Raw genomic sequence first — 57,671 nt, forward strand, 5'->3', positions numbered from 1 at the left:
GTGGCCCAGGTCATGGACGTGCAGCTGGCCATCGACTTCCTCCGCTACATGGCCGGCTGGGCCACCAAGATCGAAGGCACCACCGTCGACGCCTCCCTGCCGTTGATGCCCGATGACCAGTTCCACGGCTACATCCGCCGCGAAGCCGTCGGCGTGGTCGGCGCCATCGTCGCCTGGAACTTCCCGCTGATGCTGGCCTGCTGGAAACTCGGTCCGGCGCTCGCCACCGGCTGCACCGTGGTGCTCAAACCCGCCGACGAAACCCCGCTGACCGCCCTCAAGCTCGCCGAGCTGGTGCTGGAAGCCGGCTACCCGGCCGGGGTGTTCAACGTCGTCACCGGCACCGGCCTGAATGCCGGCGCCGCCCTCGCCCGCCACCCGGGCGTCGACAAGCTGACCTTCACCGGCTCCACCGAAGTCGGCAAGCAGATCGGCAAGGCGGCCATGGACAACATGACCCGCGTGACCCTGGAACTCGGCGGCAAGTCGCCGACCATCGTCATGGCCGACGCCAACCTCCAGGAAGCCGCCGCCGGCGCTGCCAGCGCGATCTTCTTCAACCAGGGCCAGGTCTGCTGCGCCGGCTCGCGCCTGTATGTGCACCGCAAGCACTTCGACAACGTGATCGCCGACATCGCCGGCATCGCCAACGGCATGAAGCTCGGCAACGGCCTCGACCCGAGCGTGCAGATGGGCCCGCTGATCTCCGCCAAGCAGCAGGACCGCGTCACCGGTTACATCAACCTCGGCCGCGAACTCGGCGCCACCATCGCCTGCGGCGGCGAAGGCTTCGGTCCCGGCTACTTCGTCAAGCCGACGGTAATCGTCGACGTCGACCAGCAGCACCGCCTGGTGCAGGAAGAAATCTTCGGCCCGGTGCTGGTGGCCATGCCCTTCGACGACATCGACGAGGTGGTCCGCATGGCCAACGACAACCCCTATGGCCTCGGCGCCAGCATCTGGTCCAACGACCTCGCGGCGGTGCACCGCATAGTGCCGCGCATCAAGTCCGGCTCGGTGTGGGTCAACTGCCACAGCGCCCTCGACCCGGCCCTGCCCTTCGGCGGCTACAAGCTCTCCGGCGTCGGCCGCGAAATGGGCGCGGCGGCCATCGAGCACTACACCGAGCTGAAGTCGGTGCTGATCAAGCTTTGAGGCAAGGAGACTGTGGGAGCGATTTCAATCGCGAATGAATTCGCTCCCACAAACGGCACCCGCAGGAAAGCGCCGCTTCGCTGGTGGATGAGAAAAGCGCCATCCACCCTACAAATGCTGAGGCCCTGCAAGCGGCACCCGTAGGGTGGATCACGCTTCACCGATCCACCTTTCGGAGCCCAACGCGGCACCGTTGGTGGATGGAAAAAGCGTCATCCACCCTACAAAACGAGGCCCTTCGGCGGGGGCGGACTAGACTGATAGAGGTCGGAATGACAGCAAGCGCTGTCATTCGAACCGCAGTCGAAATGACATCACACGCCGCATGTTGTTGATCTGAAAGGATTTCACTTCTGGCACGGAATGTGACGAGGACCCTTGGCCATATAACAGTCGAAGGGAACCATCATGAAAGTCCCCAGCTTCACCCTGTGCCTTGTCCTGCTCGCTTCAACTCCCGCCTTCGCTGCGGAAGTCCTCTCCGAAGTTCCTGACACCACCGCCGGCAAAGCGGGCGGCGGCATGACCGGATTGATGCTTGGTGCCATCGGCGGCCCGGCGGGTGCCATCGCCGGTGCCGCGGTGGGCTACTTCGGTGGCGGTGCCGCCCAGCAAGCCACCGGCCTCGCCGAACCCGCCTACATGGTCAAGATGGATGACGGCTCGGTGCAGCGCTTCCGCTCCCCCGGCCAGCACTTCAAGCCAGGTGATCAGGTCGTGGTGCACGGTATCCGCATCCAAGCCGTGAACTGAAGGCGCGGCGCCCCTATCCCGACGGGACAGGGGCGCCGGCGCGGGTCACTTGTTCAACGCCTCTTCCGCCGCGGCGATCTCCGCCTGGCGCTTGGCGATCATGTCGCCAATGGGCGGCCCCTGGAAGCGCCGTGCCTCGAAGGCGAACCAGACGATCCCGGTGAGGATCAGGAAGCCGATGGTGATGTACAGCGCCCAGTCGTTCGGTGGCTGGATGCCGATGATGAAGATCAGCGCCATCGAGATGATCGACAGGATCGCCACCAGCGAGAACAGGCCGCGCCCCAGATTCCACGGCCCCATGCGCGGCCACTTGGCCGTGCCGAAGGTGAACAGCCCGAGCACGATCGGGATGGCGAAGGAGAAGAACAGGAAGATCACGGTGCACGACACGACGATGGTGTAGACCGGCGTTTCGCCGATGGACACCAGCGACGAGCCCCAGACAAACAGCACCGCCAGCGTGGCGCCGGTCCAGATCGCCGCCACCGGGGTGCGGTGGGCCGGTGAAACGCTGGCCAGTGCCTTGGACGCCGGCAGGCCGCCGTCACGGGCGAAGGCGTAGATCATCCGCGATACCGAGGTCACCGTGGCAAGGCCGCAGAGGATCTGCGAAATGAAGATGGCCAGGTAGAGCAGCTCCTTCACCGTCGAATTAACCTGGGTGTCCATGGCCCAGAAGAACACGTTCCAGCCCTGGGCCGCCGCCTCTTCCATGCTCGGCAGCATCAGCACGAAGGCGCTCAGCATCAGCCAGCCGAACAGCAGCGACCAGACCACCGACATCACCATCCCGCGCGGCACTGAATGGGCCGCCTGCACGGTTTCCTCCGAGGTGTGGGCCGAGGCGTCGTAGCCGGTGATGGTGTAGATCGGCAGCAGCAGACCGAGAAGGAAGATCCAGCTGTTGGACACTTCCGGCCAGACGTTGCCACCAGCCGCGCCGGAGAAGTTGCCGAAGGTCCAGAGCCGGGAGAACTCGTAGCTCGGTGCGGCCGCCAGGCAGACGATGGTCAGGGCGATGGCCGTGGCGAAGATCAGGTAGCCGGAAAAGTCCGTGAGTTTGGCTGTCAGTCCAATGCCGAAGTGGTTACAGAGCGCCTGCCCGCCGGTGAGGATGGCGAGGAAGATGATGCGCGTGGTGATGGTGTCTTCCATCCCCAGCATCGGCCCGAAGGAACCGAAGAAGAAGTAATAGGTGCCGACGTTGATCGCCCCCAGCACGGTCACCAGGCCCAGCAGGTTGAACCAGGCGGTGAGCCAGCCGGTGAAGCGGTTACCGAGGATCGAGCCCCAGTGGTACAGCCCGCCGGCCGTGGGATAGGCCGAGGCGATCTGCGCCATGGCCACGGCGAAGACCCCGGAGATCATGCAGCCCAGGGGCCAGCCGATGCCGATGGAGGCACCACCGGCGCCGGAGGTGCCCTGGGCCAGCGAGTTGATGCCGCCGGACAGGATGCAAATGATGGAGAAGGAAATGGCGAAGTTGGAGAAGCCGCCCATGCGTCGCGACAGCTCCTGGGCGTAGCCCATGCTGTGCAACAGCTTGACGTCATCGTCCTGATGCGTGGAGCCGTGTTGGCCTGCAGGATTCATCTTGGGTGCCCTTTGTTGGGAATGGATTGCTCCATGCGGCGGTTCGGGCACCTTCCCCGCCGACTCTCAGACAGCCTGTCGTACTGCTCCCATCCCCATTACAAACCGGTCAGCGGACGTGCCCGAACCCGCCGCTGGCCAGACAACGAAAACCTTCAGTAACGCTCGAAGCCGCGCTGCAGCTCCCAGTCGGTGATACGCCGGTCGTACTCCTTCTGCTCCCACTCGGCGGTGTGCACGTAGTGGTCGACCACCTCGTCGCCGAAGGCCTTGCGCAGCATCGCCGAGCCCTTGAGGGCGGCTGTGGCCTCGCGCAGGGTCTTGTCGACTTCCGGAAGCTGGTCGTTCATGTAGGCATCACCCTCGAAGGGGGCTGCCAGTTCGAGCTTTTCATCGATGCCCGCCAGGCCGGCAGCAATCAGCGCGGCGAAGGCGAGATAGGGGTTGAGGTCGGCGCCGCCGATGCGGCACTCGATGCGCACCGACTTGCTGCCCTCGGCGCAGAGGCGGAAGCCGGCGGTGCGGTTGTCGCGGCTCCAGACAGCGCGGGTCGGGGCAAAAGTGCCGGCCTGGAAGCGCTTGTAGGAGTTGATGTAGGGCGCGAGGAAGTAGGTGACTTCGCTGGCGTACTTGAGCTGCCCGGCCACCCAGCCGCGCATCAGCTTCGACATGCCGAACTCGTCCTTGGGATCGTGAAACAGCGCCTTCTTGCCCTTCTTGTCCCAGAGCGAGCTGTGGATGTGGCAACTGGAACCGGCCAGGTCATAGCGCCACTTGGACATGAAAGTGATGGACTTGCCCTGCTGGTGGGCGATCTCCTTGCAGGCATGTTTGATGATGGCGTGGCGGTCGGCCATGGTCAGGGCGTCGGCGTAGCGGACGTTGATCTCTTCCTGTCCCGGCCCCCACTCCCCTTTCGAGTTCTCCACCGGTACCCCGCAGGCCTGCAGGTGCTTGCGGATCGCCCGCAACACCGGTTCCTCGCGGGTGGTCTGGAGGATGCTGTAGTCCTCGATGTAATGCGACGCGGTTTTCGGATGGCTGTAGTTGCGCCTGTGGATGGCGTCGTAGCTCTCGTCGAAGAGGTAGAACTCCAGTTCCGAGGCGAACATGCCCGTGTAGCCACGCTCGGCCAGGCGCGCCACCTGCTTGCGGAGAATGGCGCGCGGGCTGTGGGGCAGGTCCTCGCGGTGGTGATGATCCAGCACGTCGCAGAGCACCAGGGCCGTACAGTCCAGCCAGGGCACCCGGCGCAGGGTGCTCATGTCCGGCTTCAGGACGAAGTCGCCGTAGCCCTTGCTCCAACTCGCCGCGGCGTAGCCCGGCACCGGCTCCATGTCGATGTCGTCGGCCAGCAGGTAGTTGCAGCAGTGGGTTTCCTCGTAGGCGCTGTCGACAAAGAATTCTGCCTGGAAGCGCTTGCCAACCAATCGTCCCTGCATGTCCACCATGCAGGCCAGCACCGTGTCGATCTCGCCGCTGGCAACGGCTTGCTTGAGTTCGTCGAAGCTGAGGAGAGGTTCGCTCATGAGGCGGTCCTTTGGTCGGGGGACTGCCGAAAGCTTAGTTCAGGAATGGAAAGTGCAAGGTTTACCCGCACCAGGACAGTGCGAACGGCGTAGATCGGGGAATTTGCGGGCTTTTTTGGCCGGCACGGCCTCGTACCTGTGGGAGCGAATTCATTCGCGAATGCAGGCCGGAGGTCTGCCGATTGATTCTGCCGAGGGCGACTGCGTCGCCCTTTCGCGAATGAATTCGCTCCTACAAAAAACCATCTCCACACTCAAAAAAAACCGGCAGGCGTGAAGGCGCCTGCCGGAAATCGAGGGTTCGAATCAGTGGGAGATGCAGACCGACTTCAGCTCGGTGTACGCCTCGATCACTGCGCGGCCGAACTCGCGGCCCATGCCGGACTGCTTGACGCCGCCGAAGGGCATGTTCGGGTCCAGCAGCACGTGGGCGTTGACCCACACGGTGCCGGCCTCGATGCGCGGCACCAGGTTCATCGCCTTGGACAGGTCGTTGGTCCACAGGCTGGCGGCCAGGCCGTACACGCTGTCGTTGGCCAGTTCGATCATGGCGTCTTCATCGGTGAAGGGGATCACCGACAGCACCGGCCCGAAGACTTCTTCGCGGGACACGGTCATCTCATGGTTCACGTCGGCCAGCACGGTGGGCTGGACGAAGAAGCCGTCGCCTTCCAGACGCTCGCCACCGGCCACCACGCGGGCGCCTTCCTGACGGGCCAGGTCGATGTGCTTGAGCACGTTCAGCTGCTGCTTGCGCGAGACCAGCGGGTTGATCGCCGCGTCCTGGTCCATGCCCGGACCGATGGACAGGCCCTTCACCGCAGCGGCCAGGCCCTGGACGAAGGGCTCGTAGATGGACTGGTGCACGTAGAAGCGCGAGGCCGCGGCGCAGACCTGGCCGTTGTTCAGCAGGCCACCGAGCAGCGCACCCTGCACCGCCTTCTCCACGTCGGCGTCGGCCAGCAGGATCATCGGGTTCTTGCCGCCCAGCTCCAGGGCGAAGCGGGTCAGGTTCTCCATGCAGGCCACGCCGACGCTCTTGCCCACGGCGGTGGAACCGGTGAAGGACACCTTGCTGACCAGCGGGTGCGACGCCAGGGCATTGCCCACGGTGCTACCGCCGCCGGTGACGACGTTGAACACGCCGGCCGGGATGCCCGCCTCGAAGGCCAGCTCGGCCAGGCGCAGGGCGGTCAGCGGGGTTTCGCTGGCGGGCTTGATGACCACGGTGCAGCCGGTGGCCAGCGCCGGCATGGCCTTCCAGGTGGTAATCATCAGCGGGAAGTTCCACGGCACGATGCCGGCGACCACACCCACCGGCTCACGCCGGGCGAAGGCGGTGAAGCGCGAGCCCGGCGGAATCGGGATGGACACGTCCATGGTCTGGCCTTCGATCTTGGTCGCCCAGCCGGCCATGTAGCGCATGAACTCGACGGTGGCGCCGACATCCAGCATTCGCGACATGTTGATCGACTTGCCCTGGCTCAGGGTTTCCAGCTGGGCCAGTTCCTCGGCGTTTTCTTCCACCAGGGCGGCGAAACGCAGCAGGATGCGCTCACGGTCGGCCGGACGCAGGCCGGACCAGACGCGGGACTTGAACGCCTGGTGGGCAGACTTCACGGCGCGATCCAGGTACTCCAGCGGCACGTCAGGCACCTGGGCGATGGCTTCGCCGGTGGCCGGGTTCAGCACCGGGGTGGTCGGGCCTTCCGGCAGCACCCACTGGCCGTCGATGAAGCAACCGTGGCGGCGCTCCAGGAATGCCGCCACCTGCGGCAGGATTTCAACCTTGCTCATGCTCGATCCTCATTATCCGTGGGCCGGGCGCCTGCCCGGCGCCATCATTATTTCTGTGCGCCCAGGAAGCAGCCGACCGCGTGACGGCCGTCGGCATCAGCCATCCCGGCATAGGGCATGTAGGTACCGGCGACGAAGGACTGGGGCTGGGCGATGAACTGCTCCAGGCTGTCCAGCTTCCATTCCACCGCTTTGGACTTCATCGCCTGGGAGTAACTGAAACCAGCCAAGCTGCCGGACTTGCGGCCATACAGGCCGTGCAGGTTGGGGCCCATCATGGCCGGGCCGCCTTGTTTGGCCGAATGGCACACCGAGCAGTCGCTGCCGAACAGCGCCTCGCCCTTCTGCACCAGCTCCGGCGCGCAATCTGCAGCCAGTGCCGATTGCGCCGCCAGCAGTACCAGGAGGCCAGACAGCAGGCCCATCTTGCGTTTGTGCATCAACTCACCACCTCGATCGTCCACAGGCCCGCCCCGCGCGGCTGCAATGGCACGCGCGGAATCAGGGCCGATGTCCGGATTCTCTGTGTTGGGAGGAATCGAGGTTTTTTTGTCTGTGCCAGTCGTGTTGGCAGGGCTGCCAGACAAGCCGGGAGCGGGCGATAAACACCTGTAGGGGCGAATTCATTCGCCAAGCAGGACACAGTCCTGCCCTAAGGCCTCCCAGGGGGCAGCTGCGCTGCCCATCGCGATTGAAATCGCCCCCACAGAGAAGCGAAGCGATGCCTGGGTTAGCTGCGCGCCGACTGGCACACACCTGTAGGAGCGAATTCATTCGCGAAAGCGGATTGCAGTCTCACTCACCAACCTTGCAGGGGGCGACTGCGTCGCCCTTCGCGAATGAATTCGCTCCTACAAGGGAAAGGAGTTGCCCTTCAGGATCAACCCTGGCTGTACTGCTTGCGGTACTCGCTGGGGGACACGCCGAAACGCGCCTTGAAGGCGGTGGAGAAGTAGCTGGAATCGGTGAAACCCCAGGCGTAGCCAAGGGCCGAGAGTTTCTGCTCGCCGGTGGAGTGGCGCAGGCTTTCGGCACAGAAATCCAGGCGGCGGTTCTTGATGTACTGCGCCACCACCAGGCCCTTCTTGGCGAACATGCGGTACAGGCCACGTACCGAAACCCCCACCTCGCGGGCGATGGTTTCCGGGCAGAGTTCCTCGGCGCAGATGTTCTCGTCGATGAAGCGCAGGGTCTTGCGGAACAGGCGCTCGTGGGCGTCCTGCTCCACTTCGGCGGCGCACAGGGCCGGACGCAGCAGGCTCACCATCGCTTCCAGGGTCGCTTCGCTCTCGGGCAGGCTGAGGTTGTTCTGTTGCGTGGATTCGATGATCAACCGGTTGGCCATCACCGCCACCGGTGAACTGGCCGGGATGCGCTGGGCGCAGCGCACACCCGAGAAGCGCAGCCCCTGCTCCACGATGTGGCGAGGCACGATCAGCGAGAGCTGGCGGGAGTTCTCGTGGTAGACGAAGTCGCTGGGCAGGGTGGAGTCGATCAGGGTGATGTCGCCGGGCGCCAGCTCGATGCTGTTGCCGGCCTGCTCCATGCCCGCGCGGCCGGCCAGCTGGAACGCGAGGTAGAAATGCTTGCCTTCGCTCTGCGCCACTTCCTTCGGGGTGCGGTACAGGCGCGCCTGGGCCACGTCGACGAAGCTCAGCTTGATCGCGCCGGCCTTGTGCTCGCGGATGGCCCCGGAAAACTCCGAGCCCAGCAGCTTGGCGCCGAAACGCCCGCAGACCTGGTTGATACCTTGCAGCCACTCGTCGAAGCGGTCTGCCCTCACTGATTGTGCTGTCATCATGGCTTTCTCAGCCTCACGCTAGGCGTTGTTCTTGTTATCCGGCGCTGCCGGGTTCACCTCGTCCGTGACTGCCGCCCAATGGGCGACTGCTTTACCTCAATCCACCGAATCGCTGATAGAAGCTCTCTCCGGCATCGGGCAACGGACCATCCGCGGTTTCCAGTGCCGTGTTCAGCCATTCCTCCGCCTTGGCGAAGATGAGTCGGTAGATATTGCGGCACAGCTGGCGCGCCGCGCGGCCTTCCCAATCGCCCGGAAGGAGTTCGTCGGGCAGTTGCGGGTCACGCAGCAGCAACTTGCGGTATTCGTGGATCAGCAAGGTTCGAGCCAGGAAACAGTCGGCCGGCTGCAGGTTCTCCTGCTCGCGCAGGGCCTGCCAGAGCGGGCGGAACAGCTGGATGAACTCGCTGTAATGCGTGCCCAGCTCGTCGATGTTCCAGCTCTCGCGAACCTGCATGCGCAGGGCCTTGGAGGCCAGCACGTCCTGGGAACGGGTCTCGAACACGATGCTGTCTTCTAGCGCATCCAGTTCCTGCAGGGTGGCGGTCAGGTCCACCCGGTCGCAGCGCGGATTGGCCAGCACAGTGGGCGAAATCGCACCAAAACCTTGCCACTCCAGCTCTTCACGCACCTGTTTGCGCTTGTCCTGGGGCAACTGAGACAGCATCACCAGGGACCAGGCGCCATCCCAGGCCGGGACGCTGGAGCTGTAGACCCGCTTGAAAGCCTTCTCGAACCGCCGCCGGCCGGTGCCGGTCAGGCTGTAGTAACTGCGTCGGCCGACCTTCTCGGCACTCAGCCAGCCTTCCTTGGTCAGGCGGAAGATGGAGGTGCGGATCAGCCGCTCATTGATGCCCATGGGCTCCAGCAGCTGGATCAGGCTACCCAGCCAGACGGTGCCCCCATGGGGTTCGATGGCATCACCGTAGAGGGTGATGATCAGCGAACTGGCACGAATGGGCGTCTGCTGCTGGAAGCGGGTGACGAGTTGATCCAAGGGCACGAGCGAAGTCATGGGCATACGGGAAACGGAAAAGATGCCGAATATACCCGCTGGCTCATCGGCATGACCATCGGGGAGCGCCCCCGTTGTGCGAAGACCGCACTCATTGCGACGAACTGCCTTTCGGACGCAGCCCACGGTCGGCGATGCGCGGACGGTCGGCTTCCACCTCGGCCAGGGGCTCGCAGGCCACCATGGCCTGCAGGCAACGCTGGGCCAGAAGCTGGTATTCGCGGGTGCCGGCCTGTTTCCAGGCCACTTCCTCGTCGCTGAGGCTGCGCTTGACCTGCGCCGGTGCGCCCATCACCAGGGATTGCGCCTCGCAGCTGAAGCCGGCCTTGACGAAGGCGGTGGCCGACACGAAGGAGCGTGCGCCGATCTGCGCGCCGTCCATCACCACCGCGTTCATCCCCACCAACGCGTCTTCACCGATGCGGCAACCGTGCAGCACGGCGCCGTGGCCGATATGGCCATTGCGCTCGACCACGGTGTCGCTTTCGGGGAAGCCGTGCATCACGCAGGTGTCCTGGATGTTGGCGCCCTCCTCCAGCACGATCCGGCCGAAGTCGCCCCGCAGGCTGGCCAGGGGGCCGACGTAACAGCCCGGCCCGATGATCACGTCACCGATCAGTACGGCGCTGGGGTGCACATAGGCGGTGGGATGCACCACCGGGGTCAATCCGTCGAGGCTGTAGCAGGTCATCGCAGGGCTCCTTCTTCTTATAGGCTCATGCCGCGCCGTGGCGGCGGCTCTGCACGGTGACGAAGCGACGGGCGACGAAGGCACCATCGGTGATCGAGGCGTTCGCCGCCGGGTTGCCGCCGCTGGCATGGAAGTCGCTGAAGGCCGCGGACTGGTTGACGAACACACCGCCGTCGAAGTTGACCGACAGCGCCACGGCGACGTCCTGGGACAGTTGTTCGGCCTGGTCCAGAACCGCCTCGTCAGTGGAGTACACGCCCAGGGTCAGGGCGCCCTTCTCGGCGATCACCTCACCGGCCAGGCGCAGGCTGTGCGCGGTGTCGTCGGTGGCGACGACGAAGGCGATGGGACCGAAGCGCTCTTCGGAATAGGCATCGCGGTCGGCGGCATCCACCTTCAGCAGCAGCGGCGTGTGGACGCGCGCGCCAGGGAACTGCGGATGCTCGCGGGCCTCGCTGTCCAGCAGTACCTCACCCAGTTGGCGGCAGTCCTGGATGCGCTGGGCGGTGGCCTCGGACTGGATGGCGCCGATTACCGCACAGGCACGCTCGTTGTCGGCGAGGAAGCTCTTCACGCCGCCGGCCAGGGTCTGGGCGACCTCGTCGAAGCTCAGTTGCTCGTCACCGTTGCGAATGCCGCCGCGCGGTACATAGATGGCCTGGGTGGTGGTGCACATCTGGCCGGAATAGAGGCTCAGGGAGAAGGCCAGGTTGCGGGCAACGGCCTTGATGTCACGCACACTGTCGATGATCACGCTGTTGATGCCGGCCTTTTCGGTGAAGACCTGGGCCTGGCGGGCGTTGTCTTCCAGCCAGTTGCCAAAGGCGCTTGAGCCGGTGAAGTCCACCAGTTTCACGCGCGGGTCCAGGGCCAGACGCTGGCTTACGGGCGCTTCCGGGGTGTCCACCACCAGGCTCACCAGGGCCGGATCGAAGCCCAGTTCCGCCAGCACGTCCTGAGCAACCTTGACGCTCATGGCCACCGGCAGGATGGAGCCGGGGTGCGCCTTGACCAGCACCGGGTTGCCGGTAGCGAGGCTGGCGAACAGGCCGGGATAGGTGTTCCAGGTGGGGAAGGTAGAGCAGGCGATCACCAGGGACAGGCCGCGTGGAACGATGTGCCAGCGCTTATCCAGTACCAGCGGGTCCTGCTTGCCCTGGGGCTTGGTCCAGCGCGCCGATTCCGGCACATCAGCCATGGCGCGCCAGGCGTAGGCCAGCACTTCCAGGCCACGGTCCTGCGCATGGGGGCCGCCGGCCTGGAAGGCCATCATGTAGGCCTGGCCGCTGGTGTGCATCACGGCATGGGCCAGTGTCGGGCTGAAGGCGTTCAGACGCTGGAGGATTTCCAGGCACGCACCGACCCGCGCCTTCGGGCCGGCATCTCGCCAGGCCGGCAGGGCAGCCTGCTGGCGCGCTAGCAGCGCGTCGGCGTCGTACTGGTCGTAGCTCACATTCAGATCGAAGCCATAGGGCGAACGCTCGGCACCCACACGACCAACCGACTCCGGACCCACCAGCGCAAAGTGCTGGCCGAGCAACGCTTCGAAGGCCGCCTGGGCACCCTTCACTGCTTCTTCCGGGTACTGCTTGAGGCTTTCCGGGAAGGGCGACCAGTAGCCGCGCTCGCTGATGGCCTGGACGGCGCGCTCGAGGGTGCCGCGATGGTGCTCGAACAGTTCGAGGGCGGCGGCGCGGGCGGTGGTCGACATGGAACAACTCCTCAATAAAGCAGATGAAGCCACAAGGTGGCGCAAAGCGATTCGCTTGATGGTGAATTTTGTATCACATCATTCAGCAACATAAAAGCTCATCAACCTGTATCAGATGACGACCGGTCATCGGCGCGCATTACGCGCCCTGAATAACCGGAAAAACCCTTTAAATACGGCCTTAACATGGGCGAGGCAGCACCTGGCAATCTGTCCTTTGGTAGCAAAGACGCCACATATGAGACACATAAATACTATCTGTCGTTCTTGTTTTGTATCGCTTTGTGGTTATACTCCGGCCAAAGTCGCCCCGCCCTCAGCGCGGCAGACACAGGAACGGACTCCACCCCGAACCCACTTATAAGAGCGGCTCGCAAAGGCCGCGCGTGCACCTGAGGAAGAGTCGACATGCCTCGTACCCTTGCTGTCCTGCCGCCCGAGCAGGGTGTCCGTCTGATCACCCTGCAGCGCCCGGAAGCGCTCAACGCGCTCAATACCGAGCTGTTGGGTGAGCTGGCTGCCGAACTGGATGCCGCCGAGCAGGACGCCGAGACCCGCGTCGTGGTCATCACCGGCAGCCGCAAGGCCTTTGCCGCAGGCGCCGATATCAAGGAAATGGCCGAGCGCGACCTGGTGGGCATCCTCAATGATCCGCGCCTGGCCCACTGGCAGCGCATCACCCGCTTCAGCAAACCACTGATCGCCGCCATCAATGGCTTCTGCCTGGGCGGCGGCTGCGAACTGGCCATGCACGCCGACATCCTCATCGCCGGCGAAGACGCCCGCTTCGGCCAGCCGGAAATCAACCTCGGGATCATGCCCGGCGCCGGCGGCACCCAACGCCTGCTGCGTGCGGTCGGCAAGTCCCTGGCCATGCAGATGGTGCTCACCGGCGAAGCCATCGATGCCCGCCACGCCCAGCGCGCCGGCCTGGTCAGCGAAGTGACTCAGCCCGAGTTCACCGTCGAGCGCGCCATCGCCATCGGCCGCGTCATCGCCCAGAAAGCGCCGCTGGCGGTTCGTCTGGCCAAGGAAGCACTGCTCAAGGCCGAAGACACGGACCTCGCCAGCGGCCTGCGCTTCGAGCGCCACGCTTTCACCCTGTTGGCCGGCACCCGCGACCGCGAGGAAGGCATCCGCGCCTTCCAGGAAAAGCGCCGCCCCGAATTCACCGGCCAGTAAGCACTGACCGCCCACTCCTTCGAACTGCATAGAGCGCCAAAGCCATGAACTTCGAGCACATCCTGTTTTCCATCGAGGCTGGCGTCGCCACCCTCAGCCTCAACCGCCCGGAGCAGCTGAACAGCTTCAACGCCAAGATGCATGGCGAAGTCCGCGAAGCCCTCAAGCAGGTGCGCCAGAACCCCGAGGTCCGCGTCCTCCTGCTGACCGGTGAAGGCCGTGGTTTCTGCGCAGGCCAGGACCTGGGCGACCGCAACGTGGCCCCCGGTGCCGCCGCGCCGGACCTGGGCGAGTCCATCGAGAAGTTCTACAACCCGCTGATCCGTGCCCTGCGCGACCTGCCGCTGCCGGTGATCTGCGCGGTCAACGGTGTGGCCGCCGGTGCCGGCGCCAACATCCCGCTGGCCTGCGACCTGGTCCTGGCCGGCCGTTCCGCCAGCTTCATCCAGGCCTTCTGCAAGATCGGCCTGATCCCGGATTCCGGCGGCACCTGGACCCTCCCCCGCCTGATCGGCATGGCCCGCGCCAAGGCCCTGACCCTGCTGGGCGACCGCCTGACCGCCGAGCAGGCCGAACAGTGGGGCCTGATCTACCGTGTGGTGGACGACGCCAGCCTCCGCGAGGAAGCCCTGAAGCTCGCCCGCCACCTGGCCACCCAGCCCACCTACGGCCTGGCCCTGATCAAGCGCAGCCTCAATGCCAGCCTGAACAACAGCTTCGACGAGCAGCTGGACGTCGAGCGCGACCTGCAACGCCTTGCCGGCCGCAGCGAGGACTACCGTGAAGGCGTCAGCGCCTTCATGGAAAAGCGCACCCCGGCCTTCAAAGGACGCTGAGCCCATGCCTGCCCTTCACACTTCCGCCCCTGTCGCCGTGATCGGCGCCGGCGCCATGGGTGCCGGTATCGCCCAGGTCGCTGCCCAGGCTGGCCACCCGGTCAAGCTCTATGACAACCGTCCCGGTGCCTCGGCCCAGGCCATCGAAGGCATCGACCGCCAACTCGGCCGCCTGGTAGAGAAGAACAAACTCTCCGCCGAGGCCCGCGCCGCTATCGTCGCCCGCCTGCAACCGGTCGAGGCCATCGAGGCCCTGGCCGATTCCAGCCTGGTGATCGAAGCCATCGTCGAAAACATGGAGGTCAAGCGCGGCCTGCTGCGCCAGCTGGAAGAGCTGTGCAGCGCGGATTGCATCCTCGCCAGCAACACCTCGTCCCTGTCCATCACCAGCCTGGCTGCCGGCCTCAAGCATCCGGGCCGGGTAATCGGCCTGCACTTCTTCAACCCGGCGCCGCTGATGGCCCTGGTGGAGATCGTCTCGGGCCTCGCCAGCGACCGCGACCTGGCCGAAGGCCTGTACGAAACCGCCAAGGCCTGGGGCAAGCAGCCCGTGCACACGAAGTCCACGCCGGGCTTCATCGTCAACCGCGTGGCGCGCCCCTTCTATGCCGAAAGCCTGCGCCTGCTGCAGGAAGGCGCCGCCGACTGCGCCACCCTCGACGCGCTGATGCGTGACGCGGGCGGCTTCCGCATGGGTGCCTTCGAACTGACCGACCTGATCGGCCATGACGTCAACTACGCCGTCACCTGCTCGGTGTTCGATGCCTACTACGGCGACTTCCGCTTCCAGCCCTCGCTGATCCAGAAGGAACTGGTGGACGCTGGCCGCCTGGGCCGCAAGAGCGGTCACGGCTTCTACAGCTACGCCGAAGGCGCCGAGCGCCCGCAAGCAGCCGAACTGACCAGCGACGCCAGCGTGGACTCCTGCGTGGTGGAAGGCAGCCTGGGCGTTGCCGAGCCCCTGGTACAGCGCCTGGTGGATGCCGGAGTTAAGGTGGTACGTCGTGATGGCAGCGGCGTGCTGCGAGTCGGCGACGCCGTGGTTGCCCTGTCCGATGGTCGCCTGGCCAGCCAGCGCTCCCGCGAGGACGGCATCGCCAACCTGGTGCTGATCGACCTCGCCCTCGACTACGCCAAGGCCAGCCGCCTCGGCATCGCCTGCGCCGCCAGCACCTCGGAACAGGCTCGTGACCAGGCGATTGCACTGCTGCAACGCGCCGGCCTCAAGGTCAGCCCGCTCAGCGACATCCCCGGCCTCGCCGTGCTGCGCACTGTGGCGATGCTGGCCAACGAAGGTGCCGATGCCGTGCTGCAAGGCGTGGGCTCGGCCGGCGATATCGATCTGGCCATGCGCGCCGGCGTGAACTATCCGCAAGGCCCGCTGGCCTGGGCCGACGCCATCGGCCTTCCAGCCGTGCTGCGCACGCTGGAAAACCTCCAGGCGGCCTACGGCGAAGAGCGCTACCGCCCTTCCCTGCTGCTGCGTCGCCAGGTGGCCGAAGGGAGGAATTTCCGTGACTAACCACGAAGCCCTTTCCCTTGCAGAAGCCTGCGCCAGCGAGCTGTTCGAGCGCGACAACGCCAGCCAGGCCATGGGCATGCGCCTGCTCTCCGTGGCGCCGGGCCAGGCCCGCGTCGGCATGAGCGTGCGCGACGACATGGTCCAGGGCCACGGCACCTGCCACGGCGGCTACCTGTTCGCCCTGGCCGACTCGGCCTTCGCCTTCGCCTGCAACACCTACAACGAGGCCACCGTCGCCATTGGCTGCAGCATCGACTACGTGGCCCCGGCGCGCCTGGGCGACACCCTCACCGCCCAGGCCGTCGAGCAGAGCCGCAGCGGTCGCACCGGCAACTACGACGTGCGTATCGAAAACCAGAACGGGCAATTGATCGCCCTCTTCCACGGCAAGTCCTACAAAGTGCGCGGCTCGGTACTCGCGCAGGAGACCCCTGATGAATGACGCCCTGATTATCGACGCCGTGCGTACGCCCATCGGCCGCTACGCCGGTGCCCTGTCCGCGGTGCGCGCCGACGACCTCGGCGCCGTGCCCATGCGTGCCCTGATGCAGCGCCACCCTGAACTGGACTGGAGCGCCATCGACGATGTGATCTACGGCTGCGCCAACCAGGCCGGCGAAGACAACCGCAACGTCGCACGCATGTCCGCCCTGCTCGCCGGCCTGCCGGTAACCGTGCCGGGCACCACCCTGAACCGCCTTTGCGGCTCCGGCCTGGATGCCATCGGCAACGCTGCCCGTGCCCTGCGCTGTGGCGAAGCCGGCCTGATGATCGCCGGTGGCGTGGAATCCATGTCCCGCGCGCCGTTCGTGATGGGTAAGGCGGACAGCGCCTTCTCCCGCCAGGCGGAAATCTTCGATACCACCATCGGCTGGCGCTTCGTCAACCCGCTGATGAAGGCGCAGTTCGGCATCGACTCCATGCCGGAAACCGCTGAGAACGTGGCCGAGCAGTTCAACATTTCCCGCGAGGACCAGGACGCCTTCGCCCTGCGCAGCCAGCAGCGCGCCGCCGCCGCCCAGGCCAATGGCCGACTGGCGAAGGAAATCGTCCCGGTGGAGATTCCCCAGCGTAAAGGCCCGGCGAAGATCGTCGAGCAGGATGAGCACCCGCGCGGCGACACCACGCTTGAACAGCTGGCCAAGCTGGGCACGCCGTTCCGTCAGGGCGGCAGCGTCACGGCCGGCAACGCCTCGGGCGTGAACGACGGCGCCTGCGCCCTGCTGCTGGCCAGCAGTACCGCGGCCAAGGCCCACGGCCTCAAGGCCCGTGCCCGCGTGGTGGGCATGGCTACCGCCGGCGTCGAGCCGCGCATCATGGGCATCGGCCCGGTACCGGCAACCCGCAAGGTGCTGGAACTGACCGGCCTGTCGCTGGCCGATATGGACGTCATCGAACTCAACGAAGCCTTCGCCGCCCAGGGCCTCGCCGTCCTGCGCGAACTGGGCCTGGCCGACAACGATCCACGCGTGAACCCCAACGGCGGCGCCATCGCCCTCGGCCACCCGCTGGGCATGAGCGGTGCGCGTCTGGTCACCACCGCGCTGCACGAACTGGAAGAGCGCCAGGGCCGCTACGCCCTCTGCACCATGTGCATCGGCGTGGGTCAGGGCATCGCCCTGATCATTGAAAGGCTCTGAAACGCAAGAACCGAGATCTGAAAAACGGGTGAGGAGTATCCTCCTCTTCAGCACTCAGAAGCCTACGGCTTCCGTACAAAAATAATTCGAGTGAACTATGAACATGATTGCCAACACCGCCTTGCTTGACCCGATGGAGACTGCCAGCGTCGACCAACTGCGCCAGCACCAGCTGGAGCGCCTGCGCTGGAGCCTCAAGCACGCCTACGAAAACGTCCCGCTGTACCGCCAGCGCTTCGACGAAAAGGGCGTGCACCCGGATGACCTGAAATCCCTGGAAGACCTGGCGAAGTTCCCCTTCACCGGCAAGAACGACCTGCGCGACAACTACCCCTACGGCATGTTCGCCGTGCCGCAGAGCGAGATCGTGCGTATCCACGCCTCCAGCGGCACCACCGGCAAGCCCACCGTGGTCGGCTACACCCAGAACGACATCGACACCTGGGCCAACGTGGTGGCGCGCTCGATCCGCGCCGCCGGCGGCCGCAAGGGTGACAAGGTGCACATCTCCTACGGCTACGGCCTGTTCACCGGCGGCCTGGGCGCCCACTACGGCGCCGAGCGCCTGGGCTGCACCGTGATTCCGATGTCCGGCGGCCAGACCGAGAAGCAAGTCCAGCTGATCCGCGACTTCCAGCCGGACATCATCATGGTTACCCCGTCCTACATGCTGAACCTGGCGGACGAGATCGAGCGCCAGGGCATCGACCCGCACAAGCTGGCCCTGCGCCTCGGCATCTTCGGCGCCGAGCCCTGGACCGCCGAACTGCGTCGCGCCATCGAAGAGCGCATGGGCATCACCGCCCTAGACATCTACGGCCTGTCGGAAATCATGGGCCCGGGCGTGGCCATGGAATGCGCGGAAACCAAAGACGGCCCAACCATCTGGGAGGACCACTTCTACCCCGAGATCATCGACCCGGTGACCGGCGAAGTGCTGCCGGACGGCCAGATGGGTGAGCTGGTGTTCACCTCGCTGTCGAAGGAAGCGCTGCCGATGATCCGTTATCGCACCCGCGACCTGACCCGCTTGCTGCCGGGCACCGCGCGCCCGATGCGTCGCATGGACAAGATCACCGGCCGCAGCGACGACATGCTGATCATCCGTGGCGTGAACGTGTTCCCGACCCAGATCGAGGAGCAGGTGCTGAAGGTCAAGCAGCTGTCCGAGAACTACGAGATCCACCTGTTCCGCAATGGCAACCTGGACAGCATCGAAGTCCACGTCGAACTCAAGCACGAGCACGACGGCCTGGGCGAAAGCCAGCAACAGGCGCTGTGCAACGAGCTGGGCAAGTACATCAAGACCTACATCGGCATCAGCTCGCGCATCGTCCTGCGCCCCAGCTACTCGCTGAAACGCTCCGAAGGCAAGGCCTGCCACGTGTACGACAATCGCGGCAAGTAAGCCCCGCGAAATCAAAAAGCCCCGCTTCGGCGGGGCTTTTTCTTGGCCGCAGTAATCAACCCTCTGTCACACGGCACCCCCGCACCCACCCTGATCGGACTGCGCCATTTTTGCCTCTCGACGTATTGACCGCTGGTCGGCGCAAGGACCATCCAGTTGGCGAGTCTGTCGAACCGGCGCTATCCAGATCGACTCATTAGGGAGTCGGGCGCGTGATCCGTGCGCGCTCGGGATACGACAGGCAATGCCTTTTCACACCATCCAGAAAGGAGAATGGATATGAGATACGTAGATGGATTCCTGGTACCCGTCCCCACCGCCAGCCGTGAGGCCTACCGCAAGGTGGCCGAGATGGCCGCAGGGGTCTTCAAGGAATGCGGCGCCCTGAGCGTCGTCGAGTGCTGGGGCAACGATGTGCCCGAAGGCAAGGTGACGTCCTTCCCCATGGCAGTGAAGCTGAAGGAAGGTGAAACCGTCGTCTTCTCCTGGATCACCTGGCCGTCTAAGCAAGCCAGGGATGCCGGCATGAAGAAAGCGATGGAAGACCCGCGCATGCAACCCAGCCCGGAGACCATGCCCTTCGATGGACAGCGGATGATCTTTGGCGGGTTCGAGGTGCTGGTGCAAGCCTGATTGGGCGGTTGGTCGGGGGCAGCTGCGCTGCCCTTGGCGAATGAATTCGCCCCCACAACGAAGCACTGCGATCGACATCGTCGTTCGGCACAGGAAGACGGTGCGCACAGCGCACCCTACTTGGGATTTCCCCCCACCAGGAAAAGCCGAGCCCTGGCACAAACCCTGTAGGGGCGATTTCAATCGCCAAGCGGACCGCAGGTTCGCCATGTGGGCCTTAAGGGGCAGCTTCGCCACCCTTGGCGAATGAATTCGCCCCTACAAAAAAGCGACATCGCCTGCTCGATCTGTGGGAGCGATTTCAATCGCGATGCAGGTCGAAGACCTGCCTGGCAGCTCCGGGGGCGGCTGCGCCGCCCTTAGCGAATGAATTCGCCCCCACAACAAAGGCCGAGCCCCGCAGGTTTGCCCCTACTTCAACACCCCCAGCAACTTCCACAACCTCCGGGCTTCGGCATCGGCCGTGATCAGCTCTTCCAGCAATTCGCCCAGGGGCTGGTTGCCCCATTCCACCGCACGGCGGATCACATAGGGCACCGGGCTGTGGGGTTCGGTACGGGCCAGGTAGTCGGCGATCAGGGCCAGTTGGCGGTAGGCATCCTCGCGGCTGGCAGGAATGCCGGAGAAGGCTGGTGGCGCTTCCACCTCGGCGGCAGCGGGCTCGGCCGCCACCTCGGGAACCGGCGCCACGATGGGCGGCGTCTGGGACTGCATGGGGATGAACTCCTGCATGAGCGAGCGGATGGCGTTCAGGATCTGCTGCAAGGTGGAGAAGCTGGGGGCGAGGTCACCGAGCCAGCCGTCGCACCAGGTATCCAGGCGTTTCAGCTCGGCCAGTGCCGTGTCCGCGCCCTGGCGAGCACGAACGAAGCTGGCCGTGGGCAATTGCCTGAGGATTTCGTCGAGCTTGCGCTGTTCCAGCCGAGCCGCCTCGGCGGCGACCTTGTCCGCCTTGCTGTCGCTTGCCTGCACCTGGCGCTGCTGGAGCTGCTGCCAGCCATGCAGGGTCAAGTGGGCGAGGTCGGCATGGTCGGCGCCGAACAGTGCACAGCGGGTCAGGACGATTTCGCCATAGCGGCGGCCCATCCACTCCAACGGCGCCACGCGCCAGGAACGGTCGTCCTCTTCCGGCTGCGGATGCAGTTCGTCCGGGTAGCGCTCGCACAGCCCCGCCAGCAATCCCAGCGCCGGCGTCAGGCCATCGAGGCCGCTGCGCAGCAGCCAGGCTTCACCGAGCCAGGCGGCAATCATCAGGTCCTTGCTGCGTTCGCGCAGCAGTTCTTCGGCCAGGCGCTCCACTGCAGCCCAATCACCGCGCTTGAGCTCTGCCTGCCAGACACCAGCAGGCAGGCTGGCGTCGTCCTCGCGGCGCAGTTCACGCAGGCGGTCCCAGGCCGGGTCGTAGCGCAGGCTGGGGCCACAGGGCTCGGCGCCGGGAATGGGCTCCAGCAAGTCACTGGCCGGACTCTCGGTTGTCGGCAGGGTCATGGCGTCACCTCGGTGCTCACCAGGGAATTGGCATGGGTCATGGAGAATGGCGAACGCGGTGCCTTCACCGGCAGCGGCTGGATCGACAGCGGGAGCTTGCCGCCCTGGGTCATCAGCGACAGGCGCATGAACATCAGGGCCGGCTCGCTGTTGCTCGGCGCACCGCGCACCGGCACCTGCAGGGTCAGCGGGAAGTCGGTGTAGTCCATGCTCGGCTGGCGCTGCAGCACCACGTGGGAGCGCATCAGGCGCAGCAGCGCCCAAGGGCCGCGATATTCCCAACCCGCCTCCAGGTCAGCCACCGCCATGCTCGGCTGCAGGGGGTCGATGCTCGGCCGCTGGCTACCGTCCTTGGCCCAGCGCAACAACAGCTGCATCGGGTCGCCGACATTCCAGTGCAGGCGCTGCGCTTCACCGGGGAAGCCGATCTGACGTTCGCCGGCGTGCAGCCCCCAGGCGATCACCTGGTCGGCGCCGCGCTCGGCGTCACGGTCGGTGCGCCAGCGCACGTCCAGTTCGACGCCGAGCGAGCCGGACGGGTCGCGCAGGAACAGCGGCCCGAGCCAGGTGCGCGCTTGCTTCAGGCGGGCGAGAAAGTCTTCCGCCGCCGGACGGTCGCCGGGGTTGCCCCATTTCAGCCCCTCTTCGGCCTGGGCCAGGCGGCTGTCGATCAGTTCCACCAGATGCTGCACCCGCGCCGGGTCGGCATCGTCGGCCTTGAGGCTGTAGGCGAAGGGGAAGCGGTCCGCCAGGTATTGGTTGAAGTAATCCGCCAGATCGTTCCAGGCCAGCGCCGCACGTTGCTGCTGGAGCTGACTGCAGCGTTGCGATGCCTGGTCCCGGAGTACGCGGGTGCGCTGCGCCAGGTCGCCCACCCCCTGGGACACGGCCGCGGTGGTCAGCACCTGGGAGCAGGAATCGCGATCCATCTCAACGAAATCCCGACTCACCAATTGCTCGAACAGCGCCGGTGAGCTGGTGGGGTTCTGCGCCTTGTACTTGACCAGTTCTTCGTTGATGGCCGCCAGGCGATTGACACGCTCCTGCTCCGTCATGCCCAGGCCGCGCTGTTCCTGCAGCCAGGCCAGGGCCGGGGCGGCGTTGTCGCTGGCGGCCTGCATGGCGGCGAACTGCTGGGCAAGGCTGCCCTTCAGGTCCGGTACATCGGTGGCGCGGAACAGGCGCAAGCCAAGATCGCGGCTGCCGTCCCACTGGGTGATGTCGTAGCGCTGGGTGAAGATCGGCATGGCGTCGATGCCTGCCAGGGCGTTGCTCACATCCTGCAGCGCCTGGCGATTGAGCAAGCTCTGCAAGGCACCGGCGAGATCATTGCGCCCCAGGAGTTGCAGGGCTCGCAGCACCTGCCCGGCCTGGTCGGCCGTCACCTCGAAGGCCTGGGCACCCGCCCCGGTGCGGGGTTCGGCGGAACCGGCGAGGCTCGCCCAGATGGCCCGTGCCCCGGCTTCCCCGGCAGCCTTGAGCATGCCATCGCGGTAGTCCGGCGGGATCTGCGCCAGCTCCTGGGTCACGAAGGCGCGGTAGCTGTCGATGTAGCCAAGGGATTTGGCCAGGGCGCTGGCGTCGACATTGCGCAAGGTACGTGCATCGGGCTCTGCGGTGTCCTGACGCAGGGCCGTCACCACGAAGTCGCGCTTGAGCAGGCCCTTGATCGCCCGGCTCAGGGCACTGACATGGTCCTGCAGTGCCAGCGTGCCGCCTGGCTGGCGCTGCAGCAGGTTCGAGCGGGTGCCGACGGACGCGATCCACTGCCCATGGAAATCCCGGCGCAAGCGGGTGGCCTCGCTGTTCAGGTTCTGCTCCACCGTCGCGCCCAGGAGACTGCTCTGCCGCACGGTTTCCAGAAGTTCGCGATAGCCGCTGACCAACTCTTCGCCGTTGCTGTGACTCCAGGAGGAATTGGTCAGCGCCAGCAGGCTTTCCAGGTCGTCAACCTGGGCATTGATCTCCTCCAGCTCGGCGAGGGAGTTGCCCTGCCCCGCCTGCAGGATGTCCAGATGCAGCTTGAGGTAGCCCGCCGGACGGACGAAGTTGTCGGCGAGGAAGTACTGGGTCAGCCAGATTTTCATCAGCGCCTGGAACTGCTCGGTAAGCACCTGTCGCCGCGATTGCAGGTCCAGAGGCTGCAGTCCGGGGGCGGCCAGGTCGACCAGGACCCGGTCGTAATAGGCCCGTCGCCGCAGCGCGGAAGTGTTGAGTTCCATGCCAAGGGCGCCGTTGGCCAGTTGCGCCAGGGGTTCCAGCACGCCCTTGTCACCCTTCAGGGCCTCGCTGAACCAGCGGTTCTGTTGCTCCAGACTGGCGGCGCCATAGGCCAGGTTGTGTGCCTTGACGTAGTTGGGCCATTCCTCCGGCACCTCGCCCACTACGTCGGTACGCCGGTCGGCGGGACGGATCGCCAGGAGCCGATCCAGCTCCACCTGCTGCATCCGCGCCAGGGGCTGCATGGCCTCGCTGCGGGCCATGGCGCGCAGCACGTCGTCCATCTCGTCGTTGAGGGGGGAGAACCAGGAGGTGGGAAAGGCCAGCGAAGCGAAATGCCAGCGCGGCGCATCCCGCAGCAGGTTCCAGAAGCCCTGGACATTGCGCCGTGCCTGTTCCTGGCTGCGCGCCGGGTCCTTCATCTCCACGTGGGCGCTCTGGGCCACCTGCAGAACCCGGGTCAGCTCGCGGGCGTCGCGCTGGCCGTCATGCCAGGCCCAGAGCATGCCCAGTAGCCAGAAGGCGCCGACGACCGCCGCCGTACCCGCGACCACCTGCTGCCAGCGCCGCCTCAGGCGCAGGATACGCGGCACCGCCTGGGCCAGCCCCTGCTCGGCGAGAAAGCGCTGGCCCCACAAACCGGCGGAGAACACGCCCCGAGTGCGCGGCTGCTCGCCGGTGGGAATGTCCCACGGATCGGCGGCGTCCCCGAGCACCTGCGCAGAGCTGAAGAACAGACCGCGCAGCCGGGGTGCCTCGCCCTGGGCGTTGCCCTGGAACACCGCTTCGAGCAGGACACGCAGGTTGCCCCGCAAGCCGTCCACTTGGCCCGGCAGGCGGTAGAGGTCTTCCCCCAGCTCACCCCGGAGCGCACCAACTTCCAGGATCGCCGCCTGGAGCGCCTGCACCACCTCGTCCAGGGCGTCGTCCAGCCAGTAGCCTTGCCAGCCCGCTTCCAGGGCATAGGGCGACGACCAGCCCAGTGCCCGCTCACGACCCTCTTCCGGCAGCGTAGCCACCAGCTCCTGGAACCCCGGCAATTCTTCCAGCCCGGTGACCAGCACGTGCACCGGCAGGCTCAGCCCGAGCCGCTGCAGCAACTCGCCGAAGCGGCGGCGCAGGGCAATGGCATCGGTCGCCAGTTGCGCATCGTCCAGCAGGCGCGCCACGGGTATGGTCCAGATCACCCCATCCAGCGGTCGCTGGCCGCGCAGGCGCAGCAGCATGCCCAGCAGCCGGCGCCAGGCGAAGGCCGGCACGGCGCCGCCTTCCTCCGGCAGGAACAAGCCCTGGGGCACCACCAGCAGCGAACCATCCGGATCGGCCCACCAGCGCCCGAACCAGGCCGCTCGGCCCACCGGGGCCAATTGCCAATCGACGCAGAGCTGGCTGCCTTCGCGCGGGTCACCCACCAGCATCAGCCAGGGGGTCTGGTAACGATCCTGGCTGCCCTGGTCGTGCTCCATCTTGCGCACGGCGTTGTAGAAGCTGCGGATGGCCGCGCCGGACTGGGTACGCAACCACCACCAGAGCGCCGCCAGGGCAACCAGGACCAGCAGGATCGCGAAGACGATCAGGGCGATGGCGAAGCCGCTCATTCCGGTTGCTCCCCGTCATCCTGGGTGGCCGCCAGGTGCAGCACGGGCTCCAGCTCGGACCGGATGTCGCTCCACAGCCAGTGCCCCACAACACTCAGCAGCAGCGCGAAGCCGAGAATCGCCAGCCCCAGGCGCAGGCCGTCCGGCAGAGCCCTGCGCAGGGGCATGTGCAGCGGCGCCGCACGGGTTGGACGCGCGAGGCTCTGCAAGGCACCAGCAGAGGCGGGTTCACGCTGCCAGGCAAAGGTGAACAGCGCCTGTCGCCAGCGTTCGTGCATGGCCTGCCCTCGCTCACCCCGCAGTTGGCCGTGGAAGCCGAGCACCAGGCATTGCAGGTAGACGTTGGCCAGGTCGCGAGTGGCCGGGGCGCGCTCCTTGAGCAGGCCTCGAATGGCCGCGGGCACCCGCTCGCCGGCATTGCGCGAACCGTACAGCCGCGCTTCCAGTGGACGTTCCTGCCAGGCCAGCTGACCGGCCCAGTTGCCGAACACCAGGGTCTCATCCAGCAGCGCAACGAAGGCATAGACCATCGCCTTGACCTGGACCGCCGCCGAGTCGCCAACACTGGCGAAGGCGCTGCGCCAGAGGCGGCGGACGATGCGCGTCGCCGTCTCGGCGGTGCGGTCCACCAACTGACCGTCGTTGTCGTCGGCGTCTTCCAGGTCATCCCAGGCGTCGCGCCACTCCAGCCAGGCCTGGCGGAAGGCGAGGCTCAGAGGCGCCTCACCGAACTCCGGTGGATACAGGGCCGCACTCCGTTCCGGCATCTACGCGTCCTTGTCTGGTCAGGCAAATTCGTGTGTGTTGGCTTCGAACAGCACCACTTGCCAGGGCCCCACCAGCGCCGCCTGGCCGGGCACCACGATGCAGAGTTTCTGCTCGGGATCGAACCACTCTCCGGCGGCCTGGACCACGAACAGGCGAGTGTCTTCACCGACGCTGTAGGCGACCTGCTCGGCGCGGCTCATGGATTGGTGCGCCAGGCCGCTCATGCGCTGGCGCGCGAGGGTGGACACCTGGCCCTGGGAGGCGATGATGGCCTGCCCCAGCCAGTAGAAGGCCGACTGCTCGCCCGCCCCGGCCGGCATGCGCAGGCCGATCACCAGGCGCTGGCGGCGCGACTGGGTATCGGGCAACTGGATGGCGAAGCCCTGCTCCATCTGGTCGAACGCCAGGGTGCGATAGCCAACCCGCACGCGGGTCAAGGCATGCTCCAGCCAGTCCAGCACTTCGTCGTAGCCGCGTTTGAGGTCGAGGTAATCCAGGGGCGAGAAGGCCGGCACACCGGCCACCGGGTCCAGGGCGCACCAGGCGCCGGCCATGCCTACCAGCAGTCCGTGCAGGCGGTCCGGCGCCGCCACCCGGCTATTCAGCGCCGCCTCCACTTCCGGCAGGCGCGCCCAGAGCGCGGTCAGCTGTCGACGGGTTTCGGCCATATCGTCATGGTTGCCGGCCTGCTCGGCCTGACGCAGGCGGCCGGCGAGGAACAGGCACTTCTCCCGCGTGCGGGCGCAGAGCGCGGCGACCGATCGCCCCAGGATGGATTCGGGAAGAATGCGCGGCGTTGGCGCCACATAGGATTGGCGGACGAAGCCGCCGCCCTCCTTGGCGATGCGCAGCAGCGGCAGGCAGACGGAATCGGCGCGGCCGCTCTCGGTCACCAGTCGCGCGGCAGGCCGCCAGACCAGGATGGGTTCGGGGTGTTCGCCGCTGGCCAGATCCGGCACCGCATCGCCCACCGCCGATTGCAGGCGGCCACGCAGCGGCAGCACCTGGCCGCCACGGCCAAGCGGATTCACGGCGAGAAAGACGGTGGCGCTGGAGGTCGCGGACTGGGCGATGGCGGCGCTCACGTCCAGCTCCAGGACCGTGCCTTCACCGGGCTTGATGCTCACTGGCAGGCCGTCGGGCAGGATGGCTTCGAGGGCGAGTACGCGCACCAGGCCGGCGCTGAGGGCGGCGGGGTCGAGTTCGAGTTGGGAGACGCCCCAGAACCAGGGATTGCCGGCTTGGGCGAAATGGGCGGCGAGAACTTCCGCGCGCAACCCTTGCAGCTGGAAATGCTGGGGCAGCAACTGCATGCCCTCATGCCAGCACACCGCGTCAGGCAGAACTTTCATACCACTCCCCTTCGACGTCCGACGTTGTCGCGAGCTCGACGCCCTGCTGCTTCAGGGGCCTTCCGTCAATGCTCGTTCTCGCTCAGCAAGCGCATTTCCCTGCTATCGAACCGGAGCCAGGCACGGCTCTGCTCATCCAGCCTCAGGCGGTGAGCACCGGGTGTGTTATAGCCGGCAAAGACCAAAAGTCCAGCCGCGCTATCCCCCGCCAGCGGGAACTCGCGAGCCTCCATGAATTGCCCGGGAACCAGCTCCAGGCTCCAGACGGAAAACTGCTTCTGGTAGTCGCGACGGTACTGCTCGCGATCGCTGAACCACTGCCGCGCAGTGATGCTGGACAGCACCTTGAGCAACTCGGGATCGCGCACGGCGATGAAGTCGACGGCGATGGGCGTGTCGTCGTTGGCGCGCTCGGCGACGTCCAGGGTCAGGTTGTCCAGTTGGACACGCGGACCGAGAAGATCGGAGCAGCCTCCCAGCAGGATCGCAGCGGCCAACAGCACGAATTTCGAGGTGGAAATGAAACGTCCCTGCTTCATGGTGGTCTGATTCCGGTTTGCGTTTGCAAATTTATAGACCTGTTCTAGCGTGTCTGAGTAGTTCGTCGGACAGACGAACTAGAGGGATCGCCAAGGACAGGCTTGCGTGTAGTTCCCCCCTGTCGCGTCGTGATCCAGCAAGGGAGTGCGATGACAGGATCAGTCCGATGCATTGCGCTCGTGTCAATGCACCGGAGCCCACCAACATGGCCGAAAGCACGCAGCACAAACTGGACCGGGTTCGCCCGCCCCGCGTACAGATCACCTACGACGTCGAAATCGGCGACGCCATCGAGAAGAAGGAGCTGCCGCTGGTCGTGGGCATCCTCGCCGACCTCTCCGGCAAACCTGAAAATCCCCTGCCTAAGCTCGCCGAGCGTCGATTCACCGAGATCGACCGCGACAACTTCAACCAGGTCCTCCACTCCATCGCGCCGCGCGCCACCCTGCAGGTGGACAACACCATCACCGGTGACGGCAGCAAGCTGAACGTCGAGCTGCGCTTCAAGGACATGGACGATTTCGATCCGGTGAACATCGTCAAGCAGATCACTCCCTTGCGCCGCCTGTTCGAGGCGCGCCAGCGCCTGCGCGACCTGCTCACCAAGCTCGACGGCAACGACGACCTCGACAAGCTGCTGCAGGAAGTGGTGAGCAACACCGACGGCCTGCAGGAGATCAAGTCCGCCCGTCCCGAATCCGAAGCCGCCGCGCCCGAGGGCGAAGGCGAAGCACCGGCCGAACCCCAGGCCTGATCCGCAGCCCGACTTCCCGGAGGAATAGCCCATGGCAACAGAAGCCGGTGCCAACAGCGAGAGCACCACTCAAACCCTGACCCTGCTCGACCGCATCATCGCCGAGGGCCGCATGGCCCATGACGACAGCCAGCAGGACTACGCCCGCGACATGCTCGCGGAGTTCGCCACCCAGGTCCTCGACGAAGGCATGGCCATCGACAAGGACACCGTGGCCATGATCAACGACCGCATCAGCCAGATCGACGAGCTGATCAGCGCCCAGCTCAACGAAGTGCTGCACCACCCCGAGCTGCAGAAGCTGGAAGCCTCCTGGCGCGGCCTGCACCTGCTGGTGCAGAACACCGAAACCAGCACCCGCCTGAAACTGCGCCTGCTCAACGTCACCCAGAAGGAACTGCAGACCGACCTGGAGAAGGCTGTCGAGTTCGACCAGAGCGCGCTGTTCAAGAAGATCTACGAAGAGGAATACGGCACCTTCGGCGGCCATCCCTTCAGCCTGCTGGTGGGCGACTACAGCTTCGGCCGCCATCCCCAGGACGTGGCCCTGCTGGAGAAACTCTCCAACGTCGCCGCCGCGGCCCACGCGCCCTTCATCGCCGCCGCCAACCCGAAGCTGTTCGACATGAACGCCTTCACCGAGCTGGCCGTGCCCCGTGACCTGGCGAAGGTCTTCGAGAGCCAGGAGCTGATCAAGTGGCGCAGTTTCCGCGAGAGCGAAGACTCGCGCTACGTCTCCCTGGTACTGCCGCACTTCCTCCTGCGCCTGCCCTACGGCCCGGACACCCTGCCGGTGGACGGCATGAACTACGTGGAAGACGTCAACGGCACCGACCACTCCAAGTACCTCTGGGGCAACGCCGCCTGGGCGCTGGCCCAGCGCATCACCGAGGCCTTCGCCAAGTACGGCTGGTGCGCGGCGATCCGTGGCGCCGAAGGCGGTGGCGCGGTGGAAGGCCTGCCGGCCCACACTTTCCGCACCAGCTCCGGCGACCTGTCGCTGAAGTGCCCGACCGAGGTGGCCATTACCGACCGCCGCGAGAAGGAGCTCAACGACCTCGGCTTCATCGCCCTGTGCCACAAGAAGAACAGCGACCTCGCGGTGTTCTTCGGCGGCCAGACCACCAACAAGGCCAAGCTCTACAACACCAACGAAGCCAACGCCAACGCGCGCATCTCGGCCATGCTGCCCTACGTGCTCGCCGCCTCGCGCTTCGCCCACTACCTGAAGGTGATCATGCGCGACAAGGTGGGCAGCTTCATGACCCGAGACAACGTGCAGACCTACCTGAACAACTGGATCGCCGACTACGTGCTGATCAACGACAACGCGCCGCAGGAGATCAAGGCCCAGTACCCGCTGCGCGAGGCGCGGGTGGATGTCTCGGAAGTGGCCGGCAAGCCGGGCGCGTACCGGGCGACCGTGTTCCTCCGCCCGCACTTCCAGCTGGAGGAACTGACCGCCTCGATCCGCCTGGTGGCCAGCCTGCCACCGCCGGTAGCGGCCTGACCCGAGCCGCCCGCCGGCAACCCCGGCGGGCGGGCACCAAGCTCTTCTCCAGACATTCCAGATTCAGGAGTTCCATTCGATGGATGCGATCATTCTCGACCTCGGCGACGACATCAAAGGCGACAGCCTGCTCGAAGGCTTCACCGACAAGATCGAACTGATGTCCTACAGCCACAACGTGGCCATGCAGGTCACCAACGACGTCAGCAACTCGGAGCGCACCTCCGGCCGCCCGCACATCGGTGAGTTCACCGTGACCAAGTTCATCGACACCTCCACCCCGTCGCTGAACGAATACTGCTGTGCCGGCAAGCCCATCACCACGGCGAAGGTCACCATCGGCCGCAACGCTGCCGAAGGCGACGGCAAGATCCTGCCCTTCATCGTCTACACCCTGGACAACGTGGTGCTGTCCAACGTCAGCGTCAGCGGCGGCGCCGGTGGCAAGCCGGTGGAAACCCTGTCGCTGAACTTCACCAAGATCAAATGGGAGCTCACTGCACAGAAGGACGATGGCACCAAGGAAGGCACCGCCGCCTCCACCTGGGACCTGGCGGCCAACAAGGTGGCCAAGTAAGCGCGGCGCCCGGCCATGTCGGATGCCGGCCTGCTTGCGCCGCTGTTCGAGCGCCTCGCCGCCCAGGCGGACGAGGCGCCGGCCTTCGACCGCGAGGCCCTGGCGGAGTCCGTCCGCCTGGAGCTGGTGCGGTTGCTCAACACCCGCCGCTCCAGCGCCAGGAGCGGCCGCCCGCTGACCATCCTCGACTACGGCATCGGCGACTGGAGCGCCCTGCAGGCGGGCCGTGGTGATGACCGGCGCCAACTGGTGCGGGACATCCGCGCTGCCGTGCAACACTTCGAACCCCGCCTGCAACTGACCTCAGTGGAAGCCGCCCCGGCGCCCGACCAGCCCCAGCGGCTGCGCATCCGCCTTGGCGGCAGCCTGCGCAGCGGCCAGCGCACCTGGCCGGCGGTGTTCATCATCGACAACGACGACGAGGGCCTCGAGGTGCGCCATGAGCGACTCGATTGACCCGGAACTGCTGGACTACTACCAGCGCGAACTCACCTGGCTGCGCCATGCCGGCGCCAGCTTCGCCGCCCGCTACCCCAAGGTCGCCCGACGCCTGGAACTGGCCCCCGGCGAATGCCCTGACCCCCACGTGGAGCGCCTGCTCGAAGGCTTCTCCCTGCTGACCGCTCGCCTGCAACGACGCCTCGACGACGACTACGCCGAGTTCAGCGACGCCCTGCTGGAGCAGCTCTACCCGCTGGCCCTGCGGCCAATCCCCTCCTGCGCCATCGTCCAGTTCGAGCCGGACCCGACCCAGGGCAGCCTGGCCGAGGGCTACCGGATGCCGCGCGATACGCCGCTGTTCGTCACCACCAGCCAGGGCGCCAGCGTGCACTTGCGCACCACGGCCGAGGCGGTGCTGTGGCCCATACGTATCGGCGGCGCCACCCTGCTGGACGGCGACGAGGCGGTGGCGCTGACCGGGCGGCCCGATGCCCGCGCGGCCCTGCGCCTGGAATTGCACTGCCTGGGCGAGTTCGACTGGGCGCAATTGCCCGTCCGCCAGCTGCGCCTGCACCTGGCCGCCTCGCCGGTGACCAATGCCGCGCTGTTCGATCTGCTCGGCGCGCACAGCCTCGGCATTCACTGCGGCGTGCCCGGCCAGCCACCGCTGCCCTGCCCCGGAGAACCGCAGCTGGTGGGCTTTGCCGACGACCAGGCGCTGCTTCCCGAGGAAGATGGCCAGCATCCTGGCCTACGGCTCCTGGCCGAGTACTTCACCTTTCCCGACAAGTTCGCCTTCTTCGATATCCCGATCCAGCCACCAGCATCGGGCGGTCGCGACTGCACGCTGGTGATCGCCTTCGACCGCGCCCCGGCCGGCCGCCCGCACCTGCAGGCCGATGACCTGCGCCTGGGATGCGCGCCCGTCATCAATCTGTTCCCGCGCACCTCCGAACCCCTGCGCCCGGACGGCACGCGCAGCGAGTACCGCCTGGTGGCCGACGCCCACCGTGAAAGCAGCGTGGAGATTTACAGCATTCGCTCCGTGCGCGCCGCCTCACCGCGCGGCGTGAGCCCCGTGCCGGCCTACTACGGCCATGCCCACGGCGCAGGAGCTCCAGGTGCCGGACTCTACTGGCACGCCCGCCGGGTGCAGGGCATGAGCCCGAACCGCCGTGGCACCGACATGCTGCTGAGCCTGGTGGACACCGGCTTCGACCCGCTGCTGGACGCCCCCGAATACAGCCTGACCGCCGAGCTGCTGTGCACCAATCGGCACCTGGCGGAGAACCTGCAGGCCGGCACCCGCCTCGGCTTCGAGCGCCCCGGCCCTGTCGCCCGCGCCACCCTGCGCAATCCGCCCAGCCCGCAGAGCCTGCCGCGCCTGACCGGCGAATCGCGCTGGCGCATGGTTTCGCAACTGACCCTCAACCACCTGTCCCTGGTGGAAGGCCCGCAGGCGCTGGACGCCCTGCGCGAAATGCTCAACCTGCACAACCTGCGCGACGAAGGCAGCGCCCGCCGGCAGATCGACGGTATCGCCCGGCTTGTCTGCGAGCGGGTGGTGGCGCGGGTCGGCGACGACGCCTGGCGTGGCTGGCGCAATGGCCTCGAAGTGCGACTCAGCCTCGACCCGCAGCATTTCGCCGGCGCCAGCTCCGTGCTGTTTTCCGCCGTGCTGGCGCAGTTCTTTTCCCTTTACGCGACCGCCAACCGCTTCGTGCGAACCGTGCTGGTCGATGGCGACAAGGAGGTCAGGACGTGGCAACCCCAGGCCGGCATGCCCCTCTCCCTCTGAGCCGCCGTCTGCGCGACGAGCCGCAGGCCTTCGAGCTCCTGCAGGCACTCCTGCTGCTGGAGCGCGAACGGCCGGACGCCGACTCACTCGGCCGCAGTAGCGCCCCCCAAAGCGAGGCGCTGCGTCTGCGCGGCCCGCTCACGCCCACCTTCGCCGCCAGCCAGGTGGAGCGCCTGGAGGAAGTGGCCGGCCAGCCGCCCGTCCTGACCACTCCGGTGTTCGGTCTTGGCGGCCCCGACGGCCCCCTGCCCTACGCGTACCAGGAATGGTTGCAGCAACAGGCGAAGCAGAAGGATCACGCCCCAGCGGAATTCCTCGACCTGTTCCAGCACCGCCTGCTCAGCCTGCTCTACCGGGTGCTGGGCAAGCATCGCCTGGCCCTGGGCTTCCGCGCTCCCGATGACTCGCCGGCCCACGACCAGTTGCTGGCCCTCTGCGGCCTGCTGCCCGATGCCCTGCAAAACCGCCTGGCCCTGCCGGACGCCGCGGCAACCGCGCGCACCGCGCTGTTCGCTGGCGGTCGCCGCTCCCTGGCTGGCTTCGCCGCGCTGGTGCGCCACCAGTTCAACGTCGCCGTGCGCTACGAGGCCTACCAGGGCGGCTGGCGCGAAATCCCGCCGGCCAGCCGCAGCCTCCTGCAACGCAAAGGCCGCAACCTGGGGCTGGGCCGCGACGCCATCGCCGGCACCCGCGTGTGGGACGAGCACGCCGGCATCCGCCTGACTCTCGGCCCCCTGAGCAATGCGCGCGCGCGGGACTTTCTCCCTGGCGGCGCCGAGCACGTGCGGCTCGCCAGCCTGGCCGCGCTCTATTTCGGGCCGGACCTGGACTGCGCCCTGCGCCTGCTGGTCCGCCCCGGCACCCCGCTGTGCCTGGACCGCACCCAGCCGCCGCGCCTGCGCTGGAGCGGCGGGCTGCAATTGCGCGGCGAAGCCCTGCAACAGATCGACACTCGCTTGCGCCAGACGGAGGTGGCCTGACCATGGAACTCGGCAGCCTGATCGGACGCCTCAACGCACAAAGCCGCCGCGCCCTGGAACGGGCCGCGCAGCGCTGCCTGCAACGCACCCACCATTACGTGGAAATCGAGCACCTGCTGCTGGAGCTGATGGACATCGAGGGCGGCGACCTGGCCTACCTGCTGCCGCGCTTCGGCCTGGAACGCGATGCGGTGGCAACGGAGATCAACCAGGCGTTGGAGCTGTTCAAGGCCGGCAACACCCGCACCCCGGCGCTCTCGGCGCAGACCGTGGGCCTACTGGAAGATGCCGTGGTGCAGGCCAGCGTGCTAGGCCAGCAGAGCATCCGTTCCGGCCTGCTGCTGCTCGCCCTGCTCGATCGCGACGAACGCCGCACGCTACTGCTCAATAGCGCCTCTTCGTTGCTGCGCATTCCCCGCGAGGCGCTACGCCAGAACCTGCAGGACTGGACCCAGGCCTCCCGCGAGCAGACCGCCTCGCCCCAGGCCAGCAAGGGCAAGCCCGCCCCGGCCGGTGCCCAGGACTCCATCCTCGACCAATACACCCAGGACCTCACCGCCGATGCCCACGCCGGCCGCATCGATCCCATCGTCGGGCGCGACAGCGAGATCCGCCAGAGCATCGACATCCTCCTGCGCCGCCGGCAGAACAACCCGATCCTCGTCGGCGCTCCCGGCGTGGGCAAGACAGCCGTCGTCGAGGGCCTGGCCCTGCGCATCGCCGCCGGCGACGTGCCGCCGCCCCTGCAGGACGTCAGCCTGCGAGTGCTCGATCTCGGCCTGCTGCAGGCCGGCGCCGGGGTCAAGGGCGAGTTCGAACAGCGTCTCAAGGGCGTGATCGATGGCGTCCGCAATGCCGAGAAGCCGATCATCCTGTTCATCGACGAAGCCCATACGCTGATCGGCGCCGGCGCTGCCGAAGGCCAGAGCGACGCCGCCAACCTGCTCAAGCCGGCCCTGGCCCGTGGCGAACTGCGCACCCTGGCCGCCACCACCTGGCTGGAATACAAGAAGTACTTCGAAAAGGACCCGGCGCTCGCCCGGCGCTTCCAGCTGGTGCAGGTGGAAGAGCCGGACGAATCCACGGCGGTCGAGATGCTGCGCGGGGTCGCCGCCAAGCTGGAACAGCACCACGGCGTGCAGGTGCTGGACGCCGCGATCCATGACGCAGTGAAGCTCTCCCATCGCTACATTTCCGGCCGGCAATTGCCGGACAAGGCCATCAGCGTGCTGGACACCGCCTGCGCCCGCGTCGCCCTGGGCCAGCACGACGTGCCGCCGCCGCTGGAAAGCCTGCGCCACCGTGAACAGGCCCTGGAAGAAGAGCTGCAACGCCTGCGCCGCGAACAGGCCACCGGCCTCGACCACCGCGAACGCATCACCGCCCTGGAAACCGAATCCCGCAGCAATGTCGTCGCCATCCGCGAGCTGGAAACCCGTTGGGGCGAGGAACGCGAAGCCGTGCGCGAACTGCTGGAGGCCCGCCGCGAACTGCTGGCCCTTTCCGACAGCGTCGACGCCAGCAAACCCAACGAGGAACTGGACGACCGCATCGACCACCTGGCCGCCGAACTGGCGCGCCTGGAAGCTGGCCTGGACGCCATTCGCCAGGACGACCCGCTGGTGCCCGAGCAGGTGGATTCCAAGACCGTGGCAGCGGTGATCGCCGGCTGGACCGGCATCCCCATCGGCAAGATGCTCGCCGACGAAGCCCACGCCGTACGCACCCTGGGCCAGCGCATGGGCCAGCGAGTCATGGGGCAGAACGCCGCGCTCGGCACCATCGCCCAGCGCATCCAGGCCTACCGCGCCGGCCTCACCGACCCGGCCAAACCCGTTGGCGTGTTCCTGCTGGTGGGCCCCACCGGCGTCGGCAAGACCGAAACCGCCTACGCCCTGGCTGACGCCCTCTACGGGGGCGAGCGCAACCTCATCAGCATCAACCTTTCCGAGTACCAGGAAGCCCACACCGTCAGCCAACTCAAGGGCGCCCCGCCCGGCTATGTCGGCTACGGCTCGGGCGGCGTGCTCACTGAAGCCGTACGCCGCCGCCCCTACTCCGTGGTGCTGCTGGACGAAATCGAAAAGGCCCACCCGGATGTGCTGGAAGCCTTCTACAACGTCTTCGACAAGGGCGTGATGGAAGACGGCACCGGCCTGGTGGTGGACTTCAAGAACACCGTGATGCTCGCCACCAGCAACGTCGGCGCCGAACTGGTGCTGGACACCGCGCCCGACCAGCTCGGCAGCGACGCCTTCAACGAACGCCTGCGCAAGGTCCTGCTACAAGCCTTCCGCCCCGCCTTCCTCGCCCGCATGACCGTAGTGCCCTACCGCCCGCTGGACGAAGCGACGCTGGAAGGCATCGTCATCGCCAAGCTGGAAAAACTCCAGGGCCGCTACAAGGCCGCCACCGGCAAACACTTCGACTTCGACCCGGCCATCGTGAAAGCGGTACTGGCCAAGTGCAGCTCGGCCGGGGCGCGGGATATCGAGAATGTGCTGATGGCGCAGGTGACGGGGAAGTTGGCGGAGTGGGTGCTGGAGTGAGCAATTTGCAGCCCAACGGACATTTCTAACCAATTGGAAGGTGGCGATCATGCAAATAGATACCGTGGTCGTATTTGGCGACAGCCTGTCTGACATCGGAAAAAAATGGGTGACAAAGAGTGGCCGAATGGCCAGAGCAACAGGACAAATGTCAGTCAGCCCTTCCGGCAGATTCAGCGACTGCCGAAATTGGACAGACTTCATGTTCGAGGAAGCGACTCAGCGAACAATGATTGCCAATACCGCGCAAACGACAATTGAACTCAGCAACAGACACACGACCCTAAGCAACAAGAGCATGCTGAACGCACAGTCTCTTGGCCTCAACAACGGGCAGGGATTCAATAACTTCCAATATGCAAACTATGCAGAGGGCGGAGCGTGCGGGGACACTCCAGTTCGCCTGGGGAATTTCTTGGGAACATTTGACGACCAGATCAAAGCATTCAAGACCGACTGCAACAGCAACAACATCACACTTGGAAATACACTATTCATTGTCTGGTTTGGCGCTAACGACCTTTACACCGCTGGCCGCGACCCAGCGGGCATGGCCACCGCAGCTGACAAAGTCGCAAATATCCAACGCAACGTACTGAGGGATTTCGTTGCGCTGAAGAATGGACGATCCAAGTTCATTTTTATCAATCTGGCCAGGCCACTCAGTTCGGTAAGGTACTCGCTCAGACTCAAACAAGCAGAGCAAAAGCTTTTGAATGCTGCGATGCCAAAAGACGTGATCGAAATGGTAGTGAACCCTCAGAGATTCAAAGGAGGTATCTGGCATGCACAGGCAGCGATGCAAACCGCGCTTGACCAGAAATCTTCCAATCAACAACTCAAGGAATTCATCGAACTGAAGAAAGCAGTAGCAGAAATAAAATCCCTGGAACTAGGCGTAATTAACTACAACCTTGCGCTGGCACTTCACACTCGAAGAAATGGAGATGGACTGGTCGAGATTGGCAGCTGTCTGAGCGAAGAAACCATCCGTCAACTTGTCAAGGGCAACTACCGACTCAAGGAAGGAGCAGCGACTGCTGATGCCGCCCACGTCAGTTCCGCAAGCTATACGGCCAGCAACGCCATTGCACACTTGGCAACCATAGATCAGGCCCACCCTACCGATCAGGTCTATAAATTGATTTGGCTTGAAGTCTACGAAGAAATAAAGAAATCGAACTGCACCTTTGGGAACATCTCAGACCAACTCGCGACTCCGACGCTCTCCACTCTTTCGGGTCCCAGCAGTCAAACCAGGGCTAACTTCAACAGCGTCATGCAGGAACTACGCAACAGCTTCGTCTAATCGATGGACTGTTTCATGACAGAAAAGATATCCAGAAAACAAGGGGATGTGACGCCTTGTCCGTGAAATCAAACGCCTTGCTTACTCAGCGAGGCTCCGAATGACACTTTCCAGTTCCAGTCTCGTGCTTGGCAGCGCGACGGTGAGCGGCCTCAGCCCGGAGATCATTACCGGCAGCGAGTCGCTGAATGGCCTCAGCAAGCTGAACCTGCACGGCCACAGCACCACCGCTCTCACCCTGACCAGCGCAGTCGCCACCCACCTCACCACCACCCTCCACAACGACGCCAACCAGCGCCCCCTCGACGCCCTGGTGGCCGAAATCCACCAGCTCCCCGCCGACGCCACCGCCGAGCGCTATCAACTGGTACTGCGCCCCTGGCTCTGGTGGCTGACCCTGGCGAGCAACAACCGGGTGTTCCAGAACAAGACCACCAGCGACATCGTCACCGGCATCTTCTCGGACCATGGTTTTACCGATTACCAGTTGAAGCTCGGCGGCAGCTACGAGCCCCGCGAGTATTGCGTGCAGTACGGCGAAACCGATTTCGCCTTCGTTTCGCGGCTGCTGGAGGAGGAAGGGATCTTCTGGTTCTTCACCCATGAGGACGGCAAGCACACGCTGGTGCTGGGGGACAGCAACGATGCCTTCCCGCAGATTCCCAATGGGCCGAAGGTGCCTTACCTGGGTCAGGGCATCGGCGTGCGCGAGTTGCATGGGGTGCGTTCCGGGCAGCTCTGCCTGCAGGCGGTGGCCGGGGTGTACAGCGCCACGGACTACGAATTCACCACGCCCACCACCTCGCTCTACAGCCAGGCCGAAGCGGTGGCTGGGCCACGGTCGATGTATGAGCATCCCGGCGGCTACACCGCCAAGGCGCGCGGCGATGCGCTGTCCAAGCAACGAGTGGATGAACTGCGCAGCCAGGAGAAGCGCTTCATTGGCGAGAGCGACTGCCGCTGGCTGGTACCGGGGCACTGGTTCACCCTGGACGGGCATGACGACGAGTCGCTGAATATCGACTGGGTGGTGACCTCGGTCACCCACGAAGCCAGCCACGAGCATTACCGCAACCGCTTCGAAGCCATTCCCAAGACCACCAACTACCGCCCGGCGCGCACCACGCCGAAGCCTCGCATGCATACCCAGACGGCGATTGTGGTGGGCAAGTCCGGCGAGGAAATCTGGACCGACCAGTACGGCCGCATCAAGATCCAGTTCCCCTGGGATCGCCTGGGCAACAACGACGAAACCTCATCCTGCTGGGTGCGGGTGGTGCTGCCCTGGAGCGGCAAGGGTTTCGGCATGCAGTTCATCCCGCGTATCGGCCAGGAGGTGATCGTCACCTTCATCGACGGCGACCCGGACCGCCCGCTGGTCACCGGCTGCGTCTACAACGGCGACAACACCCTGCCCTACGTCCTGCCGGACAACCAGACGCAATCCGGCATCAAGACCAATTCCTCCAAGGGCGGCGGCGGCTTCAACGAGCTGCGCTTCGAGGACAAGAAGGACGCTGAGGAAGTGTTCCTGCAGGCGCAGAAGGACATGAAGGTGAATGTGCTCAACGACAGCACCGCCACCATCGGCCACGACGAAACCCTCACGGTGCAGAACGCCCGCACCCGCACCGTTAAAGAAGGCGACGAGACCATCACCCTGGAAAAGGGCAAGCGCTCCGTAACCATCCAGACCGGCAGCGACACCCTGGATGTGAAAGACAGCCGCACGGTGAAGGTGGGCGCCGATCAGACCCACAGCACCGGCGGCAACTACAGCCACAAGGTGACGGGCAACTACGAGCTCACCGTGGACGGCAACCTGACCATCAAGGTCAGCGGCACCCTTACCCTGCAGAGCGGCGGCAGCCTGACCATCAAGAGTGATGCCGACCTCGCCGCCCAGGCCGGAACGTCCATCACCCAGAAGGCTGGAACGTCCCTGACCAACCAGGCGGGCACCTCTCTGGACAACAAGGCCGGTACCACCCTGACCAACGATGCCGGCATCAGCCTGACCAACAAGGCCAGCGCCGAGCAGACGGTGGACGGCGGCGGCATGCTGACCATCAAGGGCGGACTGGTGAAGGTGAACTGAACATGGCGAACGGCGGCAAGCTCGACCTCACCCGCGGTGACAGCCGCATGCAGGGCCAGTTACAGGACGGCGAACTGGAAGGTCCCGTACGCATCGAGGAAGCGGGCCGACCCCAGGCGCAACTCAGCTACAGCCAGGGCGAGCTGAACGGTCCGGTTACCCTCTTCCACCCCAACGGCAAGGTCTCGGCGCAGATGCCCTACTTACGCGGCAAGCTCCACGGCGTGGCGACCTTCCATGCGCCGGAAGGCTGGCTGCAACGCAAGGTGAGTTACCGCCAGGGCCTGATGCACGGCGAGGCCACCAGCTATTTCCCCGACGGCGGAGTGGCTGAAGTCGAGCACTATCGCGACGGGGTGCGCGACGGTGCCTACCAGCGTTTCCACGGCAACGGGCAGCTCGCACTGCGCAGCCGCTATCTCAAGGGCCAGTTGCTGGAGCCCGGGCAACCCTTCACCGAAGATGGTCGCCCGTTAAACGCCGAGGGCAAGCCCATGTCCCGGCTGCGCTGGTGGTGGCGCCGCTGGACCGAACCCGCCGAAGCCTGACCCCACGCCTGTAGGAGCGAGCTTGCTCGCGAACCGGGCCAGCCATTCGCCGGCAAGCCGGCTCCTACGAGCACATGCCGCAGCCTGACTCCATCCCCATTCGCCGGCTCAGGGAATCTGCATCTGCACCTGGCCGGGCATCTGGATCTTGATCACCCCGCCCCAGGTGCACATCAGCGTGCTGTTGGAATCCAGCGCCGGCATGCTGCCCAACAGCACGGTGGGTGCGCCGCCGGGAATCCAGGGCGTCGCCGTGGCGGGAATGCAGGGCATGGGAGTCAACGCGCCGAGGGCGGCGGCAGTGGCGGCGGCCACGGTTGGATTGGCCAGGCTCTGGCACATGCCGAAGGTGGGAATGTTCACCAGAGGGATGTGATCCATGATGTTCGCCGCCGGCATCCCGCCCGTGAGGGTGCGATTCACCGGCAGCACATTCAGCACCGTCGGCGCCACTCCGAAACTGCATTGCAGCGTCGCCCCGCTGCAGACCTGCGGACATCCCATGATCCGACCTCCTCCGTGCGTCGCCAGGAACTCTAGACGAGACCGGAGCATCACGCCCCCGGCAATCCACCGGACCTGTGGGGGCGATTTCAATCGCTGAGCGGACCGCAGGTTCGCCATTCGAACTTTGAGGGGGCAGCTTTGCCGCCCTTGGCGAATGAATTCGCCCCCACAACGAAGCACCGCTCTCCGAGCAAGACGGTGCGCATGGCGCACCCTACCGGGAATTTCACCCGCATAAGGGAGAGCCGAGCCCTGGCACAAACCCTGTAGGGGCGATTTCAATCGCCAAGCGGACCTAAGGTTCGCCATCGGGTAAAGGCGGCACCACTCACCCGAACTGTGGGAGCGATTTCAATCGCGATGCAGGTCGAAGACCTGCCTGGTAGCTCCGGGGACAGCTGTGCTGTCCTTTCGCGAATAAATTCGCTCCCACAAAGAAGAGCCGAGCGCTGGCACAAACCCTGTGGGGGCGATTTCAATCGCCAAGCGGACCGAAGGTTCGCCCTGCGGGCCTCCCATAGCGTACAAATTCGCCCCCACAAAAAAGCGACATCGCCTGCTCGATCTCTGCGATTTCAATCGCGACGCCGGTCCGTCGCCCCGCTTCGGGGGGCACCCGTCGAAAACTATAATGAGTGGTACGGGGGTAAGTTCCGGGGGAATTGAGTGTGGAGGGTTCGCCATGCGCATCCTCAAACTTCTGGTCCTGCTCCTCGCCTGCTTCGGCGGGAGCCAGGCATCTGCCGGGCCACCCTGGCCCAGCAACGACACCAGCGGCGCCATGATGCTGGCCGGCGGGCGCGGCGGCAGTCACTTCGGAGGCTTCCACCACCGCAGCAGCCACATGGGCTTCAGACATCATCACCACGGTTTCAAATCCCATCACCACCACGGGTTCAGGCATCACCACCACAACTTCAACGGATTCCACCGGAGTCACGGCTTCGGCAAGACGAATTCGCGGTTCTTCATCGTGGATCCGCGCTTTGACCATCGTTTCGATCACCGCGTCCGGACTCGCGGTGTGGTGATCCGCTTCAATGATCCGCACTCTGTGATGTTCACGAGTCCCGGCTTCGGTCAGTGACTTGCCTCAAAGCCACCTCGCAGTAACCCGTCCTGCGAGAGGGGGATGGCTGCGTCCACGCCCCAGCCCGCCAAAGGCGCAGAGCCTTTCCTACCCGCTCAAAGAAACAGAACACCAAAATCACACCATCTCTATATCTGCGTATCGCTTTCCAGCTTTAGCCGGAATCGAGCACCCTCTCCCACCACCGCACTCCGCCGCAAGCCCCGCAATCAGGCCCTCAACCGCGCTCTCCCTGGCATCCGCAAACACCACAAAACCCCTTCCATCAACCTATCCCTTATGCGCGGATGCCCCTCGACCGATCGTCAATTCGATACAAAAACTCTATTCGATACACGTTTTAGTGTTTGATATTTGTTTTCGTATCATTTAAAAATAGCGCCATGGCCAAGCCACCCCACGAACCCTGCATGGCTGGAGAACGGCATGTACGCACAATTGGTTGAGACAGGCGTGAAGCGCGTGAAAGCGCTGGAGGAGATGACTCCTGAAGAACGCGCCTTCCAGGAAAAGATCGACGCGGAAATCAAGATCGAAGCGAAAAACTGGATGCCGGAGGCTTACCGGCAGACGCTGATCCGCCAGATTTCCCAGCACGCTCACTCGGAGATCGTCGGCATGCTGCCCGAGGGCAACTGGGTGACCCGCGCCCCGACCCTGAAGCGCAAGCTGCAGCTGATGGCCAAGATCCAGGACGAAGCCGGTCACGGCCTCTACCTCTACAGCGCCATGGAAACCCTGGGTGCTGATCGCGACACCGAGGTCGCCAAGCTGCACAGCGGCAAGGCCAAGTATTCGAGCATCTTCAACTACCCGACCCTGACCTGGGCCGACATGGGCGCAGTGGGCTGGCTGGTGGATGGCGCCGCCATCGTCAACCAGGTGGTGCTGCAGCGGACCTCCTATGGTCCCTACTCCCGCGCCATGATCCGTATCTGCAAGGAAGAGTCCTTCCACCAGCGCCAGGGCTACGAAATCCTCCTGCACATGATGCGCAACGGTACCCAGGCCCAGAAGGACATGGTCCAGGACGCCATCAACCGCCTCTGGTGGCCGTCGCTGATGATGTTCGGCCCGAGCGACGCCGACTCCCCCAACAGCGCCCAGTCCATGGCCTGGAAGATCAAGCGCCAGAGCAACGACGAACTGCGTCAGCGCTTCATCGACCAGACCGTTCCGCAACTGGAACTGCTCGGCTGCACCGCCCCGGACCCGGACCTGAAGTGGAACGAGGAACGCGGCCACTACGACTTCGGCGACATCCAGTGGGAAGAGTTCTACGAAGTGCTCAAGGGCAATGGCCCGTGCAACGTCGAACGCGTCGCCACCCGCCGCAAGGCCATCGAAGACGGCGCCTGGGTCCGCGAAGCCGCTGTCGCCCATGCCCGCAAACAACAACAGAAACGCGACGCCGCCTGAATTTCGCGCATGAGCTAGCGAGCTAGAGCAGAACGAGGCGGAAACAGGCACGGGCGCGGAGTTTACGCCTGTAAATGAGCAAGCCCGGGCCTGTTTCCAACGACGTTATGCCGACGCGCAGCAGCTCAACCCCGATGAGGAGAAGAACAAATGTCTGAGTGGACCCTTTTTGAAGTATTTGTGCGCAGCAAGCACGGTCTGAACCACAAGCACGTCGGCAGCGTGCATGCCGCCGATGCGCGCATGGCCATCGAGAACGCCCGCGAGCTGTACACCCGCCGCAACGAAGGCGTGAGCCTGTGGGTGGTGCCGTCCGCACTGATCACCGCCTCCTCCCCGGACGAGAAAGAGCCGCTGTTCGACCCGTCCCAGGACAAGGTCTATCGCCACGCCAGCTTCTACGAGCTGCCGGCCGAAGTCGGCCACATGTGAGGCCGCTGCCATGACTCAACGCGAAGACCTCATTCAATACCTGCTGCGCCTCGGCGACAGCGCCCTGATCCAGGGCCAGCGCCTGTGCGAATGGTGCGGCCGTGCCCCGGCACTGGAAGAAGAGCTGGCGCTGATGAACGTCGGCCTCGACCTGGTGGGCCAGGCCCGCAACTGGCTGGACTACGCTGCCGAGCTGCTGGACGACGGCCGTGACGCCGACCACCTGGCGTTCCGCCGCGACGAGCGTGCCTACCGCAACCTGCTGCTGGTAGAGCAGCCCAACGGCGACTACGCGGTGACCATCACCAAGCAGTTCCTGTTTGATGCCTGGCACTTCCAGATGCTGCACGGCCTTGCCCAGTCCAGCGACGAGCGCGTCGCCGGCATCGCCGCCAAGGCCCTGAAGGAAGTCACCTACCACCTGCGCCGCTCCGGCGAGTGGGTCGAGCGCCTGGGCGACGGCACCGAGGAAAGCCACCAGCGCATGCTGGCAGCCATCCGTGACATCTGGCGCTTCACCGTGGAACTGGTGAATGGCGACGACGTGGAACAGCGTCTGTGCGAGGCCGGCATTGCGCCGAACCCGGCAGAAATCGCCGCGGCCTGGAAGTCCAAGGTGGCCGACATCTTCGCCAGCGCCACCCTGCCGATGCCTGAGCCGGCCAGCTACTTCTACCTGAACGGCCGCAAGGGCCTGCACACCGAGCACCTCGGTCTGCTACTGGCCGAAATGCAATTCCTCCAGCGGGCCCACCCCGATGCGTCCTGGTGAGCTGATTACCAGTGACCGTGGCGCCAGGCCCGGCGCGCCAGATGATCTGGCGCGCGCCTGGTCGGTGCTGGGCGAGGTGATGGACCCGGAAGTGCCGGTGGTCAGCGTGGTCGACCTCGGCATCGTCCGTGGCCTCGACTGGCAGGACGGCCACCTGCATGTGGTGGTCACCCCGACCTACTCCGGCTGCCCGGCCACTGAGGTGATCGAGCACGACATCGAGCAGGCCCTGGAAGGCGCCGGCTTCGCCGCGCCGAAGCTGGAACGCCGACTGACACCTGCCTGGACCACCGACTGGATCAGCACCGACGGCCGCGAGCGCCTGCGTGCCTACGGCATCGCCCCGCCGGCCGGCAGCACCAGCAAGCGCAGCCTGATGGGCGACGCCGGCGATGTGTGCTGCCCGCAGTGCGGAAGCGCCCACACAGAACTGCTCAGCCAGTTTGGCTCCACCGCGTGCAAAGCCCTGTACCGCTGCCGCGACTGCCTAGAGCCGTTCGACTATTTCAAGTGCATCTGAGTGGCTTGCCACCGGAGACGACCAAGATGAGCAAGTTCCACAGCCTGAAGATCAAAGAAGTGCGCCCGGAAACCCGCGACGCGGTCTCCATTGCCTTCGACATCCCCGCCGACCTGACCGAGGCGTTCCGCTTTACCCAGGGCCAGCACCTGGTAATGCGCACCCAGATGGACGGCGAGGAAGTCCGCCGCTCCTATTCCATCTGCACCGGCGTCAACGACGGCGAGCTGCGGGTGGCGATCAAGCGCGTGGCCGGCGGCCGTTTCTCCGCCTTTGCCAATGAAGGCCTGAAAGCCGGCCAGAGCCTGGAAGTGATGCCGCCGTCCGGCCACTTCTTCGTCGAACTGGACGCCGCGCGCCACGGCAATTACCTGGCAGTGGCAGCCGGCAGCGGCATCACACCGATCCTGTCGATCATCAAGACCACCCTGGAAACCGAGCCACACAGCCGCTTCACCCTGATCTACGGCAACCGCTCCAGCGCCTCGGCACTGTTCCGCGAGCAACTGGAAGACTTGAAGAACCTTTACCTGCAACGCCTGAACCTGATCTTCGTGTTCAGCCGCGAGCAGCAGGACGTGGACCTCTACAACGGCCGGATCGACGCCGACAAGTGCGGCCAGCTGTTCTCCCGCTGGATCGACGCCAAGGCCCTGGATGCCGCCTTCATCTGCGGTCCGCAGGCCATGACCGAAACCGTCCGCGACCAGCTCAAGGCCAACGGCATGTCCGCCGAGCGCATCCACTTCGAGCTGTTCGCCGCTGCCGGCAGCAGCGCCAAGCGCGAAGCCCGCGAAGCCGCCCGCGCCACTGACGGCGCCAGCAGCCAGGTCACCGTGATCAGCGATGGCCGCGAAATGACCTTCGAACTGCCGCGCAACAGCGTCAGCGTGCTCGACGCCGGTAACGCCCAGGGCATGGAACTGCCCTACTCCTGCAAGGCCGGCGTGTGTTCCACCTGCAAGTGCAAGGTGGTCGAAGGTGAGGTGGAGATGGACAGCAACTTCGCTCTGGAGGACTACGAAGTGGCCGCCGGCTACGTGCTGTCCTGCCAGACCTTCCCGGTCAGCGAGAAGGTGGTCCTCGACTTCGACCAGCTGTAAGCGACACCCGTAGGAGCGAGTTCTGCTCGCGAAGCTTTTGGCAGACCCCGTTCGCCAGCAAGCTGGCTCCTACAAGCAGCACCAGCAATACCCCGTTCGACACAAGCAGCCTTGCCGTCGGCCGTCGAACGGGCGCCTCGACAATCACAAAAAGAGAGAGCAGCCATGACCCCGCAAGACCTCGATCGCATTCGGGAAAACCCGGACTTCATCCAGTTGGTCCGCCGCAAGCAGCGCCTGACCTGGTCGCTGACCGCCGCCATGCTGATGATCTATTACGGCTTCGTGCTGCTGGTGGCCTTCGCCCCCGGCGTGCTCGGCCGATCCCTCAATGGAGGCGTCACCAGTGTGGGCATGCTGGTGGGCGTGGTCATCATCCTGCTCTCCTTTGCGCTCACCGGCATCTACGTGAAGCGCACCAACGTCCTCGACCCGCTGAACGAAAAGGTCCGGCAGGAGTGCGGCCAATGAAAGCCCTCGCCTCCCTGCTGCTCGCCGCCGGCCTCCTGGTCTCCCAGAGCGCCTTCGCCGCCGACGCCGCCGCGCGTTCGCTGAACTGGAACGCCATCTACATGTTCTTGGCGTTCGTGCTCTTCACCCTCGGGATCACCCGCTGGGCCGCCCTGCGCACCCGTTCGACCGCGGACTTCTACACCGCCGGCGGCGGCCTCACCGGCTTCCAGAATGGCCTGGCGATCGCCGGTGACATGATCAGCGCGGCGTCCTTCCTCGGCATTTCCGCGATGATGTTCATGAACGGCTACGACGGCCTGCTCTACGCCCTGGGCGTGCTCGCTGGCTGGCCGATCATCCTGTTCTTGATCGCCGAACGCCTGCGCAACCTCGGCAAGTACACCTTCGCCGACGTGGTGTCCTATCGCCTTGAACAAAGCCCGATCCGTATCACCGCAGCCTTCGGCACCCTGACGGTGGCGCTGATGTACCTGGTGGCGCAGATGGTCGGCGCCGGCAAGCTGATCGAGCTGCTGTTCGGCCTCTCCTACACCCAGGCCGTGATGCTGGTGGGTGTACTGATGGTCTGCTACGTGACCTTCGGTGGCATGCTGGCCACCACCTGGGTGCAGATCATCAAGGCCGTGCTGCTGCTTTCCGGCACCACCTTCATGGCCTTCATGGTGCTCAAGCATTTCGGCTTCAGCACCGAAGCCATGTTCTCCGCCGCCGTTTCCGTCCACGCCAAAGGCGCGGCCATCATGGCGCCGGGCGGCCTGCTGTCGAACCCCATTGACGCGATCTCCCTCGGGCTCGGCATGATGTTCGGCACCGCCGGCCTGCCCCACATCCTGATGCGTTTCTTCACCGTGAGCGACGCCAAGGAAGCGCGCAAATCGGTGTTCTACGCCACCGGCTTCATCGGCTACTTCTACCTGCTGCTGATCGTGGTCGGGTTCGGCTCCATCGTGATGGTCGGCACCAACCCGGAATTCCGCGACGCGGCCGGCGCCATCATCGGCGGCGGCAACATGGTTGCGGTGCACCTGTCCCACGCGGTCGGCGGCAGCCTGTTCCTCGGCTTCATCTCCGCCGTGGGCTTCGCCACCATCCTGGCGGTGGTAGCCGGCCTCGCGCTGTCCGGCGCCTCGGCGGTGTCCCACGACCTGTATGCCTGCGTGATCCGCAAGGGCAAGGCCAGCGAGCGTGAGGAAATGCGCGTGTCGCGCATCGCCACCCTCTGCATCGGCGTAATGGCGGTGATCCTCGGCCTGCTGTTCGAGTCGCAGAACATCGCCTTCCTCTCCGGCCTGGTGCTGGCCATCGCCGCCTCGGTCAACTTCCCGGTGCTGTTCCTCTCCATGTTCTGGAAAGGCCTGACCACCCGTGGCGCCGTCGCCGGCAGCGTGGCCGGCCTGCTGTCCGCCATCGTCCTCCTGGTGCTGAGCCCCGCCGTCTGGGTCAACGTGCTGCACCACGACAAGGCGCTGTTCCCCTACTCCAACCCGGCGCTGTTCTCCATGGGCCTGGCCTTCTTCAGCGCCTGGCTGCTGTCGGTGACCGATGCCTCCGAGCGTGCGAAGGAAGAACGCGGCCGTTACCTGGCCCAGTTCATCCGTTCCATGACCGGCATCGGCGCAGCCGCCGCCAGCCGCCACTGAGCCCGGAACGAGCGGACGAACTGAACACCGATATCGATGAAAACCGCCTGATCCTCGGCTACACCCTGGCCCTCTGGTAAGGCACCCAACCTGTAGGAGCGAGCTTGACCGCGAACAACCGCGATTCGCGAGCAAGCTCGCTCCTACGAACCAAGAATGAACGCCGGTGCTCTGCGCCGGTCCCCCTTCACGGAGATTTCCTCATGAGTAACGCCCCCACGCTGCAAAGCTTCATCGGCGGCCGCTGGATCGGCCAACACGGTTCCCAGGGATTGCGCAGTGCCATCGACGGCAGCACCCTCTTCCGCACCCACGAGGAAGCCCTGGACTTCTCCGAAGCCGTCGAACATGGCCGCAAGCGCGGAATCGCCAGCCTCATGGCCATGGACTTCCAGCAGCGCGCGGCGCGCCTCAAGGCCCTGGCGCTGTACCTGACCGAGCACAAGGAACAGCTCTACACGATGTCCCGCCACAGCGGCGCCACCCGCGCCGACAGCTGGATCGACATCGAGGGCGGCGCCGCCACCCTGTTCAGCTATGCCGGCGTCGGCGCCCGCGAGCTGCCGTCGGGCAACATCGTCCACGAAGGCCCGGCCATGCCGCTGGGCAAGCAAGGCACCTTCGCCGGTACCCACATCCTGGTGCCGCGCGGCGGCCTGGCCGTGCACATCAACGCCTTCAACTTCCCCATCTGGGGGATGCTGGAAAAGTTCGCCCCCAGCTTCCTCGCCGGCATGCCCTGCATCGTCAAGCCGGCCACCGCTACCAGCTACCTGACCGAAGCCGCCGTACGCCTGATGCACGAATCCGGCCTGCTCCCGGAAGGCAGCCTGCAATTGATCATCGGCAGCACCGGCGACCTGCTGGACCGCCTGCAAGGCCAGGACGTGGTGACCTTCACCGGTTCCGCCGACACCGCCGCCAAGCTTCGCGTCAATGCCAACCTGATTCGCAACTCCGTGCCCTTCAACGCTGAAGCGGACTCGTTGAACTGCGCCATCCTCGCCCCGGAAATCACCCCGGACGATCCGGAGTTCGACCTCTTCGTCAAGGAAGTGGCCCGCGAGATGACCGTCAAGGCCGGCCAGAAGTGCACCGCCATCCGCCGTGCCATCGTTCCCGCCAAACACATCGACGCCGTGGCCGAACGCCTGCGTGATCGCCTGTCCAAGGTGGTGGTCGGCGACCCGGCCGTGGAAGGCGTGAAGATGGGCGCCCTGGCCTCCCACGCCCAGCAGGCCGACGTGGCCGAGCGCCTGGACGCCCTGCTGGCCAGCAGCGACCTGCTGTTCGGTGCCCGCGACGGTTTCGCCCCGCGCGGCGACGGCGTGAACGAAGGTGCCTTCTTCGCCCCGACCCTGCTGCGCTCCCGTGACCCGCACGCCGAAGGCGGCGCCCACGACATCGAGGCCTTCGGCCCGGTGAGCACCCTGATGGCCTACGACGACATCGACGAAGCCATCGCCCTGGCCGCCCGTGGCAAGGGCAGCCTGGTGGCCAGCCTGGTCACCAAGGACCCGGCCGTCGCCGCCCGCGTGGTACCGCAAGCCGCCGCCCTGCACGGCCGCCTGCACATCCTCGACCGCGAATCCGCCGCCGAATCCACTGGCCACGGCTCGCCGCTGCCGGTACTCAAGCACGGCGGCCCAGGCCGCGCCGGTGGTGGTGAAGAGCTGGGTGGCCTGCGCGCGGTGAAGCACTACCTGCAACGCACCGCAGTCCAGGGTTCGCCCACCATGCTGGCTGCCGTGACCCGCGAATACGTGCGCGGCGCCAAGGTGATCGAGACCGAAGTGCACCCGTTCCGTCGCTACTTCGACGAGCTGCAGATCGGCGAATCTCTGCTGACCCACCGCCGCACCGTGACCGAGGCCGACATCGTCAACTTCGGCTGCCTGTCAGGCGACCACTTCTACATGCACTTCGATGAGCTCGCCGCCAAGGAATCCCAGTTCGGCAAGCGCATCGCCCACGGCTATTTCGTGCTGTCGGCCGCCGCCGGCCTGTTCGTCTCCCCGGCCCCCGGCCCGGTACTGGCCAACTACGGCCTGGACAGCCTGCGCTTCATCACCCCGGTGGGCATCGGCGACACCATCCAGGCTCGCCTGACCTGCAAGCGCAAGATCGACCAGGGCAAGAAGAGCCCGAAGGGCGAGCCGCAAGGCGTGGTGGCCTGGGACGTGGAAGTGACCAACCAGCTCGGCGAACTGGTCGCCAGCTATGACATCCTCACCCTGGTGCTGAAACGCCCCGAGGCGGTGTGAACCGAGTCGCTGCGTGAGTTTATGACCGGCCTTAGGGCCGGTTTTTTTTGCCCGCTCGGCGGGACTGCGTCCCGCTTGGCGAATGAATTCGCCCCTACACACTCGGACTCGCTCACTTGTGGGAGCGATTTCAATCGCGATGCAAATCGAAGATCTGCCCTGGGACAGCTGCGCCGCCCATTCGCGAATAAATTCGCTCCCACAGAAATCGCGACGCCCCCTCACCTTGTAGGGGCGATTTCAATCGCCAAGGGCGGCGAAGCTGCCCCCTGCAAACCTGTGGCCTGCCTGGCGAATGATTACGCCCCATTCCGAATCTGGCACGCAGGCTCAAGCCCTTGGCAAGCAGGCACAAGGCCGGCACTCGGCAACTCCTTAGTATCCGAACGCAGAAACGCTCCCCTGCCAATATCAAGAAAAAGGAAGCATTGCGATGTCCCGGTCGAACCTGTTCCGACTCTCCACTCTCGCGCTGCTGGTGGGCGCCGCTACCCAGGCGGGCGCCTATGAGCTGTACGCCGACGACGACACTCACCTGAACGCTACCCTGGAGGCCGTGTACGGCTTCTTCCATAGCCAGGAGAACTACGCCATCGCTGGCTCGAAGAGCGAGGGTTCGTCGTCCTGGCGCGAGGGTTATGCCAAGTACGGCATCAGTTTCGACCAGGGGCTGGCGGGGGCCGGCACCAGCTACGGCGCTTTCAACATGCTCAGCTCGGGCACCTGGGGTGACGGTGACGCGGCGGGCTTCACCGATGGTTCCGAGCGCACCACCAAGATCGAAGACGCCTACCTCGGCTGGCGTTCCGGCCAGTTGATCGAGGCACTGGGCGAAGACGGCGTGGACTTCTCCTTCGGCCGCCAGAACGTCATGATCGGCGACGGCTTCCTCATCAACGGCGATGCCCTGAACCTCGGCAACGGCCTTGCCGATGGCGAGTTCAACCGCGGTGGCGCCTACTGGCTGGCTGCACGCAAGGCATTCGACCAGACCGCCGTACTGCGTCTCGGCGGCAAGGACGGCCTGCGCGGCGACCTGATGTGGCTGAAATCCGACAACCGCGCCCAGGCCAAGACCGAGATGGTGGTCGGCAACCTGGAGCATGTGTCCGAAGCCGGCACCCTGGGCCTGACCGCCATCGACATCAGCGATGTCGACGAAGAATTCGCATCGCCCTTCCAGGCCGAGCGCGACGGCATGAAGACCTACAGCGTGCGCGGCCAGGGCAACGCCGGGGTGGAAAACCTGTTCCTCTCCGGTGAATACGCCTGGCAGGACAAGAAGAACGTCGACGACGAGAACGCCTGGTACCTGGAAGCCGGCTGGACCTTCTCCGATGTGACCTGGAGCCCGTACGTCAGCTACCGCTACAGCCGTTTCTCGGAAGGTTACGACGCCCTGTTCACCGGTTTCAGCCGTGGCTACGGCACCTGGTTCCAGGGTGAGGTGGCGGCCAACTACGCCGGCCCGTTCAACACCAACACCCAGGTCCACCACGTCGCCTTCAAGGTGTCGCCGCTGGAAAACCTGAGCCTCGGCGCCCTGTGGTTCGACTTCAACACCCTGGACCGCGACCTGGGCAATACCGACGGCCGCGAACTGGACCTCTACGCCGAGTGGGCGGTGAGCGACAACCTGATCGTCATGCCCCTGGTCGGCCTCTACAAGCCTGACCGCAGCGCGGAAGAAGGCGGCACCCAGCTCGGTAGCAACGACAGCAACCTCTACAGCCAGTTGGTGTTCGTCACCACCTTCTGAACCCAACCGGGGCGGCAACGCCCCGGTTCCTTTCGCGATTGTGTCCCATGTCCAGCCCCAGCCTCAGCATCCAAAGCAAGATCACCCTGCTGGCGAGCCTCTGCCTGATCCTGGTGGTGGGCCTGCTGGTTGGCCTGTCGCTCTACCAGACCCGTGCCAGTACCGAACGGGTCAAGGATTCCAGTGGAGCCATGCTGGCCGAAGCCGCGCGCCTCAACCTGCAGGCCCAGGGCAAGGTACAGGCCCTGCAGATCCAGCGCAGCTTCACCCGCACCCACGAATACGGCCTGGGCCTCGCGCGGCACCTGCTCTACCTGCGTGAACGCGCCGCCCGTGGCGAAATCAATTCCGAAACCCTGCGGTCCGAACTGGCCGGCGAACTGCGCAAGGCTGTCGAGCAGCGCCCCGAACTGCTCGGCCTGTTCCTGATCTTCCAGCCCGATGCCCTCGATGGTCGTGACGCCGAGTTCAAAGGCCGCGGCGACCTCGGCAGCAACGACGCCGGGCGCTTCGCGCTGTACTGGCTGCAAGCCAAGCCGGGCGAGTTGCAAGCCGTGCCAGGCGACGAAAAGCTGCTGGCCGATACTGCCCCCGGTCCCAGTGGCGCGCCCTTCAACGCGTTCTTCACCTGCCCGCGAGACAGCGGGCAACTGTGCTTGCTGGAGCCCTACTTCGACGAGTCTTCGGGCAGCCGCAAGCTGGTCACCAGCGTCGCCTTCCCGCTGCTGGAGAACGGCAAGGTGCTGGCGGTGATCGGCCTGGATATCAGCCTCGACAGCCTGCAGCAGGACGCCCTGGCCAGTAGCCGCGAGCTCTATGAAGGCAACGGTCGCGTCAGCATCATCAGCCCGTCGGGCGTGGTCGCCGGTCACAGCCAGGACGCGGCCCAGCTGGGAAAACGCCTGCAATCCGTGCTGCCGGAGCAGGCAACCGGGGTGCTGGACTTTCTCGGCCGCAACGAACCCCATGCGTTCATCGACAAGGGCCAGATCAGCGTACTGGAGCCGCTCTCCCCTATCGCCGGCGCCAAGCCTTGGGGCGTGCTGCTGGGCGTGCCGCAACGAGTGCTGCTGGCACCTGCCGAAGCCTTGAAGGTGCAGATGGACGACGAGCGCCTGCAAAGCTCGGCGCTGGAGTTCACCCTTGGCTCCGTCGCGGCGCTGCTCGGAGTTGCCATGATCTGGCTGGCCGCCCGCGGCGTCACCCGCCCGCTGCTGCGCCTGGCCGCCATGCTGGAAAACATTGCTGACGGTGAAGGCGATCTCACCCGGCGCCTGACCTACGTCCGGCGCGACGAGTTGGGCCGCCTGGCGCTGGCCTTCAATCGCTTCCTCGACAAGCTGCAACCGGTGATCGCCAAGGTCCAGGGTTCGGTGCGAGACGCCCGCGACACCGCCGACCAGTCAGCGTTGATCGCCCGCCAGACCAGTGAAGGCATGCAGCAACAGTTCCGCGAGATCGATCAGGTCGCCACTGCCCTCCATGAAATGTCCGCGACGGCCAACGCCTCGGCCCAGAGCGCGGCGCAGGCTGCCGACGCCGCGCGCAATGCTGACCAGGCCAGCCGCGAAGGCCTGGACGTGATCACTCGCACCACCAACGCCATCCATGCGCAGGCGCGGGACATGAGTGAAGCCATGGCCCAGCTTCAGACACTGGCCCAGAGCAGCGAGCAGATCGGTTCGGTGCTGGAGGTGATCCTCTCCATCGCCGGGCAAACCAACCTGCTGGCCTTGAACGCCGCCATCGAAGCGGCCCGCGCCGGCGATGCCGGACGCGGCTTCGCCGTGGTGGCCGACGAGGTGCGCAGCCTGGCGCGCCGCACCCAGGACTCGGTGGAAGAGATCCGCCAAGTGATCGACGACCTGCAGAACGGTACCCGCGATGTGACCCAGGCCATGCAAGGCAGCCACGGCCTGGCCCAGGAAAACGTCAGCCAGGTGCAGCAGGCGGTCACCGCGCTGGAACGCATCGGCCACGCGGTCAATTTGATTACCGAAATGAATTTGCAGATCGCCAGTGCCGCCGAGGAGCAAAGCAGCGTCGCAGATGAAATCAACCGCAACGTCGAGGCCATCCGCGACGTGACCGAATCCCTGTCCGGCCAGGCCGAGCAGTCGGCGCAGGTCAGTCGCCAGCTCAATGACCTGGCCAACCATCAGCAGGGGCTGATGCAGCAGTTTCGCGCCTAGGGCTCACAAGGCCCTGACGCGCTCTTGGGCGGCCTGTCCGCCACTCCCCGTCGCCACCGGCCTGAAGGACTATCCGTCCTGACTGGTCGGTGGCACTTCAGTTTTCCAGCAGCGCAAGTGTGACCGCCGCCCAGGCAGGTCGCGTCATCGAAGAAAACCTCCCTGCCCACAGAAGTCCCCATGCATCCACTTCGCAAAGCGCTGCACAACGAGCTGCACTCGCGGCCGTCGATCTACTTCCGGGATCCGGCCAACGTCTATCACTTCGCCTTTTCCGATGCCGAGGACGTCTGCGACGCCCTGGTGGATCGCCTCAACCAGGCTGCCGACGCGCCACTGGCCAGCAATGGCTCGCAAGGCCTGCTGCGAATGGGCGAGAACACCCTGAAATGGGAACGCCATACCGAGTTCTTCACCCTCACCCTGGTGGTGCCGCGTGCGCCGGGCGACCCGTATTGGCCGCCGCTGCCGGAAGCGCTGGAAAGCCTGGTGAGCGAGCACCGCAATCTGCTGATCAATGCCGACCAGGTGCTGGTGGAGTCGGATGCGCACTGGGCGGGTGACACGGCGGCCTACGGCTTCAAGGACCCTTCCGGGTCCACCCTGGGCGGCGGCGATGCCATCGCCTGGTCGGACTTCCGCCTCACCGAGGGCGGCGTCAACCGTATCCTGCTGGTCAACCGTCGGCTCAATGCCTACCGCCTGGGCCGGATGATCCGCCGCCTGCTGGAAATCGAGACCTACCGCATGATGGCCTCCCTCACCCTGCCGGTGGCCCAGGCGGTGAGCCTGCAGTTGAAGGAGTACGACAAGGAGCTGACCAACCTCTCCGACCGCAATGCCGAGGGCAAGGGCAGCGCCAAGGAGCTGTCGACGGATATCGCCGCCCTCTCCGCCCGCATCGTGCGCAGCACCGCCCGCACCCGCCAGCGCTTCAGCGCCACGGAGGCCTACGCGCAAATCGTATTCGAGCGCATCAACGAGCTGCGTGAATCCCACATCGACGAATGCCAGCGCCTGGGGGTGTTCATCGAACGGCGCTTCCGCCCCACGGTGCGCTACTGCGCCGCCACCGACCAGCGTCTGGTGCGCCTGGGCCAGAGCGTGGCGAACCTCAGTGACCTGCTGCGGGCACGGGTCAATGTGGAAGTGGAAGAACAGAACTCGGAAATCCTGCGCAGCCTGAACGCCCGCGCCGATACCCAGATCAAGATCCAGAAGGCGGTGGAAGGCCTGTCGATCATTGCCATCAGCTACTACCTGCTGAGCCTGTTCAAGCTGTTCTACGGCGGCCTGCACACCCTCGGACTGGATGTGTCGCCGAAGACGGCGATCCTGGTGATGACGCCGGTGGTGGCGTTGATCCTGGGCGCAATTGTCCTGCGGATCAGGAAGGCGAAGGGGCATTGATCCCTGCAAATCCGATGGGCAGACCTGCGGCCTGCTTGGCGAATGAATTCGCCCCTACAAATGAGTGCCGACGCCTCACACAAACCTCCCGTAGGTTGGTGTAGAGCGCAGCGAAACCCAACGATTCGCGGAAGTCTGCTGTTGGGCCTCGTTCCTCGGACCAACCAACGGCGCCCCTGCAAAGGTTTCTCGGCAGCCCGGCATAAATCGCAGGCAAAAAAAGACCCGGCAATTTGCCGGGTCAATAACCGTGATTAGCCTGATGAGGAGATAATCTGATGAGTCCGAAATCTGGGCTTGTCAGCTTATCCAGCTGGCCGCGAGGCCAGTGAGGTGAATAATAATGATTCTCATTTTTTGGTCAAGCGATATTTGCTCACAGATGTGAATCAATTCCATTTGCCGACCAAAGGTCCGGCCACCCGCCCCATTCACACCAACTCCAACCCCGCCTCCGCCAACGTCCGGCGATAGCACTCGCGCAGCGGGTCCAGGCGGCTCCAGACCTGCCCTACGCATTCATCCAGGGCGATATGGCTGCTGGCGCGCACACGGGCATCGAGGCCGCATCCCTGATAGAACGCATTAACCACCTCGACCATGGGCTCGCGCTGGTTTTCCATCAGTACCGCGGCGTGGGCCAGTACCACATGGCGGCTATCACCCTTGCGGCGTCGCCAGCGTTGTGCGGTGCCGACCAGTTTTCGCGACGCCAGGGTGACGTTGTAGCGACCGTCGCAGAAGGCGCCGTCCACTTCACCCAGCCCTCCCTCCAGCCCCATGCCCGCCAACCAGTCGAGCATCGGATGGCAGAGCCGCAGATAGGCATTTTCGATACGGGTCATTTCGCTCTCGCGAGGCGGCAAGGCGTAGGCCAGCGCCACATTCAGCACGGCGGGCGATTGCGGTACCGGTTCGCCGCCGCTGTCGCGCAGGGCCACCGGCCAGCCCAGTGCCCGGCATTCGGCCTCGGCCTCTGCGAAACCCGCCAAGCGGCTCATTCGTTGCGGCATGACCAGCGCCGCCTCCTGTGGCCGCCACAGCAGCAACCCGCACTCCTGCTCGCCCTGCTGGATGCGTTCCAACAGTTGGCGTTCTGCGTCCAGCCCCTCGACCACCGCGAACCGTGAAACCTGGTGCATGTTTCCTCCCACGCAACGTCAAATTTCCAGCAAATCCCAAGACCGCTCGTACTGAAGTGCCAAGTCATTAATCCATATGAATTTTTTAACCGTTCATGACGCTTCTTTGGCCGCCAGTCCGCCAGGGGCGGTTTTCACCTGGATGAATGATGGCACCCGGCAATCGCCTCCTATAAGTTTGTTTCAACCTGCTTGTAGAGCGCAGTACAGACTTCGACCGGAAATCACTACAGAGCCAATAAGGCCAACCGGTGCGAGGTGCTCCAGGAGCAGTCAGAGCGATCGAAATCTCACTGTCCATCAAGCTGTGGAGGACCGCAGCCGTGAAGACCTTTCGCTTGAATTCCAGGGGAACCTCGCTTGTCGCCCGGAATAACACCGACGACGCGAACCATCAATCAGAACAGACCCTCGCCAGCACCAACCGCCGCGCTTTCCTCAAATGGTCCGCTGCCGCCAGCGCCCTGCCCTTGCTGCTCACGGAACGCGACAGCCAGGCCAAGGATAGCGACACCTCGGAAGTCACCAGCCCGAGAACCACGCCCTGGAAGGAATTCCTTCCCAACCAGATGAGCCCGCTGAACCCGGTCAGCGACCTGCATGGCGCCGATGGCGTCCAGGTGGTCCCGCCTACCGCGACCCCCGACGCAGAACACGGCGAATGCGGGCGCAAGCCGCACCAGCGCTACGACCAGCTGGGCACCAACCCGACCCTGTACGAAATCAATGTGGTGGAGCGCCCCTGGAAGGCTCACCCCGACCTGCCCGAAATCAAGGTCTGGAGCTACCGTGCCGCCGACTCCACGCCAGACAGCTTCAGCCCGGTCATCTTCGCCCGCTATGGCCAGCCGGTGCTCTGCCGCTTCCACTGCAAGCTGCCCAAGGATCATGTTGGCGTCGGCGTCCCCTACATTTCGGTGCACCTGCACAACCTGCACTGCCCTTCGGAAAGTGACGGCTTTCCGGGTGACTTCTTCAGCGCCAACAAGCAGGGCCTGACCCTGGACTACAAGGGCGAGTACAAGGACCACTTCTACCCCAACGTCTACGCCGGCCTGGACGAGATGCAGAACGGCATCGGCGACTACCGCGAAGCCCTCGGCACCCTGTGGTTCCACGACCACACCTGGCAGGCCACCTCGCAGAAC

Annotated in this window: 47 protein-coding genes (1 of these 47 running past the window's edge); 32 read left to right on the plus strand and 15 right to left on the minus strand. The window is 65.3% G+C overall.

Annotated features, from left to right (window positions below):
- Both E8E91_RS13550 and E8E91_RS13555 read left to right on the plus strand, forming a co-directional pair.
- On the plus strand, nt 1-1,155 hold a 1,155-nt coding region (locus E8E91_RS13550; RefSeq protein ID WP_280376180.1), incomplete at its 5' end, for an aldehyde dehydrogenase family protein.
- 408 nt (nt 1,156-1,563) lie between these two features.
- Nucleotides 1,564-1,908 carry a hypothetical protein gene (locus E8E91_RS13555; protein ID WP_280376181.1) on the plus strand — a complete coding sequence of 115 codons (345 nt, stop codon included), beginning with the start codon at nt 1,564-1,566 and terminating at the stop codon, nt 1,906-1,908.
- A 45-nt stretch (nt 1,909-1,953) separates the two neighbouring features.
- Here E8E91_RS13555 and E8E91_RS13560 read toward each other — a convergent pair whose 3' ends face one another.
- The 8 genes from E8E91_RS13560 to paaN all read right to left on the minus strand — a co-directional run bounded on the left by E8E91_RS13560 (nt 1,954) and on the right by paaN (nt 12,048).
- On the minus strand, nt 1,954-3,504 hold the full coding sequence (locus E8E91_RS13560) for an amino acid permease (RefSeq protein WP_280376182.1): 1,551 nt from the start codon (nt 3,502-3,504) through the stop codon (nt 1,954-1,956).
- Nucleotides 3,505-3,659: 155 nt separating this feature from the next.
- Nucleotides 3,660-5,033: a glutamine synthetase family protein gene (locus tag E8E91_RS13565; protein WP_280376183.1), complete on the minus strand. Its 1,374-nt coding sequence runs from the start codon at nt 5,031-5,033 to the stop codon at nt 3,660-3,662.
- 306 nt (nt 5,034-5,339) lie between these two features.
- Nucleotides 5,340-6,830: an aldehyde dehydrogenase family protein gene (locus tag E8E91_RS13570; protein WP_280376184.1), complete on the minus strand. Its 1,491-nt coding sequence runs from the start codon at nt 6,828-6,830 to the stop codon at nt 5,340-5,342.
- Between the two features lie 47 nt (nt 6,831-6,877).
- Entirely contained in the window at nt 6,878-7,270 is a 393-nt protein-coding gene (locus E8E91_RS13575; protein ID WP_280376185.1) for a c-type cytochrome, read from the minus strand.
- Between the two features lie 440 nt (nt 7,271-7,710).
- Nucleotides 7,711-8,631 carry a transcriptional regulator FeaR gene (gene feaR / locus E8E91_RS13580; RefSeq protein ID WP_190827968.1) on the minus strand — a complete coding sequence of 307 codons (921 nt, stop codon included), beginning with the start codon at nt 8,629-8,631 and terminating at the stop codon, nt 7,711-7,713.
- 91 nt (nt 8,632-8,722) lie between these two features.
- On the minus strand, nt 8,723-9,646 hold the full coding sequence (gene paaX / locus E8E91_RS13585; protein WP_280376186.1) for a phenylacetic acid degradation operon negative regulatory protein PaaX: 924 nt from the start codon (nt 9,644-9,646) through the stop codon (nt 8,723-8,725).
- A 91-nt stretch (nt 9,647-9,737) separates the two neighbouring features.
- Nucleotides 9,738-10,337 carry a phenylacetic acid degradation protein PaaY gene (paaY, locus tag E8E91_RS13590; RefSeq protein ID WP_280376187.1) on the minus strand — a complete coding sequence of 200 codons (600 nt, stop codon included), beginning with the start codon at nt 10,335-10,337 and terminating at the stop codon, nt 9,738-9,740.
- A 25-nt stretch (nt 10,338-10,362) separates the two neighbouring features.
- Nucleotides 10,363-12,048 carry a phenylacetic acid degradation protein PaaN gene (gene paaN, locus E8E91_RS13595; protein ID WP_280376188.1) on the minus strand — a complete coding sequence of 562 codons (1,686 nt, stop codon included), beginning with the start codon at nt 12,046-12,048 and terminating at the stop codon, nt 10,363-10,365.
- 408 nt (nt 12,049-12,456) lie between these two features.
- Between paaN and paaF the strand changes: the two genes are divergently transcribed.
- The 7 genes from paaF (at nt 12,457) to E8E91_RS13630 (ending at nt 19,269) form a co-directional block, all read left to right on the plus strand.
- Nucleotides 12,457-13,230, plus strand: coding sequence for a 2,3-dehydroadipyl-CoA hydratase PaaF (paaF, locus tag E8E91_RS13600; protein ID WP_077526243.1), 774 nt, complete (start codon nt 12,457-12,459; stop codon nt 13,228-13,230).
- 44 nt (nt 13,231-13,274) lie between these two features.
- Nucleotides 13,275-14,066 carry a 2-(1,2-epoxy-1,2-dihydrophenyl)acetyl-CoA isomerase PaaG gene (gene paaG, locus E8E91_RS13605; protein ID WP_280376189.1) on the plus strand — a complete coding sequence of 264 codons (792 nt, stop codon included), beginning with the start codon at nt 13,275-13,277 and terminating at the stop codon, nt 14,064-14,066.
- 4 nt (nt 14,067-14,070) lie between these two features.
- Nucleotides 14,071-15,588: a 3-hydroxyacyl-CoA dehydrogenase PaaH gene (paaH, locus tag E8E91_RS13610; protein ID WP_280376190.1), complete on the plus strand. Its 1,518-nt coding sequence runs from the start codon at nt 14,071-14,073 to the stop codon at nt 15,586-15,588.
- Nucleotides 15,581-16,030 (plus strand): hydroxyphenylacetyl-CoA thioesterase PaaI, encoded by a 450-nt coding sequence (paaI, locus tag E8E91_RS13615; protein ID WP_280376191.1) that lies wholly within the window; start codon nt 15,581-15,583, stop codon nt 16,028-16,030. The genes paaH and paaI overlap by 8 nt, the downstream gene beginning before the upstream one ends.
- Nucleotides 16,023-17,228: a 3-oxoadipyl-CoA thiolase gene (gene pcaF, locus E8E91_RS13620; RefSeq protein ID WP_280376192.1), complete on the plus strand. Its 1,206-nt coding sequence runs from the start codon at nt 16,023-16,025 to the stop codon at nt 17,226-17,228. Before paaI ends, pcaF begins: the two co-directional genes overlap by 8 nt.
- A gap of 97 nt (nt 17,229-17,325) precedes the next feature.
- Nucleotides 17,326-18,636, plus strand: a complete 1,311-nt coding sequence (gene paaK / locus E8E91_RS13625) for a phenylacetate--CoA ligase PaaK (RefSeq protein WP_280372247.1) — start codon at nt 17,326-17,328, stop codon at nt 18,634-18,636.
- 279 nt (nt 18,637-18,915) lie between these two features.
- A complete protein-coding gene (locus tag E8E91_RS13630) occupies nt 18,916-19,269 on the plus strand; it encodes a DUF1428 domain-containing protein (RefSeq protein WP_280376193.1) in 354 nt (117 codons plus the stop codon).
- A 411-nt stretch (nt 19,270-19,680) separates the two neighbouring features.
- Here E8E91_RS13630 and tssA read toward each other — a convergent pair whose 3' ends face one another.
- From tssA to E8E91_RS13655, 5 genes are all read right to left on the minus strand, one after another.
- Nucleotides 19,681-20,757, minus strand: a complete 1,077-nt coding sequence (tssA, locus tag E8E91_RS13635; RefSeq protein ID WP_280376194.1) for a type VI secretion system protein TssA — start codon at nt 20,755-20,757, stop codon at nt 19,681-19,683.
- Nucleotides 20,754-24,575, minus strand: coding sequence for a type VI secretion system protein (locus tag E8E91_RS13640; RefSeq protein WP_280376195.1), 3,822 nt, complete (start codon nt 24,573-24,575; stop codon nt 20,754-20,756). Before E8E91_RS13640 ends, tssA begins: the two co-directional genes overlap by 4 nt.
- Complete coding sequence (locus E8E91_RS13645) at nt 24,572-25,342, minus strand: DotU/TssL family secretion system protein (protein WP_280376196.1); 771 nt, start codon at nt 25,340-25,342, stop codon at nt 24,572-24,574. The genes E8E91_RS13640 and E8E91_RS13645 overlap by 4 nt, the downstream gene beginning before the upstream one ends.
- Nucleotides 25,343-25,360: 18 nt before the next feature.
- Nucleotides 25,361-26,695: a type VI secretion system baseplate subunit TssK gene (gene tssK / locus E8E91_RS13650; RefSeq protein ID WP_280376197.1), complete on the minus strand. Its 1,335-nt coding sequence runs from the start codon at nt 26,693-26,695 to the stop codon at nt 25,361-25,363.
- 65 nt (nt 26,696-26,760) lie between these two features.
- Entirely contained in the window at nt 26,761-27,234 is a 474-nt protein-coding gene (locus E8E91_RS13655; protein ID WP_280376198.1) for a type VI secretion protein, read from the minus strand.
- Nucleotides 27,235-27,440: 206 nt separating this feature from the next.
- Here E8E91_RS13655 and tssB point away from each other — a divergent pair, with 206 nt between their 5' ends.
- The 10 genes from tssB (at nt 27,441) to E8E91_RS13705 (ending at nt 39,799) form a co-directional block, all read left to right on the plus strand.
- Nucleotides 27,441-27,989 carry a type VI secretion system contractile sheath small subunit gene (gene tssB, locus E8E91_RS13660; protein ID WP_190828007.1) on the plus strand — a complete coding sequence of 183 codons (549 nt, stop codon included), beginning with the start codon at nt 27,441-27,443 and terminating at the stop codon, nt 27,987-27,989.
- Between the two features lie 31 nt (nt 27,990-28,020).
- Nucleotides 28,021-29,499 (plus strand): type VI secretion system contractile sheath large subunit, encoded by a 1,479-nt coding sequence (gene tssC, locus E8E91_RS13665; RefSeq protein WP_151134308.1) that lies wholly within the window; start codon nt 28,021-28,023, stop codon nt 29,497-29,499.
- Nucleotides 29,500-29,578: 79 nt separating this feature from the next.
- Nucleotides 29,579-30,076: an Hcp family type VI secretion system effector gene (locus E8E91_RS13670; RefSeq protein ID WP_280372239.1), complete on the plus strand. Its 498-nt coding sequence runs from the start codon at nt 29,579-29,581 to the stop codon at nt 30,074-30,076.
- 15 nt (nt 30,077-30,091) lie between these two features.
- Nucleotides 30,092-30,532: a type VI secretion system baseplate subunit TssE gene (gene tssE, locus E8E91_RS13675; protein ID WP_280376199.1), complete on the plus strand. Its 441-nt coding sequence runs from the start codon at nt 30,092-30,094 to the stop codon at nt 30,530-30,532.
- Nucleotides 30,516-32,315 carry a type VI secretion system baseplate subunit TssF gene (tssF, locus tag E8E91_RS13680; protein WP_280376200.1) on the plus strand — a complete coding sequence of 600 codons (1,800 nt, stop codon included), beginning with the start codon at nt 30,516-30,518 and terminating at the stop codon, nt 32,313-32,315. Before tssE ends, tssF begins: the two co-directional genes overlap by 17 nt.
- Nucleotides 32,279-33,295, plus strand: a complete 1,017-nt coding sequence (gene tssG, locus E8E91_RS13685; protein WP_280376201.1) for a type VI secretion system baseplate subunit TssG — start codon at nt 32,279-32,281, stop codon at nt 33,293-33,295. Before tssF ends, tssG begins: the two co-directional genes overlap by 37 nt.
- A 2-nt stretch (nt 33,296-33,297) precedes the next feature.
- Entirely contained in the window at nt 33,298-35,844 is a 2,547-nt protein-coding gene (gene tssH, locus E8E91_RS13690) for a type VI secretion system ATPase TssH (protein ID WP_280376202.1), read from the plus strand.
- Between the two features lie 49 nt (nt 35,845-35,893).
- Nucleotides 35,894-37,153, plus strand: coding sequence for an SGNH/GDSL hydrolase family protein (locus tag E8E91_RS13695; protein WP_280376203.1), 1,260 nt, complete (start codon nt 35,894-35,896; stop codon nt 37,151-37,153).
- Between the two features lie 100 nt (nt 37,154-37,253).
- Nucleotides 37,254-39,251 (plus strand): type VI secretion system tip protein TssI/VgrG, encoded by a 1,998-nt coding sequence (gene tssI, locus E8E91_RS13700; RefSeq protein WP_280376204.1) that lies wholly within the window; start codon nt 37,254-37,256, stop codon nt 39,249-39,251.
- 2 nt (nt 39,252-39,253) lie between these two features.
- Nucleotides 39,254-39,799, plus strand: coding sequence for a toxin-antitoxin system YwqK family antitoxin (locus E8E91_RS13705; RefSeq protein WP_280376205.1), 546 nt, complete (start codon nt 39,254-39,256; stop codon nt 39,797-39,799).
- 108 nt (nt 39,800-39,907) lie between these two features.
- On the opposite strand, the gene E8E91_RS13710 is transcribed toward E8E91_RS13705, so the two are convergent.
- Nucleotides 39,908-40,303, minus strand: a complete 396-nt coding sequence (locus E8E91_RS13710) for a DUF4280 domain-containing protein (protein ID WP_151134338.1) — start codon at nt 40,301-40,303, stop codon at nt 39,908-39,910.
- Nucleotides 40,304-40,988: 685 nt separating this feature from the next.
- Between E8E91_RS13710 and E8E91_RS13715 the strand changes: the two genes are divergently transcribed.
- The 12 genes from E8E91_RS13715 (at nt 40,989) to E8E91_RS13770 (ending at nt 55,381) form a co-directional block, all read left to right on the plus strand.
- The gene (locus E8E91_RS13715) at nt 40,989-41,393 is read left to right on the plus strand and encodes a hypothetical protein (RefSeq protein WP_280376206.1); all 405 of its coding nucleotides are present in this window, start codon (nt 40,989-40,991) and stop codon (nt 41,391-41,393) included.
- A gap of 429 nt (nt 41,394-41,822) precedes the next feature.
- A complete protein-coding gene (gene paaA, locus E8E91_RS13720) occupies nt 41,823-42,815 on the plus strand; it encodes a 1,2-phenylacetyl-CoA epoxidase subunit PaaA (protein WP_190828029.1) in 993 nt (330 codons plus the stop codon).
- 150 nt (nt 42,816-42,965) lie between these two features.
- Nucleotides 42,966-43,247 carry a 1,2-phenylacetyl-CoA epoxidase subunit PaaB gene (paaB, locus tag E8E91_RS13725; protein ID WP_016493150.1) on the plus strand — a complete coding sequence of 94 codons (282 nt, stop codon included), beginning with the start codon at nt 42,966-42,968 and terminating at the stop codon, nt 43,245-43,247.
- Between the two features lie 10 nt (nt 43,248-43,257).
- Nucleotides 43,258-44,019, plus strand: a complete 762-nt coding sequence (gene paaC / locus E8E91_RS13730) for a 1,2-phenylacetyl-CoA epoxidase subunit PaaC (RefSeq protein WP_280376207.1) — start codon at nt 43,258-43,260, stop codon at nt 44,017-44,019.
- A complete protein-coding gene (gene paaD, locus E8E91_RS13735) occupies nt 44,006-44,539 on the plus strand; it encodes a 1,2-phenylacetyl-CoA epoxidase subunit PaaD (RefSeq protein WP_271472279.1) in 534 nt (177 codons plus the stop codon). Before paaC ends, paaD begins: the two co-directional genes overlap by 14 nt.
- 26 nt (nt 44,540-44,565) lie before the next feature.
- Entirely contained in the window at nt 44,566-45,642 is a 1,077-nt protein-coding gene (gene paaE, locus E8E91_RS13740; protein WP_280376208.1) for a 1,2-phenylacetyl-CoA epoxidase subunit PaaE, read from the plus strand.
- 165 nt (nt 45,643-45,807) lie between these two features.
- The gene (locus E8E91_RS13745; protein ID WP_280376209.1) at nt 45,808-46,113 is read left to right on the plus strand and encodes a DUF485 domain-containing protein; all 306 of its coding nucleotides are present in this window, start codon (nt 45,808-45,810) and stop codon (nt 46,111-46,113) included.
- The gene (locus E8E91_RS13750) at nt 46,110-47,756 is read left to right on the plus strand and encodes a cation acetate symporter (RefSeq protein WP_280376210.1); all 1,647 of its coding nucleotides are present in this window, start codon (nt 46,110-46,112) and stop codon (nt 47,754-47,756) included. Before E8E91_RS13745 ends, E8E91_RS13750 begins: the two co-directional genes overlap by 4 nt.
- A 203-nt stretch (nt 47,757-47,959) precedes the next feature.
- On the plus strand, nt 47,960-50,020 hold the full coding sequence (paaZ, locus tag E8E91_RS13755; protein WP_280376211.1) for a phenylacetic acid degradation bifunctional protein PaaZ: 2,061 nt from the start codon (nt 47,960-47,962) through the stop codon (nt 50,018-50,020).
- A 433-nt stretch (nt 50,021-50,453) separates the two neighbouring features.
- Nucleotides 50,454-51,779, plus strand: coding sequence for a hypothetical protein (locus E8E91_RS13760; protein ID WP_280376212.1), 1,326 nt, complete (start codon nt 50,454-50,456; stop codon nt 51,777-51,779).
- A gap of 47 nt (nt 51,780-51,826) precedes the next feature.
- Entirely contained in the window at nt 51,827-53,971 is a 2,145-nt protein-coding gene (locus E8E91_RS13765; protein WP_280376213.1) for a methyl-accepting chemotaxis protein, read from the plus strand.
- A 180-nt stretch (nt 53,972-54,151) separates the two neighbouring features.
- Nucleotides 54,152-55,381, plus strand: coding sequence for a DUF3422 domain-containing protein (locus E8E91_RS13770; protein WP_280376214.1), 1,230 nt, complete (start codon nt 54,152-54,154; stop codon nt 55,379-55,381).
- 431 nt (nt 55,382-55,812) lie between these two features.
- On the opposite strand, the gene E8E91_RS13775 is transcribed toward E8E91_RS13770, so the two are convergent.
- A complete protein-coding gene (locus E8E91_RS13775) occupies nt 55,813-56,523 on the minus strand; it encodes a lipoate--protein ligase family protein (protein WP_280376215.1) in 711 nt (236 codons plus the stop codon).
- Between the two features lie 323 nt (nt 56,524-56,846).
- On the opposite strand from E8E91_RS13775, the gene E8E91_RS13780 reads away from it, so the two are divergent.
- On the plus strand, nt 56,847-57,671 hold the beginning of the coding sequence (locus E8E91_RS13780; protein ID WP_280376216.1) for a multicopper oxidase domain-containing protein. 1,059 nt of this gene lie beyond the right edge of the window; the window shows 825 of its 1,884 coding nt (coding positions 1-825); the start codon lies at nt 56,847-56,849; the stop codon falls past the right edge of the window.

Origin of the sequence: Pseudomonas sp. BN515 (assembly GCF_029873155.1) — a bacterium.
Classification (GTDB): Bacteria; Pseudomonadota; Gammaproteobacteria; order Pseudomonadales; family Pseudomonadaceae; genus Metapseudomonas.

Excerpts from the sequence above, each read along its gene's own strand:
- E8E91_RS13555 (WP_280376181.1), top strand. The coding sequence starts at position 1,564 with ATGAAAGTCCCCAGCTTCACCCTGTGCCTTGTCCTGCTCGCTTCAACT.
- E8E91_RS13560 (WP_280376182.1), bottom strand. The coding sequence starts at position 3,504 with ATGAATCCTGCAGGCCAACACGGCTCCACGCATCAGGACGATGACGTC.
- E8E91_RS13565 (WP_280376183.1), bottom strand. The coding sequence starts at position 5,033 with ATGAGCGAACCTCTCCTCAGCTTCGACGAACTCAAGCAAGCCGTTGCC.
- E8E91_RS13570 (WP_280376184.1), bottom strand. The coding sequence starts at position 6,830 with ATGAGCAAGGTTGAAATCCTGCCGCAGGTGGCGGCATTCCTGGAGCGC.
- E8E91_RS13575 (WP_280376185.1), bottom strand. The coding sequence starts at position 7,270 with ATGCACAAACGCAAGATGGGCCTGCTGTCTGGCCTCCTGGTACTGCTG.
- feaR (WP_190827968.1), bottom strand. The coding sequence starts at position 8,631 with ATGATGACAGCACAATCAGTGAGGGCAGACCGCTTCGACGAGTGGCTG.
- paaX (WP_280376186.1), bottom strand. The coding sequence starts at position 9,646 with ATGACTTCGCTCGTGCCCTTGGATCAACTCGTCACCCGCTTCCAGCAG.
- paaY (WP_280376187.1), bottom strand. The coding sequence starts at position 10,337 with ATGACCTGCTACAGCCTCGACGGATTGACCCCGGTGGTGCATCCCACC.
- paaN (WP_280376188.1), bottom strand. The coding sequence starts at position 12,048 with ATGTCGACCACCGCCCGCGCCGCCGCCCTCGAACTGTTCGAGCACCAT.
- paaF (WP_077526243.1), top strand. The coding sequence starts at position 12,457 with ATGCCTCGTACCCTTGCTGTCCTGCCGCCCGAGCAGGGTGTCCGTCTG.
- paaG (WP_280376189.1), top strand. The coding sequence starts at position 13,275 with ATGAACTTCGAGCACATCCTGTTTTCCATCGAGGCTGGCGTCGCCACC.
- paaH (WP_280376190.1), top strand. The coding sequence starts at position 14,071 with ATGCCTGCCCTTCACACTTCCGCCCCTGTCGCCGTGATCGGCGCCGGC.
- pcaF (WP_280376192.1), top strand. The coding sequence starts at position 16,023 with ATGAATGACGCCCTGATTATCGACGCCGTGCGTACGCCCATCGGCCGC.
- paaK (WP_280372247.1), top strand. The coding sequence starts at position 17,326 with ATGAACATGATTGCCAACACCGCCTTGCTTGACCCGATGGAGACTGCC.
- E8E91_RS13630 (WP_280376193.1), top strand. The coding sequence starts at position 18,916 with ATGAGATACGTAGATGGATTCCTGGTACCCGTCCCCACCGCCAGCCGT.
- tssA (WP_280376194.1), bottom strand. The coding sequence starts at position 20,757 with ATGACCCTGCCGACAACCGAGAGTCCGGCCAGTGACTTGCTGGAGCCC.
- E8E91_RS13640 (WP_280376195.1), bottom strand. The coding sequence starts at position 24,575 with ATGAGCGGCTTCGCCATCGCCCTGATCGTCTTCGCGATCCTGCTGGTC.
- E8E91_RS13645 (WP_280376196.1), bottom strand. The coding sequence starts at position 25,342 with ATGCCGGAACGGAGTGCGGCCCTGTATCCACCGGAGTTCGGTGAGGCG.
- tssK (WP_280376197.1), bottom strand. The coding sequence starts at position 26,695 with ATGAAAGTTCTGCCTGACGCGGTGTGCTGGCATGAGGGCATGCAGTTG.
- E8E91_RS13655 (WP_280376198.1), bottom strand. The coding sequence starts at position 27,234 with ATGAAGCAGGGACGTTTCATTTCCACCTCGAAATTCGTGCTGTTGGCC.
- tssB (WP_190828007.1), top strand. The coding sequence starts at position 27,441 with ATGGCCGAAAGCACGCAGCACAAACTGGACCGGGTTCGCCCGCCCCGC.
- tssC (WP_151134308.1), top strand. The coding sequence starts at position 28,021 with ATGGCAACAGAAGCCGGTGCCAACAGCGAGAGCACCACTCAAACCCTG.
- E8E91_RS13670 (WP_280372239.1), top strand. The coding sequence starts at position 29,579 with ATGGATGCGATCATTCTCGACCTCGGCGACGACATCAAAGGCGACAGC.
- tssE (WP_280376199.1), top strand. The coding sequence starts at position 30,092 with ATGTCGGATGCCGGCCTGCTTGCGCCGCTGTTCGAGCGCCTCGCCGCC.
- tssF (WP_280376200.1), top strand. The coding sequence starts at position 30,516 with ATGAGCGACTCGATTGACCCGGAACTGCTGGACTACTACCAGCGCGAA.
- tssH (WP_280376202.1), top strand. The coding sequence starts at position 33,298 with ATGGAACTCGGCAGCCTGATCGGACGCCTCAACGCACAAAGCCGCCGC.
- E8E91_RS13695 (WP_280376203.1), top strand. The coding sequence starts at position 35,894 with ATGCAAATAGATACCGTGGTCGTATTTGGCGACAGCCTGTCTGACATC.
- tssI (WP_280376204.1), top strand. The coding sequence starts at position 37,254 with ATGACACTTTCCAGTTCCAGTCTCGTGCTTGGCAGCGCGACGGTGAGC.
- E8E91_RS13705 (WP_280376205.1), top strand. The coding sequence starts at position 39,254 with ATGGCGAACGGCGGCAAGCTCGACCTCACCCGCGGTGACAGCCGCATG.
- E8E91_RS13710 (WP_151134338.1), bottom strand. The coding sequence starts at position 40,303 with ATGGGATGTCCGCAGGTCTGCAGCGGGGCGACGCTGCAATGCAGTTTC.
- E8E91_RS13715 (WP_280376206.1), top strand. The coding sequence starts at position 40,989 with ATGCGCATCCTCAAACTTCTGGTCCTGCTCCTCGCCTGCTTCGGCGGG.
- paaA (WP_190828029.1), top strand. The coding sequence starts at position 41,823 with ATGTACGCACAATTGGTTGAGACAGGCGTGAAGCGCGTGAAAGCGCTG.
- paaB (WP_016493150.1), top strand. The coding sequence starts at position 42,966 with ATGTCTGAGTGGACCCTTTTTGAAGTATTTGTGCGCAGCAAGCACGGT.
- paaC (WP_280376207.1), top strand. The coding sequence starts at position 43,258 with ATGACTCAACGCGAAGACCTCATTCAATACCTGCTGCGCCTCGGCGAC.
- paaD (WP_271472279.1), top strand. The coding sequence starts at position 44,006 with ATGCGTCCTGGTGAGCTGATTACCAGTGACCGTGGCGCCAGGCCCGGC.
- paaE (WP_280376208.1), top strand. The coding sequence starts at position 44,566 with ATGAGCAAGTTCCACAGCCTGAAGATCAAAGAAGTGCGCCCGGAAACC.
- E8E91_RS13745 (WP_280376209.1), top strand. The coding sequence starts at position 45,808 with ATGACCCCGCAAGACCTCGATCGCATTCGGGAAAACCCGGACTTCATC.
- E8E91_RS13750 (WP_280376210.1), top strand. The coding sequence starts at position 46,110 with ATGAAAGCCCTCGCCTCCCTGCTGCTCGCCGCCGGCCTCCTGGTCTCC.
- paaZ (WP_280376211.1), top strand. The coding sequence starts at position 47,960 with ATGAGTAACGCCCCCACGCTGCAAAGCTTCATCGGCGGCCGCTGGATC.
- E8E91_RS13760 (WP_280376212.1), top strand. The coding sequence starts at position 50,454 with ATGTCCCGGTCGAACCTGTTCCGACTCTCCACTCTCGCGCTGCTGGTG.
- E8E91_RS13765 (WP_280376213.1), top strand. The coding sequence starts at position 51,827 with ATGTCCAGCCCCAGCCTCAGCATCCAAAGCAAGATCACCCTGCTGGCG.
- E8E91_RS13770 (WP_280376214.1), top strand. The coding sequence starts at position 54,152 with ATGCATCCACTTCGCAAAGCGCTGCACAACGAGCTGCACTCGCGGCCG.
- E8E91_RS13775 (WP_280376215.1), bottom strand. The coding sequence starts at position 56,523 with ATGCACCAGGTTTCACGGTTCGCGGTGGTCGAGGGGCTGGACGCAGAA.